At 73.8% G+C, this 57671-nt stretch carries 46 protein-coding genes and 1 pseudogene (1 of these 47 running past the window's edge); 27 read left to right on the top strand and 20 right to left on the bottom strand.

Features of this window, described 5'->3' with window-relative positions; translation table 11 throughout:
- From ACFZCY_RS39505 to ACFZCY_RS39490, 4 genes are all read left to right on the top strand, one after another.
- On the top strand, window positions 1-321 hold the end of the coding sequence (locus ACFZCY_RS39505) for a glycosyltransferase (protein WP_391184913.1). The gene continues 870 nt to the left of window position 1, outside the view; the window shows 321 of its 1191 coding nt (coding positions 871-1191); its start codon lies beyond the left edge, outside the window; it ends in the stop codon at window positions 319-321.
- Window positions 318-2519, top strand: coding sequence for a GDSL-type esterase/lipase family protein (locus tag ACFZCY_RS39500; protein ID WP_391184910.1), 2202 nt, complete (start codon window positions 318-320; stop codon window positions 2517-2519). The genes ACFZCY_RS39505 and ACFZCY_RS39500 overlap by 4 nt, the downstream gene beginning before the upstream one ends.
- The gene (locus tag ACFZCY_RS39495) at window positions 2516-6118 is read left to right on the top strand and encodes a hydantoinase B/oxoprolinase family protein (RefSeq protein ID WP_391184907.1); all 3603 of its coding nucleotides are present in this window, start codon (window positions 2516-2518) and stop codon (window positions 6116-6118) included. The genes ACFZCY_RS39500 and ACFZCY_RS39495 overlap by 4 nt, the downstream gene beginning before the upstream one ends.
- 201 nt (window positions 6119-6319) lie before the next feature.
- The gene (locus tag ACFZCY_RS39490; RefSeq protein WP_391184903.1) at window positions 6320-6691 is read left to right on the top strand and encodes a WhiB family transcriptional regulator; all 372 of its coding nucleotides are present in this window, start codon (window positions 6320-6322) and stop codon (window positions 6689-6691) included.
- Here ACFZCY_RS39490 and ACFZCY_RS39485 read toward each other — a convergent pair.
- Complete coding sequence (locus tag ACFZCY_RS39485; RefSeq protein WP_391185015.1) at window positions 6604-7626, bottom strand: iron-containing redox enzyme family protein; 1023 nt, start codon at window positions 7624-7626, stop codon at window positions 6604-6606. The genes ACFZCY_RS39490 and ACFZCY_RS39485 overlap by 88 nt on opposite strands.
- A 23-nt stretch (window positions 7627-7649) precedes the next feature.
- Complete coding sequence (locus ACFZCY_RS39480; RefSeq protein ID WP_391184900.1) at window positions 7650-9254, bottom strand: FAD-dependent oxidoreductase; 1605 nt, start codon at window positions 9252-9254, stop codon at window positions 7650-7652.
- 164 nt (window positions 9255-9418) lie between these two features.
- Here ACFZCY_RS39480 and ACFZCY_RS39475 point away from each other — a divergent pair, with 164 nt between their 5' ends.
- Together ACFZCY_RS39475 and ACFZCY_RS39470 are read left to right on the top strand one after the other, a co-directional pair.
- Window positions 9419-10099: a HemK2/MTQ2 family protein methyltransferase gene (locus tag ACFZCY_RS39475; protein WP_391184897.1), complete on the top strand. Its 681-nt coding sequence runs from the start codon at window positions 9419-9421 to the stop codon at window positions 10097-10099.
- Entirely contained in the window at window positions 10089-10376 is a 288-nt protein-coding gene (locus ACFZCY_RS39470; protein ID WP_391184895.1) for a CDGSH iron-sulfur domain-containing protein, read from the top strand. Before ACFZCY_RS39475 ends, ACFZCY_RS39470 begins: the two co-directional genes overlap by 11 nt.
- Here ACFZCY_RS39470 and ACFZCY_RS39465 read toward each other — a convergent pair.
- The 3 genes from ACFZCY_RS39465 to ACFZCY_RS39455 are packed head-to-tail and all read right to left on the bottom strand — an operon-like array spanning window position 10334 to window position 12680.
- Entirely contained in the window at window positions 10334-11245 is a 912-nt protein-coding gene (locus ACFZCY_RS39465) for a 5-oxoprolinase/urea amidolyase family protein (protein ID WP_391184892.1), read from the bottom strand. The two genes, ACFZCY_RS39470 and ACFZCY_RS39465, sit on opposite strands and share 43 nt — an antisense overlap.
- Window positions 11242-11916, bottom strand: coding sequence for a carboxyltransferase domain-containing protein (locus tag ACFZCY_RS39460; protein WP_391184890.1), 675 nt, complete (start codon window positions 11914-11916; stop codon window positions 11242-11244). The genes ACFZCY_RS39465 and ACFZCY_RS39460 overlap by 4 nt, the downstream gene beginning before the upstream one ends.
- Entirely contained in the window at window positions 11913-12680 is a 768-nt protein-coding gene (locus ACFZCY_RS39455; protein WP_391184887.1) for a 5-oxoprolinase subunit PxpA, read from the bottom strand. The genes ACFZCY_RS39460 and ACFZCY_RS39455 overlap by 4 nt, the downstream gene beginning before the upstream one ends.
- Window positions 12681-12874: 194 nt before the next feature.
- Between ACFZCY_RS39455 and ACFZCY_RS39450 the strand changes: the two genes are divergently transcribed.
- From ACFZCY_RS39450 to ACFZCY_RS39415, 8 genes are all read left to right on the top strand, one after another.
- Complete coding sequence (locus tag ACFZCY_RS39450; RefSeq protein ID WP_391185012.1) at window positions 12875-13573, top strand: FCD domain-containing protein; 699 nt, start codon at window positions 12875-12877, stop codon at window positions 13571-13573.
- A gap of 124 nt (window positions 13574-13697) precedes the next feature.
- Window positions 13698-14420, top strand: coding sequence for a 5-oxoproline transporter, DUF969 family subunit (locus ACFZCY_RS39445; RefSeq protein WP_391184884.1), 723 nt, complete (start codon window positions 13698-13700; stop codon window positions 14418-14420).
- A complete protein-coding gene (locus tag ACFZCY_RS39440; protein WP_391184881.1) occupies window positions 14417-15385 on the top strand; it encodes a 5-oxoproline transporter, DUF979 family subunit in 969 nt (322 codons plus the stop codon). The genes ACFZCY_RS39445 and ACFZCY_RS39440 overlap by 4 nt, the downstream gene beginning before the upstream one ends.
- 25 nt (window positions 15386-15410) lie before the next feature.
- Entirely contained in the window at window positions 15411-16055 is a 645-nt protein-coding gene (gene pcp, locus ACFZCY_RS39435; protein WP_391184878.1) for a pyroglutamyl-peptidase I, read from the top strand.
- The gene (locus ACFZCY_RS39430; RefSeq protein ID WP_391184875.1) at window positions 16052-17089 is read left to right on the top strand and encodes a DUF2891 family protein; all 1038 of its coding nucleotides are present in this window, start codon (window positions 16052-16054) and stop codon (window positions 17087-17089) included. Before pcp ends, ACFZCY_RS39430 begins: the two co-directional genes overlap by 4 nt.
- Before the next feature lie 160 nt (window positions 17090-17249).
- On the top strand, window positions 17250-18782 hold the full coding sequence (locus ACFZCY_RS39425; RefSeq protein ID WP_391184872.1) for a hypothetical protein: 1533 nt from the start codon (window positions 17250-17252) through the stop codon (window positions 18780-18782).
- A gap of 77 nt (window positions 18783-18859) precedes the next feature.
- Window positions 18860-19753, top strand: a complete 894-nt coding sequence (locus ACFZCY_RS39420) for a hypothetical protein (RefSeq protein ID WP_391184869.1) — start codon at window positions 18860-18862, stop codon at window positions 19751-19753.
- Between the two features lie 49 nt (window positions 19754-19802).
- A complete protein-coding gene (locus ACFZCY_RS39415; protein ID WP_391184866.1) occupies window positions 19803-25265 on the top strand; it encodes a hypothetical protein in 5463 nt (1820 codons plus the stop codon).
- Window positions 25266-25278: 13 nt separating this feature from the next.
- Here ACFZCY_RS39415 and ACFZCY_RS39410 read toward each other — a convergent pair whose 3' ends face one another.
- From ACFZCY_RS39410 to ACFZCY_RS39380, 7 genes are all read right to left on the bottom strand, one after another.
- Window positions 25279-25617: an Ig-like domain repeat protein gene (locus ACFZCY_RS39410; RefSeq protein WP_391184863.1), complete on the bottom strand. Its 339-nt coding sequence runs from the start codon at window positions 25615-25617 to the stop codon at window positions 25279-25281.
- A gap of 138 nt (window positions 25618-25755) precedes the next feature.
- On the bottom strand, window positions 25756-27321 hold the full coding sequence (locus tag ACFZCY_RS39405) for an amino acid permease (RefSeq protein WP_391184860.1): 1566 nt from the start codon (window positions 27319-27321) through the stop codon (window positions 25756-25758).
- A 31-nt stretch (window positions 27322-27352) separates the two neighbouring features.
- Window positions 27353-28819 carry an aldehyde dehydrogenase family protein gene (locus tag ACFZCY_RS39400; RefSeq protein ID WP_391184857.1) on the bottom strand — a complete coding sequence of 489 codons (1467 nt, stop codon included), beginning with the start codon at window positions 28817-28819 and terminating at the stop codon, window positions 27353-27355.
- The gene (locus ACFZCY_RS39395; RefSeq protein WP_391184854.1) at window positions 28816-29973 is read right to left on the bottom strand and encodes an SRPBCC family protein; all 1158 of its coding nucleotides are present in this window, start codon (window positions 29971-29973) and stop codon (window positions 28816-28818) included. Before ACFZCY_RS39395 ends, ACFZCY_RS39400 begins: the two co-directional genes overlap by 4 nt.
- A gap of 73 nt (window positions 29974-30046) precedes the next feature.
- A complete protein-coding gene (locus ACFZCY_RS39390; protein ID WP_391184851.1) occupies window positions 30047-32536 on the bottom strand; it encodes an FAD-dependent oxidoreductase in 2490 nt (829 codons plus the stop codon).
- Window positions 32536-33621, bottom strand: a complete 1086-nt coding sequence (locus tag ACFZCY_RS39385) for an S-(hydroxymethyl)mycothiol dehydrogenase (protein WP_391184848.1) — start codon at window positions 33619-33621, stop codon at window positions 32536-32538. The genes ACFZCY_RS39390 and ACFZCY_RS39385 overlap by 1 nt, the downstream gene beginning before the upstream one ends.
- A 302-nt stretch (window positions 33622-33923) precedes the next feature.
- Entirely contained in the window at window positions 33924-34721 is a 798-nt protein-coding gene (locus ACFZCY_RS39380) for an IclR family transcriptional regulator C-terminal domain-containing protein (protein ID WP_391184845.1), read from the bottom strand.
- 149 nt (window positions 34722-34870) lie between these two features.
- On the opposite strand from ACFZCY_RS39380, the gene ACFZCY_RS39375 reads away from it, so the two are divergent.
- Both ACFZCY_RS39375 and ACFZCY_RS39370 read left to right on the top strand, forming a co-directional pair.
- Window positions 34871-35209, top strand: a complete 339-nt coding sequence (locus ACFZCY_RS39375; protein ID WP_055556460.1) for a bifunctional 3-phenylpropionate/cinnamic acid dioxygenase ferredoxin subunit — start codon at window positions 34871-34873, stop codon at window positions 35207-35209.
- Window positions 35209-36468 carry an FAD-dependent oxidoreductase gene (locus ACFZCY_RS39370; protein ID WP_391185009.1) on the top strand — a complete coding sequence of 420 codons (1260 nt, stop codon included), beginning with the start codon at window positions 35209-35211 and terminating at the stop codon, window positions 36466-36468. Before ACFZCY_RS39375 ends, ACFZCY_RS39370 begins: the two co-directional genes overlap by 1 nt.
- Here the strand turns inward: ACFZCY_RS39370 and ACFZCY_RS39365 are convergent.
- Entirely contained in the window at window positions 36416-36832 is a 417-nt protein-coding gene (locus tag ACFZCY_RS39365; RefSeq protein ID WP_391184841.1) for a hypothetical protein, read from the bottom strand. The two genes, ACFZCY_RS39370 and ACFZCY_RS39365, sit on opposite strands and share 53 nt — an antisense overlap.
- A gap of 376 nt (window positions 36833-37208) precedes the next feature.
- On the opposite strand from ACFZCY_RS39365, the gene ACFZCY_RS39360 reads away from it, so the two are divergent.
- From ACFZCY_RS39360 to ACFZCY_RS39345, 4 genes are read left to right on the top strand one after another with little or no spacing between them, the layout of a single operon-like run.
- Window positions 37209-39761 (top strand): nitrate- and nitrite sensing domain-containing protein, encoded by a 2553-nt coding sequence (locus ACFZCY_RS39360; protein ID WP_391184839.1) that lies wholly within the window; start codon window positions 37209-37211, stop codon window positions 39759-39761.
- The gene (locus tag ACFZCY_RS39355) at window positions 39758-40183 is read left to right on the top strand and encodes a roadblock/LC7 domain-containing protein (RefSeq protein ID WP_391184835.1); all 426 of its coding nucleotides are present in this window, start codon (window positions 39758-39760) and stop codon (window positions 40181-40183) included. Before ACFZCY_RS39360 ends, ACFZCY_RS39355 begins: the two co-directional genes overlap by 4 nt.
- A 15-nt stretch (window positions 40184-40198) precedes the next feature.
- Complete coding sequence (locus ACFZCY_RS39350; protein ID WP_055556453.1) at window positions 40199-40597, top strand: DUF742 domain-containing protein; 399 nt, start codon at window positions 40199-40201, stop codon at window positions 40595-40597.
- Window positions 40578-41171 carry an ATP/GTP-binding protein gene (locus ACFZCY_RS39345; protein ID WP_391184832.1) on the top strand — a complete coding sequence of 198 codons (594 nt, stop codon included), beginning with the start codon at window positions 40578-40580 and terminating at the stop codon, window positions 41169-41171. The genes ACFZCY_RS39350 and ACFZCY_RS39345 overlap by 20 nt, the downstream gene beginning before the upstream one ends.
- Window positions 41172-41279: 108 nt before the next feature.
- Here the strand turns inward: ACFZCY_RS39345 and ACFZCY_RS39340 are convergent, their stop codons facing one another.
- A complete protein-coding gene (locus ACFZCY_RS39340; RefSeq protein WP_391184829.1) occupies window positions 41280-42470 on the bottom strand; it encodes a lipid-transfer protein in 1191 nt (396 codons plus the stop codon).
- Entirely contained in the window at window positions 42467-42919 is a 453-nt protein-coding gene (locus tag ACFZCY_RS39335) for a zinc ribbon domain-containing protein (RefSeq protein WP_391184826.1), read from the bottom strand. Before ACFZCY_RS39335 ends, ACFZCY_RS39340 begins: the two co-directional genes overlap by 4 nt.
- A 139-nt stretch (window positions 42920-43058) precedes the next feature.
- Between ACFZCY_RS39335 and ACFZCY_RS39330 the strand changes: the two genes are divergently transcribed.
- The 4 genes from ACFZCY_RS39330 (at window position 43059) to ACFZCY_RS39315 (ending at window position 47047) form a co-directional block, all read left to right on the top strand.
- On the top strand, window positions 43059-44096 hold the full coding sequence (locus ACFZCY_RS39330; protein WP_391184823.1) for an ATP-binding cassette domain-containing protein: 1038 nt from the start codon (window positions 43059-43061) through the stop codon (window positions 44094-44096).
- A 92-nt stretch (window positions 44097-44188) separates the two neighbouring features.
- Complete coding sequence (locus ACFZCY_RS39325) at window positions 44189-45373, top strand: extracellular solute-binding protein (protein ID WP_391184820.1); 1185 nt, start codon at window positions 44189-44191, stop codon at window positions 45371-45373.
- 1 nt (window position 45374) lies between these two features.
- Window positions 45375-46223, top strand: a complete 849-nt coding sequence (locus tag ACFZCY_RS39320; protein WP_391184817.1) for an ABC transporter permease subunit — start codon at window positions 45375-45377, stop codon at window positions 46221-46223.
- Window positions 46224-46234: 11 nt separating this feature from the next.
- The gene (locus tag ACFZCY_RS39315) at window positions 46235-47047 is read left to right on the top strand and encodes an ABC transporter permease (protein WP_361488885.1); all 813 of its coding nucleotides are present in this window, start codon (window positions 46235-46237) and stop codon (window positions 47045-47047) included.
- 16 nt (window positions 47048-47063) lie between these two features.
- Here the strand turns inward: ACFZCY_RS39315 and ACFZCY_RS39310 are convergent, their stop codons facing one another.
- Both ACFZCY_RS39310 and ACFZCY_RS39305 read right to left on the bottom strand, forming a co-directional pair.
- Window positions 47064-47867 (bottom strand): M15 family metallopeptidase, encoded by an 804-nt coding sequence (locus tag ACFZCY_RS39310; RefSeq protein WP_391184812.1) that lies wholly within the window; start codon window positions 47865-47867, stop codon window positions 47064-47066.
- 47 nt (window positions 47868-47914) lie between these two features.
- The gene (locus tag ACFZCY_RS39305) at window positions 47915-50314 is read right to left on the bottom strand and encodes a TIM-barrel domain-containing protein (protein WP_391184809.1); all 2400 of its coding nucleotides are present in this window, start codon (window positions 50312-50314) and stop codon (window positions 47915-47917) included.
- 217 nt (window positions 50315-50531) lie between these two features.
- Between ACFZCY_RS39305 and ACFZCY_RS39300 the strand changes: the two genes are divergently transcribed.
- Window positions 50532-52550 carry an acetoacetate--CoA ligase gene (locus tag ACFZCY_RS39300; RefSeq protein ID WP_391184807.1) on the top strand — a complete coding sequence of 673 codons (2019 nt, stop codon included), beginning with the start codon at window positions 50532-50534 and terminating at the stop codon, window positions 52548-52550.
- Here the strand turns inward: ACFZCY_RS39300 and ACFZCY_RS39295 are convergent.
- Window positions 52547-52780 (bottom strand): helix-turn-helix domain-containing protein, encoded by a 234-nt coding sequence (locus ACFZCY_RS39295; RefSeq protein ID WP_391184804.1) that lies wholly within the window; start codon window positions 52778-52780, stop codon window positions 52547-52549. The two genes, ACFZCY_RS39300 and ACFZCY_RS39295, sit on opposite strands and share 4 nt — an antisense overlap.
- 74 nt (window positions 52781-52854) lie before the next feature.
- On the opposite strand from ACFZCY_RS39295, the pseudogene ACFZCY_RS39290 reads away from it, so the two are divergent.
- Both ACFZCY_RS39290 and ACFZCY_RS39285 read left to right on the top strand, forming a co-directional pair.
- Window positions 52855-53894 (top strand): annotated as a pseudogene (locus ACFZCY_RS39290) (NAD(P)/FAD-dependent oxidoreductase).
- An 85-nt stretch (window positions 53895-53979) separates the two neighbouring features.
- Entirely contained in the window at window positions 53980-54942 is a 963-nt protein-coding gene (locus ACFZCY_RS39285; RefSeq protein ID WP_391184801.1) for a hypothetical protein, read from the top strand.
- A 71-nt stretch (window positions 54943-55013) separates the two neighbouring features.
- Here the strand turns inward: ACFZCY_RS39285 and ptsP are convergent, their stop codons facing one another.
- Window positions 55014-56684 (bottom strand): phosphoenolpyruvate--protein phosphotransferase, encoded by a 1671-nt coding sequence (ptsP, locus tag ACFZCY_RS39280; protein WP_391184798.1) that lies wholly within the window; start codon window positions 56682-56684, stop codon window positions 55014-55016.
- A 95-nt stretch (window positions 56685-56779) separates the two neighbouring features.
- Complete coding sequence (locus ACFZCY_RS39275; protein WP_391184795.1) at window positions 56780-57229, bottom strand: PTS glucose transporter subunit IIA; 450 nt, start codon at window positions 57227-57229, stop codon at window positions 56780-56782.
- Window positions 57230-57671 lie beyond the last annotated feature (442 nt).

The raw sequence follows: 57671 nt of genomic DNA, 5'->3' as shown, positions 1-57671 counted from the left end.
GGCCCGGCGGAGACCTTCGGGCTGGCCGCGCTGGAGGCACTGGCGTGCGGGTCGCCCGTGGTCGTCAGCGCCCTGTCCGCGCTCCCCGACATCGTCGGCCCGGCGGGCGCGACGGCGGCCGACAACGGGGCGGCGTTCGCGGACGCCGTCGCCCAGATCCTGGCCCGCCCCGAGCCCGTACGCCGCGCCACGGCCCGGGCCCGCGCCGAGCGCTACGGCTGGCCCGCGGCGGTCGACGCCTTCCTGGCCGCCCACGACGTGCCCCGCCCCCGGCCCGACGGCCGTATCCCGGCCCGCACGGCGGTCGGCGGTGCCCGGTGAGCGCACCCGGCGCTCACCCGGCCCGTCGGCCGCACCTTGCGACCACGCCCGGCGGTACGACGGCCCCGGGCGCCCGGACCGGCCGGCTCGCGGCGGCCGCCGCCGCGCCCGACGGACGCGCCGCCCATGCCGTGAGTGGCCGGACCGACACGCGGCCCACTCCGGACGCGGCCGCTGAGGCCGGTGCCCCGGCCTCCGCCGGGCCGGTTCCCAGCCGTCCGGCCGTCATCCCGGCGCCGGTGGGCGCGGCCGGTCGAGCGGTTCCGGGTGCTGCCGCACGAGGGCACGGCGGTGCCGGCGCCGATCCGTCCGCGTCGTCGACCTCGGAGGCGGACACGGTCGCCCAGCAGGCCCGGCCCGCCGAGTCCGCCGACCGGACGTGTGCCCCGGGCAGCGGCCGCATGGCGGCCTCGGGGAGCGCCGTGCCGCCGGGCCCGGCATCACCGCCCCGGCACGTGGTCCCCTCCGGCCCGGCGGCCGCCCGACGTGGGGCGCGCCCCACTCCGGACGGCTCCGCCCGCTCGGCCGTACCGATCGGGAACGGCCGCTGCCCGGCGGTGTCGGCCGCCGATGCGGCGACCGGCCCGCCGCCCGCCGCGCCGAGCGGTCCGGTCCGCCGGGCGGCGCCCGCAGTGCCGGAGGCCGACGGCGATGCCGCAACCACCCCGGCCGTGGGCGCGAAACTGCCCGCACCGGCTGCCCCGGACGCCCGGTGGGCCGTTGCTGCTGCGCCAGATGGCCCGGCGGGCGGGCCGATGGTGCCGGAGATCCACGGTGCGGGGGCGGCCGGGTGGCCGTCTGCCGGTGGTGACGCCGTGGGCGACCGCGCCGCGGCCGCGGCGCTGCCCGCACCGGGCGCTCCGGACGCGCGCCGGGCCGTTGCTGCTGCCCCCGGAGGCCCTGCGGGCGAGCCGGTGGTGCCGGAGATCTGCCCTGCGAGGGGCGAGGGGCGGGTGCCCGCCGGTGCTGGTGCCGTGCGCGACTCGTATGCGGACCCCGCATACCGCGCCCCGGCCGTGGGCGCGGCGCTGCCCGCACCCGCACCCGCTGCCCCGGTGGGTGCGGCGGTGGTGCCGGAGATCCACGGTGCGGGGGCGGCCGGGTGGCCGTCTGCCGGTGGTGACGCCGTGGGCGACCGCGCCCCGGCCGCGGGCGCGGCGCTGCCCGCACCGGCCGCTCCGGACGCGCGCGTCGTGCCCGGTGGCCCGGCGGTTCCGGAGGTCCGTCACGCCGGGGCCGCCGGCCGCCCGCAGATCCGCCGCGCCGAGGCCGCCGGCCGTCCGCTCGTCGGTGGGGGCGCCCCGGCCGTGCCCACCACGCGGTTCGCCGCGCTCGGCGACTCGCTCACCGAGGGGCTCGGGGACCCCGTGACCGGCGGCGGGTGGCGGGGGTGGGCGGCGCTGCTGGCGGGGGCGGCGGGGCCGCACGGGGAGCCCGTCGACTTCGTCAACGTCTCCCGCAGCGGCGCGCTCGCCGCCGACGTGGCCGGTGAGCAGCTGACCGCCGCCCGCCGGGCCCGTCCGCATCTCGCGTCCGTCGTGGTCGGCATGAACGACACCCTGCGCGACACCTTCGACATCCGCCGGGTCGCCGAGGCACTGGACGCCACGATCGGCGCGCTGCGCGCCGACGGGACGGTGGTGCTCACCGCGTGCCTGCCCGATCCGGGCCGGATGCTGGGGCTGCCGGACGCGCTCGCCCGGCCGCTGGGGCGCCGTATGCGGGCCGTCAACACGGTGGTGCACGCGCTGTCCGGGCGGTACGGCGCCGTGCATGTGGAGCTGACCGAGCACGGCTGGGTCACGGACCGCGCGGCGTGGAGCGTGGACCGGTTGCATCCGAGCGAGCTGGGGCACCGGCTGCTGGCGCGGGAGTTCCACACCGCGCTCACGGCCCGCGGGATCGCCATGGGCGACCCGCCGTCCACGGCGCTCGACGGCCCGGCGCCCTCGCGGGCCGGGAGCGCCTGGTGGATGGCGACCCGGGGCACGCGCTGGGTCGTGGACCGCTGTACCGATCTGCTGCCCGGACTCCTCGCGCTGGCGGCGCAGGAGGTCCGCCACCGGGTGCGGGGGACCGGACAGCTGCTCGACGGGCAGGAACGCCGGGCCGCGCTGGCCGCGCTCGCCGCGCTGCCCCGGGCGACACCGGTCGAGCTCGGCACAACAACCCCACACGCTGCGACAATGGCGGGATGACGGGTCGCTGGGAATTCTGGATCGACCGTGGCGGTACCTTCACCGACGTCGTCGGGAAGCGCCCGGACGGCCGCCTGGTCACCCGCAAGCTCCTGTCCCACCATCCCGAGCGCACCATGGACGCGGCCGTCGCCGGGATCCGGCAGACGCTGGGGCTCGGGCCGGACGAGCCGGTTCCGGCCGACCGGATCGCCGTCGTCAAGATGGGCACCACCGTCGCCACCAATGCCCTGCTGGAACGCAAGGGCGAGCCCACGGTGCTCGTCGTCACGGCCGGTTTCCGGGACGCGCTGCGCATCGCGTACCAGAACCGCCCGCGGCTGTTCGACCGCCGGATCGTGCTGCCGGAGGCGCTGTACGACCGGGTGATCGAGGTGCCCGAGCGGGTGGACGCGCACGGCGGCGTCGTACGCCCCCTGGACCTCGGTGCCGCCACCGAGGCGCTGCGCGCCGCCCACCGTGACGGCTTCCGCAGCGCCGCGGTCGTCCTGACGCACGGCTACCGGTATGCCGCGCACGAGCGCGCGGTGGGCGAGGCGGCCCGCGCGCTCGGCTTCACGCAGGTGAGCTGTTCGCACGAGGTGAGCCCGCTGATGAAGCTGGTGTCGCGCGGCGACACCACCGTGGTGGACGCGTACCTCTCGCCGATCCTGCGCGCTTACGTCGAGGACGTGGCCGCCGAGCTGCGCGGCATCCGGCTGATGTTCATGCAGTCCAACGGCGGGCTGCGGGAGGCCGCGCACTTCCGGGGCAAGGACGCGGTGCTGTCGGGGCCCGCGGGCGGTGTCGTGGGCATGGTGCGCTCCTCGGCCGAGGCCGGTCACACCGAGGTCATCGGCTTCGACATGGGCGGCACCTCGACCGATGTGTCGCACTACGCGGGCGAGTTCGAGCGGATCTTCGGGACCGAGGTCGCGGGGGTGCGGATGCGCGCGCCCATGATGAACATCCACACCGTCGCGGCGGGCGGCGGCTCGGTGCTCCACTTCGACGGGCGCCGCTACCGGGTGGGCCCGGACTCGGCCGGTGCCGTCCCCGGCCCCGCCTGCTACCGGCGCGGCGGCCCGCTGACCGTGTCCGATGCCAACGTGATGCTGGGCCGGATCCAGGCCGCCCACTTCCCGGCGGTCTTCGGCCCGCACGCCGACCAGCGGCTCGACGCGGACACCGTACGGGAGCGCTTCGCCCGCCTCGCCGAGGAGATCGCGGAGGCGACCGGCGACCGGCGCGGCCCGGAGGAGGTCGCGGCGGGCTTCCTGGACATCGCCGTGCTGAACATGGCCAACGCGGTCAAGAAGATCTCCGTGCAGCGCGGTCACGACGTCACCCGCTACGCGCTCACCAGCTTCGGCGGCGCGGGCGGCCAGCACGCGTGCGCGGTCGCGGACGCCCTCGGCATCAGCACGGTGATCGTGCCGCCGCTGGCCGGGGTGCTCTCGGCGTACGGCATCGGGGTCGCCGACGCCACCGCGATGCGCGAGCAGGCCGTGGAGAGGGAGCTGAGCGAGGAGTCGCTGCCTCAGGTGCGCGAGCTGTGCGCGCGGCTGTCCGGCCGGACCCGCGACGAGCTGCTGGCCGACGGCGTCCCCGGGGACAGCGTGCGCACCACGGCCCGGGTCCATCTGCGGTACGCGGGCACCGACGCCGCCCTCCCCGTCCCGCTGGACTCCGCCGCCGCGATGACCGACGGCTTCGTACGGGCGCACCGCGCGCGCTACGCCTTCACCATGGACAAGCCGCTCGTGATGGAGGCGGTGTCGGTGGAGGCGGTCGGCGCGGCGGGCCCGGCGGGCGGCCACGCCGTGGAACCGCCGCCCAGGAAGGGCGCCCTGGCGCCGGTGGCGACCGCGAGGATGTTCACGGCGGGCCGGTGGCAGGACACCGGCCTGTACGAACGCGCCGGGATGCGCCCCGGGGACACCCTCACCGGCCCCGCGGTCATCGCCGAGGACGACGCCACCACCGTCGTCGACCCCGGCTGGCAGGCGGCCCTGGGCGACCGCGGCCATCTGCTGCTCACCCGGGTCCGGCCCCGGCCGCACACGGCCGCGGTCGGCACCGAGGTGGACCCGGTGATGCTGGAGGTGTTCAACAGCCTCTTCATGGCCATCGCCGAACAGATGGGCCTGCGCCTGGAGAACACCGCCCACTCCGTCAACATCAAGGAGCGGCTGGACTTCTCCTGCGCCCTGTTCGACGCCGACGGCAACCTGATCGCCAACGCCCCCCACATCCCGGTGCACCTGGGATCGATGGGCGAGTCCATCAAGGAGGTGCTGCGGCGCAACGGCGCGACCATGCGGCCGGGCGACGTCTACGCCATCAACGACCCGTACCACGGCGGCACCCACCTCCCGGACGTCACGGTCGTCACCCCGGTCTTCGACGACGGCGGGACGGAGCTGCTGTTCCTCGTCGCCTCCCGCGGCCACCACGCCGAGATCGGCGGCATCACCCCCGGCTCCATGCCCGCCTTCAGCCGCACCATCGAGGAGGAGGGCGTGCTCTTCGACAACTGGCTGCTGGTACGGGACGGCGCGCTGCGCGAGCGCGAGACCCGCGAGCTGCTGACCGCCGGGCCCTACCCCTCCCGCGCCCCGGACGCCAACCTCGCCGATCTGCGCGCCCAGATCGCCGCCAACGAGAAGGGCATCCAGGAACTGCGCCGCATGATCGGCGAGTTCGGCCTGGACGTCGTGCACGCCTACATGCGCCACGTCCAGGACAACGCCGAGGAATCGGTGCGCCGTATCGTCGGCGCCCTCCGGGACGGCTGTTGCGCCTACGAGACCGACAGCGGGGCCGTCATCCGCGTCACCGTCACCGTCGACCGCACGGGCCGCGCCGCCGTCCTGGACTTCGCCGGTACGTCACCCCAGCAGCCGGGCAACGCCAACGCGCCCAGCTCGGTGGTGATGGCGGCCGTGCTGTACGTCTTCCGCACCCTGGTCGCCGAGGACATCCCGCTCAACAGCGGCTGCCTGAAACCCCTGGAGGTCCGCATCCCCGAGGGCTCGATGCTGGCCCCGGTGTACCCGGCCGCCACCGTCGCCGGGAACGTCGAGACCTCCCAGGCCGTCACCGGCGCCCTCTACGCGGCGCTCGGCGTCCAGGCCGAGGGCTCCGGCACCATGAACAACGTCACCTTCGGCAACGACCGTGTCCAGTACTACGAGACGGTGGCCGGCGGCTCGGGCGCGGGCGACGGTTTCGACGGCGCCGACGCCGTGCAGACCCATATGACCAACTCCCGGCTCACCGACCCCGAAGTGCTGGAGTGGCGCTATCCGGTCAGGGTGGAGAGCTTCGAGGTGCGGCGGGACAGCGGCGGCCGCGGCCGCTGGCGCGGCGGCCACGGCGTCACCCGCCGCATCCGCTTCCTGGAGCCGATGACGGTGGCCCTGCTCACCGGCCACCGCCGAGTCGCCCCGTACGGCATGGCGGGCGGCGCGCCGGGCGCGCTCGGCGCCAACCTCATCGAGCGCGCCGACGGCTCGGTGGACCGGCTGAAGGGCTGCGACGCGGCCGACGTCGGTGTGGACGACGTCCTCGTGGTCCACACCCCGGGCGGCGGCGGTTACGGCCCGGCACGGGGCTGACGGCCGCTCGCCGCCTCCGCCGCCGTTTTGGCGCGATCAACCCCGTTTGCGGCCGCGGGGGTGGGAAACCCGACTTCTGTCAAGCCCGCCAAGCCTTGTGCGCGAGGTCGGCTGCGTGCCCTCATGACCACCCATTGGATGCGGTACACCCGCGTGGGCGAGGGCGGGAATTCACCAGGACGCACCACAGAAGGGGCAGTCATGGATTGGTGGCAGAGCGCGGCATGCGTGGACGAGGACCCCGAGCTTTTCTTCCCGGTGGGGGCGGCCGGACCCGCGGCCCAGGCGCAGCAGGCCCAGGCCAAGGAGGTCTGCCACCGCTGCCCGGTGATCCACCAATGCCTCGCGTACGCGCTGGACACCGGCGTGACGCACGGCGTGTGGGGCGGCACCGACGAGGAGGAACGCCGGGTGCTGCGCCGCCGGGAGCGGCGGCAGGCGCGCGGCGCACCCTCGCCGGGCCCGGGCGCCCCGCCGCGCGGCGGTCAGCCGTCGCACAGCGGCAGGCGCAGGGACGGGCGGTCGGCCGCCCACGCCCCGAGCAGGCGGTCCGACCAGCGCGCCTCCAGGTAGTCGGTGGCCTGGATCCCGAAGACGACGGCCGGGGCCTGGTCCGGCTCCTGCGCGAGGAAGCCGCCGATGACGTCCCGGCGCATCAGCTGCTCGTGCACCGCGTCGGCCTCGATGTGCTCGGTGAAGAACCGTACGCACCGGGGCTCGGCGCCCAGCCGCTCCAGCGCCCGGGCCAGCCGCCGGGCGCCGGGCGACGAGGTGATCTCCAGGGTGGCGAAGTGCCCGGCCATCGCGCCCCGCAGCGAGCGGTGCAGGCCGAGCTGCGACATCAGGTTGACGGTGGCGAGGGTCTCGGCGGGGGCGTGGTCCAGGTAGCGGCCGTACCCCGGATCGAGCCCGGCCCCTTCCATCGCCTCGGCGAACAGCCGGGCGTGCACCCGGTCGCCGTGGCCCGCCCCGAACTCGTCGAACGCCACCGCCACCAGTGACGCCTTGGGCTGTCCGGTCAGCCGGGGGATCAGCCACGCCTGCGGATCGGCCTCCTTCAGCTGGTACAGCGAGCGGTGCGCCAGATATTCGCGCGTCTGCCCCCAGGTGCCCCGGCGCTGGAGGTGGTGGCTGACGCCGGGCGCGTCCAGCGGTTCGGCCAGCAGCCCGTCCAGTGCACCGGCCACATCCGCGCCACCGGGCACCGCCTCGCGCAGCGCGCCCAGGAACCGGTCCTCCAGCGCGGCCCGCAGCCGCAGCAGATCCGGCTGCCACTCCCACGCCTCGTCGACGCCCGCGAAGCCGCGGTAGTGGAGTTCGTACGCGAGGTACAGCGCGAGCTGAAGGTCCTCGCCGAACGGATCGGCGTCCCCGGCCTCCGGCAGCCCGCCCGGCGGCGGGGCCTGCAGCAGGGCGGTACGGACCGCGGCGGACAGCGGACCGCGGGCCTCCGGCAGCCCGGGCGGACCGGACGCCGCGCCGGATGCCGCTCCGGGCGTCTCGCTCAGGGCCGTGTTCCGTGTGCTGGTGGTCACCGCTCACCCTTCCCCTTCGGCCCGTCGTGCCCGTCCGGGCCGGGACCGTGGCCTTCGCCGATGTCGTCGTAGCGCTCCAGCGGGCGGACCGCCGGGCCCTGCAGCACGCTGCCGTCGACGCCGAAGCGGGACCCGTGGCACGGGCACTCCCAGGTCCGCTCGGCGTCGTTGAACCGCACCAGGCACCCCAGATGGGTGCAGCGGGCGGACAGGGCGTGCAGCGCCCCCTCCTCGTCGCGGTGCACGGCGCGCTGCCCCGCCCCGACGCGCACGACCGCCCCGCCGCCCGGCGGGATGTCGCCGACCGCGTCCGCGCCGTCCCCGGAGATCCGGTCGCCGAAGAAGTGGCGCGCCACCTCGCCCTGCAGCCGCAGCAGCGCCGGGGCCTCGCGCAGCGGGTTCAGCCGCCGCGGATCGTAGAGGTCCGTCCACGGCAGCGGCTCACCCGCCAGCCGCGCGGCCAGCAGCCGCCCGGTGAGCACACCGCCGGTCATGCCCCATCCGGCGAAGCCGGTGGCCACGTACGCGTGCCGGGCGGCGGGGTGCAGCGGGCCCACGTACGGCACGTGGTCGGTGGTCCAGTTGTCCTGCGCGGCCCAGCGGAACGCGGGCTCGGCGCCGGGGAAGCGCCGCCGCGTCCAGGAGATCAGCCGCTCGTAGCGGCCCTCGACGCTGCCCACCCCGGGCGTGAACTTCTCCCCGGTGACCACGAGCAGCCGCCGCCCCTCGCCGTAGGGCGCGGTACGGACCGACCGGGTGTCGTCCTCGGGCGTGAGGTACATGCCGCGCGGGGCGCGGTCCTCCGGCAGCACCGCGGCGACGACCAGCTCGCGCCGCGCCTTCAGCCGGGGGAAGAGCAGCGCCCGGTCGAAGATCGGGTAGGCGGTGGTGACCACGACCTCACGGGCCCGGATCCGCGCTCCGCGGTCGGTGGTGAGACGGCAGGGGTGGCCCTCGCCCAGGCCCATGACCCGCGAGTTCTCATAGATCCGGCCGCCACGCGCGACCAGGTCCTCGGCCAGCACCAGCAGGTACTTCCGGGGGTGGAACTGGGCCTGGTCCGGGACCCGGACCGCGCCCGCGACGGGGAAGGGCAGATCCGTCTCCGTCGTGAACGAGGCGTCGAGACCGGCCGCCTCGGCCGCCTCCGCCTCGGCCCGCACCGCGTCCAGGGACTCCTCGCTCTCGGCGTAGGTGTACGCCGGGGCCCGCTCCAGATCGCAGTCGATGCCCAGCTCGGCGGCCACCCGGCCGATCCGGTCCACCGCGTCGAGCTGGGACGCCGCGTACAGCCGCGCCGCCTCCTCGCCGCGCGAGGCGCGGATGTCCTGGTAGGCGAGCCCCTGCAGGGCGGAAACCTTGGCCGTGGTGTGGCCGGTCGCCCCCGCGGCCAGCCGGTCCGCCTCGATCAGCGCCACCTGCCGCCCGGCCCGCGCCAGCTCCCAGGCGGTGCAGATCCCCGCGATGCCGCCGCCGACGACCGCGACCTCGACCTCGGGGACGGCGTGCTCGGGGCACGGCTCCAGGGCCGGATACGCCGGGCCCGGGGCGGACTCCATCCAGTACGACGCGGGCGCGAACCCGGTGGGAAGACTCGTCATCGACCGCTCCTCTTCCGCCGCTCTTCCGCCGCTCTTCCGCCGCTCTCACTGCCGGTTTTCCCCGCTCTCGCGGGCCCGCCGAGTGCCCCCGATCGCCCGGCCGACGCACCCGGCCGGGCACATCGGCCCGGTTTCGACCGGTGCGGATGAGGTACCTGGGACGAATGCGACTGATTGCGCCTCCAGGGGTGTACGCGCCGCAGGACGACACCGCCCTGCTGGCCGAGGCGGTACGCCGGGAGCCCGGCGTACCGGGCGCCCAGGTGCTGGACATCGGAACCGGTACCGGTGCGCTGGCGGTCCTCGCCGCGCGCTGCGGAGCCGCGGGGGTCGAGGCCGTGGACGTCTCGGCGCGCGCGGTGCTGGCAGCCTGGCTGAACGCCCGGCTCCACGGCGAGCCGGTGCGGGTCCGCCTCGGTGAGCTGGCGTCCGTGGCCCACGGGCGGCGCTTCGACGTCGTCCTGGCCAACCCGCCCTATGTGCCCTCGCGCCATTCCCGCCCCTTCCAGCGGGCCGCGGGCGGCCGCGCCTGGAACGCCGGGCCGGACGGCCGGGAGATGCTGGACCGGCTGTGCGACCGGATGCCGGGGCTGCTGCGCCCGCGGGGGGTGCTGCTGCTCGTGCAGTCCGCGCTGAGCGGCGTCGGAACGACGCTGGAGCGGCTGGCCGCGCAGGGTCTGCACGCGGATGTGACCGCACGCCGCGTCATCCCGTTCGGGCCCGTGCTGCTGCGGCACAGCCCCTGGCTGGTCGCCCGGGGGCTGATCGGCCCGGGCGAGGACAAGGAGGAGCTGGTGGTGATCCGTGCCATCCGCACGACCGAGTGCAGCAGCTGTGCCCGCTGACCCGGCCCCCGCCGGCCCGGCGCCCGACGAGCCCGGCGCCCGGTGCCCCGCCGAGCCCGGCGCCGCCGCCCGGGCCCCGGCCCGGCGCGTCGTCGTCGATCCCGGGGGCCCGCTGCTGGTCGAGGGGCCGGTGGAGGTCGTCCTGGCGGACGGCACCACGGTCCGCTCCGACCGGGTGATGGTGGCGGTGTGCGCCTGCGGGCGCAGCGGCCGCTACCCCTGGTGCGACACCAGTCACCGCCGCCCGGTGCGCACCCGGGACACCGGGGACGGCTGACCCGGGCGGCGCGGCGGGGCGAACCGCACCGGGGTACCGGGGACGGCCTGTGCCGCGGCGGCGAGATACGGCTCCGGGACGACGCCCACCACGGGGTAGCCGCCGGTCGTCGGATGGTCGGCGAGGAAGAGCACCGGGCGGCCGTCGGGCGGCACCTGGAGGGCGCCGAGCACCATGCCCTCGCTGGGCAGCTCGCCGTCCCTGGCGCGCTCCAGCGCGGGGCCCTCGGTGCGCAGCCCGATCCGGTTGCTCGCGGCCGAGACCCGGAAACGGCCGGTGGTGAGGGTGCGCAGCCCGGCGGCGGTGAACCAGTCGTCGCGCGGGCCGAGCACCACCGGAAGCACCAGCTCCGATACGACGTTCCCCAGGGGCGCGCAGTCCGCGCCCGGCGCCGGTCCGTACGGGGGGCCGAGGCGCAGCACGGCGCCGTCGGCGAGCGGCGCCGGGCCGAGCCCGGACAGCACGTCCGTGGCCCGGCTGCCGAGCACCGGGTCGGCGTGCACACCGCCGTCGAACGCCACGTAGGAGCGCACCCCGTGGGTGGCCGCCCCGGCCTCCAGCACGGCGCCCGCCGGGACCCGGACCGGCGCCCCCCACGCGGCGGGACGGCCGTCGACGGTGACCGGGCAGGGCGCGCCGGTGACCACCACCGTGGTCGCGCGGCGCAGCCGTACGGCACAGCCGGTCAGCGTGGTCTCCAGGGTCGCGGCCCCGTCCGGGTTCCCGGCCAGCCGGTTGGCGAGCCGGTGGGCGGGCTGGTCGAGCGCGCCGGAGCGGGGCACGCCGAGATGGGCGTGGCCCGCCCGGCCGAGGTCCTGGACGGTGGTGAGCGCGCCCGCCCGCACCACCGAGAAGGCGCTGTCCGTCACGGCGCGCCCCCGTCGGGTGCCGTGCCCGGGGTGACGGTGTCCTGGGTGACGGGTACGAAACGGACCCGGGCGCCGGGGACGAGGAGCGCCGCCGGTTCCCGCGCGGTGTCCCACAGCACCGCGTCCGTCGTTCCGATGAGCTGCCAGCCGCCGGGGGAGGAGCGCGGATAGACGCCGGTGTACGGGCCCGCGAGGGCGACCGAGCCGACCGGGACCCGGGTCCGGGGGGTGGCGCGGCGCGGTACGTGGAACCGCTCGGGAAGTCCCGTCAGATAGCCGAAGCCGGGGGCGAAACCGCTGAACGCCACGCGGAATTCGGTCTCCGAGTGAATCCGGGCCACCTCCTGGGGCGTGACGCCCCACAGCCCGGCGACATCCGTCAGGTCCGGCCCGTCGTAGCGGACGGCGACCTCCACGGCCTCCTCGCCGCCGCGGACCGGCGGCGGTATCTCCCAGGTCGCCAGCTCGGCGGCGAGACCGGCCGGATCGGCGACGCCGTCCAGCAGCACGGTGCGCGCGGCGGGCACGATCTCCCGGACGGCGGGCAGCGTACGGGCCGCGGCGCGGCGCAGCAGTTCGGCGTGCAGGGCCTCCACGGCCTCGCCGGTGCCGACTTCGAGGAGCAGTCCATGGTCGCCGACCGGCAGACAGGTCACCTCGGCGCGGCTCACGCGAACGCCGCCAAGCGCACGCCCGCGGCCGCCAGCTCGCTCCGTACCCGGCGGGCGAGTTCGGCCGCGCCGGGGGTGTCGCCGTGCAGGCACAGGGAGCGCGTCTCGATGTCGATCCGCCGGCCGTCGACCGAGGTGACGGCCCCGTCGCGGGCGAAGCCCAGGGCGCGCTTGACGACGGTGTCGGGGTCGGAGACGACGGCGCCGGGCTCGCCGCGCGGCACCAGCGTGCCCGCCGCGGTGTACGCGCGGTCGGCGAAAGCCTCGACGATCACCGGCAGTCCGGCCGCGCGGGCGGCCTCGTGCAGCCGGGAGCCGGGCAGGCCCAGCACGGGCAGCGGCCCGTCCGCCGCCAGCGTGATGCCCTCGGCCACGGCGGCGGCCTGCGCCGCGTCGTGCACGCTGCGGTTGTAGAGCGCGCCGTGCGGTTTGACGTAGGCCACCCGCGTCCCGGCGGCCCGGGCGAAGATCTCCAACGCGCCGATCTGATAGGCGATCTCGTCGGCCAGTTCGCGCGGCGGTACGTCCATGGCGCGCCGCCCGAAGCCCGCCAGGTCGCGGTAGGAGACCTGGGCCCCGATACGGACGCCGCGCTCGGCGGCCAGCGCGCAGACCCGGCGCATCGTCGAGGGGTCGCCCGCGTGGAAGCCGCAGGCGACGTTGGCGCTGGTGACGATGGACAGCAGGGCGTCGTCGTCGGTGAGCTGCCAGCGGCCGAAGCCCTCGCCGAGGTCGGCGTTGAGGTCGATCGTCGGATTCGCCATGGCATCACAAGCTAGCGATCGTTGAACGATCCGACAAGAAGTTGTTGTCGCCTTTTCGAATCTGGGCTTCACTTCTCGTCATACGGGGCGAACTCGCCGGATGAGACGTCACAGAGGGAGAGCGCGTGACAAATACCGCGAACGGGTCGAACGGGACACATGGCGTGGAGCGGCGGCTCACCGAGGCGTCCGACGTGTCCGAGGTCGCCGGAGTCGCCGGACTGGAGGCCGACCGGGCCCTGCTGGGGCGCACCAGCACCGCCGAGCGCGTCGCGGACATCCTGCGCGACCGCATCGCCGAGGGCTTCTTCCCGCCCGGCACCCGGCTGTCCGAGGACAGCGTCAAGGGGGCGCTGGGGGTCTCCCGCAACACCCTCAGGGAGGCGTTCCGGCTGCTCACCCACGAACGGCTGCTGGTGCACGAGCTGAACCGGGGCGTCTTCGTGCGCATCGTCACCGTCGACGACCTCCACGACATCTACCGGGTGCGCGGGATGGTCGAATGCGCAGCCGTACGGGGCCTGGGCGAACCGCCCTATCCGCTGGCCGCGCTCGAGGCGGCCGTCGCGGCGGGCGAACGCGCCGCGCGGGACCGGGCCTGGCAGGACCTGGCCACCGCCAACATCCGCTTCCACCAGGCGGTCGCGGGGCTCGCGGGCAGTCCCCGCGCCGATGAGCTGATGCGCGCGGTGCTGGCCGAACTGCGGCTGGTCTTCCACGTGATGGACGATCCGCGCCGCTTCCACGCGCCCTATCTGGTGCGCAACCGGCAGATCCTGGAGGTGCTGCAGGCCGGGGACGCGGTGGAGGCCGAGCGGCTGCTCGCCTCGTACCTGGACGACTCCCAGGCGCAGCTGTCCGGCGCCTACGCGCAACAGGTCTCCCAAAGGTGAACGATCCGGCGCACCACCAATAAGACGGCCTCAACCTCTTGTCGGATCGTTCAACAAAGTTCTAGCCTCCGGTGCATTCTCCTCACGCCCCCCGTGAGGTCCTGTGCGCGGAAAGGCGGGACGCATGATCGTGCTCCTGGGCGTCCTCGTGGTGATCCTCGGATTCGCCACACGACGCAATCCGTTGCTGGTGGTGGGGGTCGCCGGGATCGCCACGGGATTTCTGGGCAAGCTCTCGCCCCAGGAGATCCTGGCCGCGTTCGGCGACGGCTTCGCCTCCAGCCGCTCGGTGACGATCTTCGTCATCACCCTTCCGGTCATCGGTCTCCTGGAGCGCAACGGCCTCCAGGAACAGGCCCGGACCCTCATCGGACGGCTCGGCAAGCTCACCACCGGCCGCTTCCTCGCCCTCTATCTGCTGATCCGCCAGCTGACCGCGGCGGTCGGCCTCACCAGCATCGGCGGACCCGCGCAGAGCGTGCGCCCCATGGTCGCGCCGATGGCCGAGGGCGCCGCGGAGCGACGCCACGGCGCCCTGCCCGAGCGGGCGCGCGAGCGGGTCCGCTCGTACTCCGCCAGCGCCGACACCGTCGGGCTGTTCTTCGGCGAGGACTGCTTCCTCGCCATCGGCTCGATCCTGCTCATCACCGGCTTCGTCAACACCACGTACCACACCCATCTGGAGCCGTTGCAGCTCGCGCTGTGGGCCATCCCCACCGCCGTCTGCGCCTTCCTCATCCACGGCGCCCGGCTGCTGCGGCTGGACCGCACCCTGGAGAACGACCTCGCCGCCGCCGGCGGCCCGTCCGCTGCCGTGGGCAGCCGCACCGCGGAGGAGGCCAAGTGATTAAGGCCGAGTGGTTCTACTGGCTCGTCGGCGCCGTCTTCCTGGCCATGGCCGCCCAGATGGCCGTCGACCGCAGCAACCCCAAGCGGTACGGCTCGGCCGCCTTCTGGGGCCTGCTGGGCGCCTGCTTCCTCTACAGCACCTGGGTGGTCCACAAGCAGGCCCCGGCCGAACCGCTGGGCCTCGCCGTCCTCGCCATGGCCTGTCTCGGCGGCTTCGGGCTCACCGGCCGCGGCGTCCCCCGCACCACCACCGCCGAGGAGCGCACCGCCATCGCCGCCCGGCTCGGCAGCAGGCTGTTCATCCCGGCGCTCACCATCCCGCTGGTCGCGGTGGTCTGCGCCTCGGCCGTCAAGGAGTGGCACATCGGCGGCGAACCGGTCCTGGAGACCGGCAGCGAGACCATCCTCGGCCTCGGCTTCGGCGCCATCGCCGGACTGCTCGTCGCCATGGCCGTGGTCCGCGAGCGCAGGCCCTCGGTCCCGCTGCACTCCGGCCGCAGCCTGCTGGAGTCCATGGGCTGGGCGCTGCTGCTGCCCCAACTGCTCGCCGTCCTCGGCTCGATCTTCCAGGTGGCCGGGGTCGGCACCCAGGTCGGCAAGATCACCGAACAGCTGCTTCCGGACGGCCAGAAGTACATCGCCGTGGCCGTCTACTGCGTCGGCATGGCCCTGTTCACCATCGTCATGGGCAACGCGTTCGCCGCGTTCCCGGTGATGACCGCCGCCATCGGCTGGCCGGTGCTCATCCAGCAGATGCACGGCGACCCGCCCGTCGTCCTCGCCGTCGGCATGCTCGCGGGCTTCTGCGGAACGCTCGTGACCCCCATGGCCGCCAACTTCAACCTGGTGCCCGCCGCCCTGCTCGAACTCAAGGACCAGTACGGTCCCATCAAGGCGCAGATCCCCACCGCCGGTGCGCTGCTCGTCTGCAACGTCGCCATCATCTCGCTCTTCGCCTTCTGATCTTCCGCCTTCTGAGGAGGCCACCATGACCCGAGTGCTGCTCACCGGCTTCCACCCCTTCGGAGGGTCGTCCGTCAACCCCTCGTGGCAGGCCGTCTCCCTGGTCGCCGCCGACCCGCCGCCCGGTCTGACCGTGACCACCGCCCGGCTCAGCTGCGTCTTCGGCACCGCCCTGGACGAGCTGCGGGCCGCGGTGGAGCAGAGCGATCCCGAGGTGGTGGTGTGCGTGGGGGAGGCCGGAGGCCGCCCCGGCGTCACCGTCGAGCGGGTCGCCATCAACGTCAACGACGCCCGCATCCCCGACAACGCGGGACAGCAGCCCGTCGACGGCCCCGTCGTCGAGGGCGGCCCCGCCGCGTACTTCGCAACCCTGCCCGTCAAGGCGTGCGTCGCCGCCGTACGCGCCGCCGGGATCCCCGCCTCCGTGTCGCAGACCGCCGGGACGTTCGTCTGCAACCACGTCTTCTACGGCCTCGCCCATCTGATCGCGACCGAGCGGCCCGCCGTGCGCGGCGGCTTCGTCCACGTCCCGTACGCGCCCGAACAGGTCGTGGACCGGAACGAGCCGTCCCTGCCCGCCGCCACGGTCGCCGAGGCACTCCGCGCGATCGCCGTCGCGGCGGCGAGCACCGAGAAGGACCTGCGCATCGCCGAAGGCGCGGTCCATTGAGCGGGGCGGACGGACGGGATCTCGGTCGTCACGCGGAGCGCTTCGCCGCCCTCGCCCGCGCCAACATCACCCGGGCCTACCCCTACGCCCCCCAGCACCTGCTGCGCGGGCCCGAGGACCTGGTGCCGCCCCGCACGTACCATCCGGCGTTCTACGGCTCCTACGACTGGCACTCCTCGGTGCACATGCACTGGCTGCTGGTCCGGCTGCTGCGCCGCTGCCCCGACCGCGTCCCCACCGGTGAGATCATCGACGTCCTGGACGGCCATCTCACGGCCGCCCAGCTCACCGCCGAGGCCGACTACCTGCGCGCTCACCCCTCCTTCGAACGCCCCTACGGCTGGGCCTGGCTGCTGGCGCTGACCGCCGAATGCCGGTCCCTCGACGGGGACCTGAGAGCGGCGGGGGAGCGCTGGGCGGAAGCGCTCGCACCGGCTGCCGACGCCGTCGCGGAACTCCTGTGCGGCTGGCTGGGAAAGGCCGCCCATCCGGTACGGCACGGAGTCCACGCCAACAGCGCGTTCGCCCTCGGCCTCATCCTGGACAGCGCGCCCGCAGCCGGTGTCGCGGCGCTCACCGAACCCGTCGAGCGTGCCGTTATGGACTGGTTCGCCCATGATTGCGACGCGCCTGCCCATTGGGAGCCCTCCGGCCAGGACTTCCTGTCCCCGGCGCTCACCGAGGCCGAGGCGGTCTGCCGGGTGCTGCCGCGCGAGGAGTTCGCGACCTGGCTGGAACGTTTCCTGCCCGGCCTCGCCCACAGCGCCCACCCGACCCTCCTCAACCCGCCCGTCGTCACCGACCCCGCCGACCCGCAGATCGGCCATCTCCTCGGGCTCTCTCTCAGCCGGGCCGCCGCGCTGCGCCGCCTGTCCGCCGCTCTCCCGGACGACGACCGCCGCGTCCCCGTACTGGACGGCGCGGCCCGCGACCACCTGGCCGCCGGGCTTCCGCACGCCGTCACCGGGGACTTCACCCGCGACCACTGGATCGCCACCTTCGCCGCCCTCGCCCTCGACGGCCCGCCGGGCTGACCGGGCTGACGGGCGGACTCGGGAACGCACGCGAAGCCGTAGACTGACCGGTCGGTGAGGCACGGGAGACGCACCGGTGTACGGGCGCGTCACGCCCCGACATAGCGGGATCTCCGCGCCGTTTCGTGCGTTGTCGGTGCGACCGCCTAATCTGTGCGACGTGACATCTCCACCCCCCGGGGCGCCTGCGCCCCAGCTCAACGGCCATGACGGGGCAGCCCGCCCGGCGCCCGGCCCGGCCGCCGACGAGGGCCTGGCCCGGCGGCTGCGCGCGCTCGCGTGCACCGCGCCGCTCCACGACCTGGACACCCGCAAGGCCAACCTCGCGGGCGAGTACGGGGTGTACGCGATGGCCGAGGTCGCCCTCGCCGCCATCGACCTGGTCACGCTCAACATGGACTTCGACACCGGCGCCGACCACGAGCAGATAGTGGCCAGGCTGCTGCCCCGCGTCGCCGCCCAGGCCCCGGAGCGGCCCGCCGCCGAACACGAGCGCGTCGCCCGCTGGGTGCTGGAGAACCTGATCAACGTCGGCAGCGTGGACCGCGGCTTCCGCGCGGTGTACGGCACGTTCGGCGCCGACGGCGCGTATGTCCGGCGCGACTACGACTTCAAGCTGATCGAGGAGGTGCCGGGGCCCGGCGGCAGCGTCTATCTGCGCACGACCGACGAAGCCGTCAACGTCCTGGTCGGCGCCCTCGACACGGACGTCACCAGCGCCCAGATCGCGGCCGAGGTCAAGCTGGAGGTCCTCATCAGCCGCGGCCGCCTCGCCGACGCCCAACTCGCCGCCGAGCAGGCCCGCTACCGCACCGTCCAGTACTCCGAGACACTGCGCCGCACGCTCGACGCGACCCGGCGCAACGTCCGCGCGGTCGACTGGCTGCGCACCGTCCCCGAGATGATCACCGAGGCGCTGGACCACGTAGCCGACCGCTACCGCCATGAGAACGCGATCCTCACCAACATCCGCAAGGCGCGCGACGAGGCCGACAGCGCCGAGCACAAGCGGCGGGCCGCCGAACTGGTCGACATCGTCAAGGACTGCATCCGGCGCCACACCCAGCTCCAGTCCCGGCTGCTGGAGGCCGGGCCGCTGTTCCGCGCCGAGCAGGACCGCCAGGCGTTCGCCCCGCCCGCCGCGCGCGCCGGACTCGACCTGTACGGACAGCTCCTGGCCCCGATCCTGCCGCGCCCCGTCGAGGAGGCGGGCCGGGTCACCGACGCGTTCTTCGCCCGCGGCACCGGGATGCGGACGCCCACCTCCGTGCGCGTCGGCGACCTCGTCGACATGCTCCTCACGCCGCCCGTCGAGCGCGAACACCTCGGCGCGGAGATGCCCGAGCCGGACCTCATCGCCACCCCCGACGACAGCCGCTTCAGCGAGGAACAGCTCGCGGTCGCCATGGAGCTGCTCGACCTCCCTGCCGACGCCCCGCGCCGCCTCTCCGGCCTCCTCGCCGACGCCCGCCGCCGCGACCCCGACCTGCCCTACCTGATCGCCCTCCTGGCCGTCCACGCCGCCAGCCCCCCGGTCGGCACCGCCTACCGCCAGGGCGAACAGCGGCTGCTGTTCGCCGTGGACGACGGCACCGAGCTGACCGACCCCGAATTCGGCGGCGCCGACCTCATACTGGGCACCGCCCTCCTGGACGCCGCGAGCATGGCGGCCGACCGGACGGAGGTGGCGTAGATGACCCCCCACCCCGGCGGCACCGCGGCCGCCCCCGCCGCACCCCATGAGCACGCCCCGCGCAAGGAGCTTCACCCGTGACCGAGTACGACGCCGCCGACGACGCGGCACAGCCCGAGCCGACCGCCGCGCCGAGCGGTCCGGCGGGCGGGGTCACGCCCGCCGACGCGGCCGACGCGGCGCGGCTGGTCTCCTTCGGGCTGCAGCCCAAGCTGCTGCCCGCCCGGGACGTCGAATACGCCGAGCTGCTGCGCCGCTACCGCGACGAACCGGCCTTCGCCCGCCTCGCCGACGCCGTCGCCACCGGGCTCGGCCTGATCGTGCTGGAGGTGTCCACCCGCGCCGGGATGGCCGTGACCGCCGCCGAGGACTCCGTCTTCGCCGTCCGCATGGGCGACTACGCCCGCCGCGCCGCCAGCGACTCCGCCGACCGCTTCCTGCACGGCCTCGCCCACCTCGCGGTCGCCGCCATGGCCTTCCCGCGCCCCGAGGACCTGGCCGACGACGGGTACATCGGCCGGGTCACCGTCAACGGCGTCGACACCTTCGTACGGCAGGCCTGCGCCCGCCTGGAGGAGCGGGCCGAGGAGCAGGGCGAGAACACCGACCCGGCCACCGACGCGCCCGGCCTGGAGGCCGCCTGGCGGGTCTACGCGCGGCGCAGTGCCACCGGGGCGACCAAGGACGCCCGCCGGCTGGCCGGTTCGACGACCGGCATCATCGGCAAGGCCGTCGCCTTCCTCGTCGACTCCGGCTTCCTCCAGCGCACCGGGGACGAGTCCGGCGGTACGTACCGCACCACCGCCCGCTACCAGTTGCAGGTGCGGGACATGGCGGCCGGCGCCGCCATGTCCGAGCTGCTGGCCCTCGGCGTCGTGCCGGTCGGCGACGGCAGCGCCACGCTGCTGCCGCCGGACGAGAGCGACGACCTCGACCTCGTCGCCGACGCCGGACTGCCCTTCCACTCCTGACAGGCGCCCCGCCCGTCCAGCCCCCTTCCCACAACGAGAGTCCGCCGCCATGTACGAGCTGTCCCGGATCCGCCTCTACTCCATCGGGCCCGCCGGTGCGCGCTATGCCGACACCGTGCTGGACCTGCGCGGAGTCGGCGATCCGGTGCCCAGCCCCGCGCCGACCCAGGCGGAGTTCTTCGAGGACGAGCCGGTCGGCCCGCCGCGCCGCCCCGCCCCCGCCGGGGTGCTCTTCCTGGAGAACGGCGGCGGCAAGTCCGTCCTCCTCAAGCTGATCTTCTCGGTCATGCTGCCCGGCCACCGGAACACCCTCGGCGGCGCCAGCTCCGGTGTGCTGCGCAAGTTCCTGCTCGCCGACGACTGCGGGCACGTCGCCCTGGAGTGGCAGCACACGGTCACCGGCGAGTCGATCGTGGTCGGCAAGGTCAGCGAGTGGCGCGGCCGCCAGGTCTCCAACGACCCGCGGAAGTTCGCCGAGGCGTGGTATTCGTTCCGCCCCGGCCCGGGGCTCAGCCTCGACTCGCTGCCGGTCGCCGAGGCCGCGTCGGTCCGCCCCGCCGCGGAGGGCGCCTCCACCGCCCGCGGCCGCCGCCGCACCATGAAGGGCTTCCGGGACGCCCTCACCGAGGCGGGCAAGGCGTATCCGCACCTCGACGTCTCCTGGGTGGAGATCCACGAGCGCTGGAACGAACACCTCGGCGAACTCGGCCTCGACCCCGAACTCTTCCGCTACCAGCGCGAGATGAACGCCGACGAGGGCGAGGCCGCCGGGCTCTTCGCCGTCAAGAACGACTCCGACTTCACCGACCTGCTGCTGCGCGCCGTCACCGACACCCGCGACACGGACGGGCTCGCCGACCTCGTCCACGGCTTCGCGCACAAGCTCGGCCGCCGCGCCGAGCTGACCGCCGAGCGCGACTTCACGGCCGGTTCGCTGGACCTGCTCCAGCGCATCGCCGACGCCGCCGAGCGCCGCGAGCAGGCGCGCGGGGTGCACGCGGGCGCCGAGCGCCGCACTCGTACGCTCGCCCGGCGGCTCTCCGCGCGCGGCGCCGAGGAGCGGGGCCGGGCCGCCGAACTCGCCCAGCAGGTCGCCGCCGCCGCGCACGCCGTCACCGAGGCGGAGACCGCGCGCGGACGCAGCGACCTGGTGGCCGCCGAACTCGCCTACCGCCACGCCTCGCTGGCCCTCGCCGCCGCCGAGAAGGGCGCCGCCGCCCAGCGCCGCGAACTCAACGACGCCCGCACCCTGCACTCCGCCTGGCAGGCAGCCGAGACGGTGCTCCGCCACCGCGCCGCCGCCGACCGCTCCGCGCGCGTCGCCGCCGCCATCCGCGAGGCCGAGCGGGACGCGGCCCCCGCGCTCGCCGCCCGCGCCAAGGCCGCCGCCGACCTCGTACGCGCCCTGCACGCGGCCGCGGAGGACGGCGAACGGCACGCCAACGAGGAGGAGGAGCGCTCCGCCGCCCTCCAGGAGACCAGCGAGGCCGCCCACCACGACGCCACTTCCGCCGCCACCGCCGCCCAGCGCGCCCGCAGCGAGGCCGAGCACCTGCGGCAGCGGCTCGCCGAGGTCGAGCAGGAGACCGCCGAGGCCGTGCGCGCCGGATGGCTCGACGACTCCGCCCCCGACGCCGACCCCGCCCGGGCCGCGCTCGCCGCCAGCGACGCCGAGAAGACGACCGCCGCGGCCTGGGAGGCCGCCCGCGAGACGGCCGGGCGCACCGCCGACCACGCCAAGGCGGCCGCCGCCGAACAGGCCCGCACCGAACTGGCCGCCGCCCGGGCGGCCGACGCGGCGCGCGCGGCGGAGTCGGCGTACGACGCGGAGCGGCGCGCCGCCGAGGCGCTCGGCGCCGAGCCGCGCCTCATCGAACTGCTGGGCCTCCCGCAGCCCCCCGCAACCATCCCCGCGGCGCGCTCTTCCGCGGCCGAGTCGTCCCGCACGGGGTGGGTCACGGTCCGGGTGGACGACGACCCGGACGCGGACGACATGCTGGGCCTGTCCCAGCTCCCCGCCGCCTTCCGCGCGGACCCCACCACCCGCACGCCCGACGCGGCGTCGGACGAGTGCGCCGTGGACCCCGACCGCGCGACGCGGCCGGGCGCCGACCACGCGTACGCCCCCGACGAGCCCCGCGCCGCCGACACCCGGGGCCCGCGCGCGGACGCCGACGACGAGGACCGCCCGACCCCGCCCGGCCGCACCCACGCGGCGGACTCCCGCCCCCCGGGCCGGGTGACGGCCCGCGTCGAGGACCTGGACCCCGCCGGGGAGGGTGGGGACGATGCGGGTGAGGGCGGCACCTCCGCCGCCGGCGACGGCGCAGCCGACGGCGGTGCCCAGTGCGCCGACTCCGGCACCGGCGACCGCACCGGCCGCACGCGGGCCACCGGTGCCGCGGGCCAGGAGCGGTCGCGTACCGCAGCCGCCGCACCCGTGTACGCGGCCGGTTCGCCGCCGCCGGGGCGGGTGACGGCCCGGGTCGGGGACGACGGGGACGGTGACGACCGGGCCTCCGCCGACGCGGACGGCAGCGCCGGGCCCGGAGCCGGGCAGCCCGACGCGGACGGCGGCAGCACGCCCGGGGACGAGCAGGCACCGGACGCCGGGCAGCCGCGTCCGGCGGACGACGCGTCCGGCGACGAGCAGGGCTGCTGGGCCCCCGAGGTCGGCGACGACGGCGCGTCCGCCGACGGAGAGGACGACGGCCCGCGCGCAGCCGCGGCCGTGCCCGCGCCGCGGGCCGTCGGGGACGGGCCGCTGACCGCCGAGGAGCTGGACCGGAACGTCGAGGCGCTGCGGGAGCTGCTGGAGGAGAGCGTGGCCTCCGCCGAGCGGCAGCTGTTCGACCTGCGCACCGCCGCCGCCGACGACTCGCGCATCCTCGCTGCGCTCGGCGACGGCGGGCTGCTGCCGCCCAGCCCCGACGTGCTGGCCGCCGTCGAGTACCTGGGCGAGCACGGCATCCCCGCGCTGCCCGGCTGGCGTTACCTGGCCCAGGCCGTCGACCCCGTCGACCACGCGGCCGTGCTCGCGGCCCGCCCCGAGCTGGTGGACGGCGTCGTCATCACCGACCCCGACACCCACGCCCGCGCCCGCGCGGTGCTGGGGCAGGCGTCGCTGCTGCCGCGGTCGGCCGTCGCGGTCGGGACGGCGGCCGCGCTGCTCGCGCCGACGCCCGCGCCCGGATCCGGCGAGGAGAGCGGGGTGTTCCTCGTCCCGCCGAACCCGGCGATGCACGACGAGCGCGCCGCGGACGACGAGCGGCGCGGGCTGCGCGACCGGGCCACCGCGCGGGACGAGGAGATCCGGGCGCTGGCCGCCCGGCTGTCCGGGGACCGGGCGCTGGCGGCCCGGCTGTCGTCGTGGCGCGCCGGATGCCCGGCCGGGCGGCTCGCCGAGCTGGCGGCCGCGGCCGAGGGCGCCGCGGAGGCCGCCGAGACGGCACAGCGGGAGCTGGCGGAGGCGCGTACGGCGCGGGCCGAGGCGGACGAGGCGGCCACCGAGGCGGCCCGGGTACGGGACGAGCGGCAGGAGGCTGCGCAGCGGGCCCGCCGGGTGGCGGACGCGCTGGCGGGGCTCGCGTACCGGCTGCGTGAGCGCGTCACCTGGCAGACCCGCCTGCGCGAACTCGCCGAAGAGGCGGCGGAGGCCGAGGAGCAGGCCGCCGCCTGCGTGGACCGGGCGCGCGCCGCCGACGAGGACCGGCGCGCGGCCCAGCGCGCGGCCGACGACGCGCACCGCACCGCGCGCGCCCTGCGCGCCGAGCGGGCGGAGATCGCGGGGGCGCCCGATGACCTGGGCGAGGACACCGAGCCGCCCACCGCGTCGCTGCCCGCGCTCCGCGAGGCGTACCGCACGGCCTCCCAGGTGTACGAGAAGGTCGGCGTCGGCGCCGATCTGCGGGCCGAACAGGCCCGCGCGGAGAGCGACGAGAGCGCGGCGCTCGCCGCCCTCGACCGGCTCACCAACAAGGTCCGCACCCGCGCCGCCCAGCTGCTGGAGGGCACCGACGGCGCCGACGGCCCGTCCCGGCAGGCCGCGGCGGCCCGCGCCGAATCGCTGGTCCAGATGCTGGAGACCCGCGCGTCGGCGGCGAGCGAACAGCTCGGCAGGCTGCGCGGCGAGGCCGAGCGGCTGGCCCCGGCCGACGGCGACGACGCCCACACCGCCCTGCCGGAGGAGATGGTTCCGGCCGATGCGGAGCAGGCGAAGGAGCTGCTGCGCACGGCCAACGCCGAACTCGCCGCCCGCACGGACGCGCTGGACACCGCCCGCACCGCCCACGCCGACCTGCTGCGCGCCCACCGCTCCGCCGAGGACGCGGCGGGCGGCTTCGACGAGACCGCCGCCCTGCTGCGGGACCTGCTCCGCGAGGGCCCCGGCGCCGAGGACGACGGCGAGCGCCCCGACCCGTACGCGGGCGGCCTCGACGAGGCCCGGCAGGCGGCCACCGAGGCCCGCCGCTCGCTGCGCGGCTGCGCCGCCGATCTGTCGGGCGCCGAGTCGGCGGTGCGGGAGGCGAGCGACGTCCTCGTACGGCACGCCAACTCCACCCGCTACGAGCAGGTCCGCACCCCCGCCCGCCAGCAGATCCGCGAACTGCCCGCGGCGGCGCTGCCCGAGCACGCCGCCGCCTGGGCCGACGCGTTCGCGCCCCGGCTGCGGGTGCTGACCGACGAGCTGGAGCAACTGGAGCGCAACCGCGACTCCATCGTCGACCGGCTGCGCGGACTGGTCGAGTCGTGCCTGGCCACGCTCCGCTCGGCGCAGCGGCTCTCCCGGCTCCCGGAGGGGCTTGGCGAATGGTCGGGGCAGGAGTTCCTGCGGATCCGGTTCGACGACCCGGACCAGGCGACGCTCACCGAGCGGCTGGGCGAGGTCATCGACGAGGCGACCCGCTCGGCGGTGAAGAAGAACTCCGACCTGCGCCGGGACGGCATGTCCCTGCTGCTGCGCGGCGTCTCCGCGGCGCTCCAGCCGCGCGGGGTGGCCGTGGAGATCCTCAAGCCGGACGCGGTGCTGCGCGCGGAGCGGGTGCCGGTGGGGCAGATGGGCGACGTCTTCTCCGGCGGTCAGCTGCTGACCGCCGCCATCGCCCTGTACTGCACGATGGCCGCGCTGCGCAGCAACGACCGGGGCCGCGACAAGCACCGCCACGCGGGCACGCTGTTCCTCGACAACCCGATCGGCCGGGCCAACGCGACGTATCTGCTGGAGCTCCAGCGGGCGGTCGCGGACGCGCTGGGCGTCCAGCTGCTCTATACGACGGGGCTGTTCGACACGACGGCGCTGGCCGAGTTCCCGCTGGTGATCCGGCTGCGGAACGACGCGGACCTGCGGGCCGGGCTGAAGTACATCAGCGTCGAGGAGCATCTGCGGCCGGGCCTGCCGACGCAGGACCCGGAGGGGGAGCAGGTGCACGGCCAGATCACGGCGACGCGCATGTACCGGCGCCCGGAGGGGGACACGGGCGCGCCCGCCGGGGGGTCGGCGGACGGCCCGTGACCGCGGTGGGTGCCTATGACGGGTTGGTCACCACCTGGGTGGTGGTCCCGGCGGACGGCGCGTAGTTGACGCTGCCGTTGTAGTTGGCGGTGACGGTGTACGTCCCCTTCGGCAGCGGGTTGAACGTCGCGGAGGCGGAGCCGTTCACCAGGTTCACCGTCTGCAGGAAGGGCCCGGCCGTGAGCACGCCTGTGGGGACCGCCAGACGGCCGGAGAGGCCCGGCGCCATGAGCGGGGCGGGCCCTCCGGCCAGGTGGACGACCGTGCGGGAGGCCGGGTCGATGACGGCGACACGTTTCCCATGGCGGTCGGTGAGGACGGTGAGCCCGTCCGGGCGATGCGGAATGAGCATGACGGCGCGCCTTCCACTCCTCCGGAAAGGATGGGCGGCCCGCCGGAAACTGACGGACCCAGTAACCCATTCCGGTGAGGCGCGAGGCAACGCCGCACACCCCGCATCACCCGAACGGCGGAGCGCGGAGAGGCCCGGTCAGACCTTGGCTGCCGTCGAGGCGCCGCTGTCGCCGGCGCCGTCGTCCGTGCCCCCGCCCGCCGCCGCGTGCTCGGCCAGCACGCCCGTACGGTGGCGCTGGACGAACCAGTAGTAGGCGAAGCCGCCGAGCGCGACCGTCCCCACGAAGAGGAACGCGCCCCAGCGCAGATACCAGTGGTGCGGGGGAGCCGCGTTGTAGACCGCGTCCCGCGGCCAGGCCAGGTTGAGGGTCATGCCCGCGCCCCACAGCACCGCGAGCACATTGACCGGCAGCCCGAACCGCCCCAGCGAGAACCGCCCCTCACCCGCCGGAGTCCACCGGCCCCGCACCCTGGCCACCAGCATCGGCAGCGTGACCAGCAGATACGCCACGTAGATCATGATGATCCCGATGCTGGTCACCACCGAGAAGATCTGCGGCTGACGGATGTTGACGGCCAGCACGGCCAGCGCGAGCAGGCCGACGATCACCGCGGGCAGCACCGGGGTCTGGAAGCGCGGGCTCACCCGGGCCATCAGCGACGCGGCGGGCAGGTTGTTGTCCCGGGACATCGCGAACGCCAGCCGTACGGCCGCGGTGTGCACCGCCAGCGCGCACACCGTCACCGCGATCAGCACGCACCACAGCATCGCCTTGCCGACCGTCGGCCCCAGCACGTCCAGCACCACGTACTGCAGACCGTCCGTGGACAGCCCCTTGCCGGTCAGGCTCCCGACGCTCATCAGAGCCAGCAGCAGGATCAGCCCGCCCAGCACGAAGGACGCGATCAGCGCGCGCAGGATCGCCCGGGGCGCGTTGCGCGAGGGGTCCAGGGATTCCTCGCCGAGGGACGCCGCCGTGTCGAAGCCGTACATGACGTACGCGGAGGCCAGCGAGGCGGTGAGGAAGGCGCCCAGATAGCCGAGGTTCTGCCCGGAACCGGTGTGCGCGGTGTCCGTGACGACACCCGGGCCGCGCACCACGTGGACGGCGAGGAGGACGATCAGCACGACCGTGGCGACGAGTTCGAGGAACACCCCGGCCGTGTTGATCCGGGCCATCAGCTTGACCCCGAAGGCGTTGACCAGCGTGGTGAAGAGGATGAGCACGGCGGCCAGCAGCACCGCGTTGGTCGCCGTGTCGTACGTACCGGAGCCGTCCCCGATGAACTGGAACGACGAGGATATCTGCGGCAGCGTGAGCTGATAGGCGAGGGCGACGGCGGCCAGCGACACGATGGAGGCGACCAGCATCATCCACCCGGCCAGCCAGCCCACATGCGCGTTGCCCAGCCGCTTCGACCAGTTGTAGACGGATCCGGCGACCGGATGGCGGGCGGCCAGCTCGGCGAAGCACAGCGCGACCATGAGCTGTCCGGCGAAGACCATGGGCCAGGACCACCAGTAGGCGGGTCCGCCCTGGGCGAAGCCGAAGTAGAAGAGCTGGAAGGTGCCGGTGAGGATGGAGATGTAGCTGATCCCGGCGGCGAAGGTGTGGAAGCTGCCGAGGGTTCTCTTCAGTTCGGGGCGGTAGCCGAACTCGGTGAGTTCGGCGTCATCCTGTGCGGTGGACACAGTGGACACTCCAATATCGGGCGAGCGGGCCCTGCATGAGTCAGGTGAACCAACCCTGTGGCCTGGGGTGCGTGTTGCACCAGATGTGTTTCGCCTCCCGATATTCGGCCAGCCCGCTCGGCCCCAGTTCCCGCCCCGTCCCCGACTGCTTGAACCCGCCCCACTCCGCCTGCGGCACCGACGGGTGGTAATCGTTGATCCATACGGTGCCCAGCCGCAGCCGGGACGCGACCCGCCGCGCCCGCCCCTCGTCGCAGGACCACACCGCCCCGGCCAGCCCGTACACCGTGTCGTTGGCGAGCCGTATCGCCTCCTCCTCCGAGGTGAAACGTTCCACCGTGAGGACCGGCCCGAAGGACTCGTCGGCCAGTACCGACATCCCGCTGTGGCAGGAGTCGAGCACCGTCGGCCGGTAGTAGAAGCCGTCCCGCAGCTCCGGATCCTCCGGCCGGGAGCCGCCGCAGCGCAGCCGGGCGCCCTCCGCGAGCCCGGTGGCCACGTACGCCTCGACCTTGGCCCGGTGCGCGGCCGAGATCAGCGGACCGGTCTGGGCCCGCTCGTCGAACGGCCCGCCGAGCCGGATCTTCCGGGCGCGCCGCACCACCTCCTCCACGAAGGCGTCGTGCACCGGGTTCTGCACCAGCAGCCGGGCACCGGCCGAGCAGACCTGCCCCGAGTGCAGGAAGACGGCGGTGAGCGCGTAGTCGACGGCGGTCTCGAAGTCCGCGTCCGCGAACACGATGTTGGGGTTCTTGCCGCCCAGCTCCAGAAAGGTCCGCTTGACCGTGCCGGAGGCCGCGGCCATGACGCGGCGCCCGGTCCGCAGGCCGCCGGTGAAGGACACCAGGTCCACATCGGGGTTGTCGGTGAGCGGGGCGCCCGCCTCGGCACCCGGCCCCAGCACCAGATTGGCCGCCCCGCCCGGCAGTCCCGCCTCGTCCAGCAGCCGCATCAGCGCGATGGCCGTGGACGGGGTCAGCTCGCTGGGCTTGAGGACGATGGCGTTGCCCGCGGCGAGCGCGGGCGCCACCTTCCACGCGGTCTGCAGCAGCGGATAGTTCCACGGGGTGATCAGCGCGCAGACCCCGACCGGTTCGTGGACGACCCGGCTGACGGCGCCCTCGGTACCGGTGTCCACGATCCGGTCCGCCTCGGTGCGCACCAGCTGCCCGTAGTAGCGGAAGCACGCGATCACATCGTCGACATCCCCCTCGCTCTCCACCAGCCGCTTCCCGGTGTCCAGGGACTCCGCCCGGGCCAGGGCCGCCCTGTCGCGGACCAGCAGACCGGCGACCCGCAGCAGCAGATCCCCGCGGTCGGCGACCGGCGTACGCGGCCACGGGCCGTGGTCGAACGCCTGCCGGGCGGCGGCCACCGCCTCGGCCGCGTCCTTGCCGCCGCCCTCGTCGACGACCGCCACCAGCGAGCCGTCGGCCGGACATCTGATCTCCCGGGTGCGCTCGTCGACCGCCCCGGTCCACTCGCCGCCTATGAAGAGATCCCTCACGGGCATTCCTCCGCTTCCGGGGCCGGGACCTGGTCGGTCACCCATCGGTGGAAGGCCCCGATGTGGTGTTCGCTGGGCACGAGCACCCCGCCGCGGCGGTACGCGCGCGAGTCCATGGCGGGCTGGGTGCGCTCACAGGCGTCGAAGTCCTGGACGTTGACCCGGTGGAACAGCTCGACCGACTTGGACAGATCCCGCTCCGACGCCACCACCTCCGGCGCGTACAGCCAGTCGCAGCTGATCAGCGTGCGGTCGGCGGCGAGCGGGAACATCCGGTGGACGATCACATGGTCGGGGACCAGGTTGATGAAGACCTGCGGCCGCACGGTGATCGCGTAGTAGCGGCGGTCCTGTTCGTCGGCGATGCCGCTGAACCGGTCGAAGCCCGCGCTGCCGTCCACCGTGAACCCCTGGGCCTCCTCGGCGAACTCGGCACCGTGCCCCACGAAGTACTGCGCCGCCAGGCCGTCGGCGAACTCCGGCAGCACCTCGGTGAGTTCGGGGTGGATCGTGGCGCAGTGGTAGCACTCCATGAAGTTCTCGATGATCAGCTTCCAGTTGGCCTTGATGTCGTAGTCGATCCGGCGGCCGAGCGACAGCCCCGCCACGCCGTACCGCTCCACGGCCTCGGCGTCGCCGAGCCGCTCGGCGACCGCCCCGACGACGGTCTCCTCGAACGACGGCGGCTCATCGGCCAGGCACACCCAGGCGTACCCCAGCCATTCGCGCAGCCGCACCGGCAGCAGCCCGCGCTCGGTGCGGTCCACATCGGGCATCCGCTGCAGATTCGGGGCGGCGGTCAGCCGTCCGTCCAGGTCGTACGTCCAGGCGTGGTACGGGCACTGGAGCGAGCGCCGCACCGTGCCCGACTCCTCGGTGCACAGCCGGGCGCCGCGATGGCGGCAGATATTGAGGAACGCGCGCAGCTCACCGGCGCGGTTGCGGGTGATCAGCACGCTCTCACGGCCCACCCGCACGGTGCGGAACGCCCCCGGCCGGTCCAGATCGGCGCTGCGCGCCGCGCAGAACCACATCGCCTCGAACAGATGCTCCTGTTCCCGCCGGAAGACGGCGGGGGAGGTGTACCAGTGGCCGGGAAGGGTGGTGATCAGACTGGGGGACGTGGCGGCGGGGGATTCGGGAGCCACGGTCATGGAATTCTCCGTAAGGTGGGCGCGGCGGTGGTCGGCCGACGGGAGGTCGAAGAGGTCGATCGGGCGCGGGGTGTCACCGGCGGATGCGGTCCATGCCCGGATCGAAGAGGGGTTCGGTGGCGACGGTCGCGGGGACCTTCTCCCCGAAGTACTCGATGTGGACGGCAGTGCCGGGGACGGCCACGTCGGCGGGCAGCCAGGCGTAGGCGACGGTGCGGCCGATGGTGTAGCCGTACGCGGCGCTGGTCACGTAACCCGCGGGCAGCCCGGCCTCGCCGACGGCGTACACCGGCTCCTTGCCCATGACGATCGCGGCAGGATCGTCCAGGGTGAGGCAGGCCAGCCTGCGCCGCGCCGTCCCCTCGCCGCGGCCCTCCAGGGCGGCGCGGCCCACGAAGTCGCCCTTGTTCATCCGGACGGCGAAGCCGACGCCCGCCTCGTACGGATCGTGCTCGGTGGTCATGTCATGGCCCCAGGCCCGGTAGCCCTTCTCCAGCCGCAGGCTGTTGAAGGCGGAGCGCCCGGCGGCGATCACCCCGTGCCGCTGCCCGGCCTCCCACAGCGTGTCCCACAGCCGCAGGCCCAGGTCGGCGGTGGTGTACAGCTCCCAGCCCAGCTCACCGACGTAGCTCAGCCGCATCGCGGTCACCGGGACATGGCCGATGTAGGTGCGCCGGGCCTTGAAGTAGCCGAACGCCCGGTGCGAGAAGTCGTCCGGGGCCAGCGGCTGGACCAGTTCCCGGGCGAGCGGGCCCCACACCCCGACGCAGCAGGTGCCGGGCGTGATGTCGGCGATGTGGATGCCGTCGGGCGCGTGGCGCAGCAGCCAGTCCAGGTCGAGGCCGCTGTTCGCGCCCACTTGGAAGCGGTCCTCCGCGAGGCGTGCGACGGTCAGATCGCTGCGTACGCCCCCGGCCTCGTCCAGCAGCAGGGTGTAGGTGACCGCGCCCGGCTTCTTCGCGAGCTGGTTGGTGGTCATGCGCTGCAGGAAGTCCAGGGCGCCGGGGCCGGAGACCTCCAGCCGCTTGAGCGGGGTCATGTCGTACAGCGCGACCCGCTCCCGGGTGGCCTTGGCCTCGGCGGCGGCGATCGGCGACCAGTAGCGGGCCGACCAGGCGTCGCGGGCGGGCAGTTCGAGCCCCTCGGCGAGCGGGGCGTTGGCCTCGTACCAGTGCGGCCGCTCCCAGCCCCCGCCCTCCAGGAAGTACGCGCCCAGCTCCCGCTGGCGCCCGTAGAAGGGGCTGACCCGCAGCGGGCGCGGCCGCTCCATGGGCTGCAGCGGATGGATGACGTCGTAGACCTCGGCGAAGCTCTGCGCACCGCGCTCGGCGATGTAGGCGGGGGAGGTCTGGGCGTCCTCGAAGCGGTACGGATCGCATGCGTGGACGTCGGTGGACGGCCGTCCGTCGGTCATCCACTCGGCGACGGCCTTGGCGACGCCCGCGGAGTGGGTCACCCACACCGCCTCGGCCAGCCAGAAGCCGCGCACCTCACGGGACTCGCCGATGACCGGCATTCCGTCGGGGGTGAAGGAGAAGACCCCGTTGAAGCCCTCCTCGACGCGGCTTTCGCCGAGCGCCGGGATCAGCCCGACGCTGTCCTCCCAGCTGGGCGCGAAGTCCGCCTCGGTGAACGGCAGCGAGGACGGCATCACCGGCGCGTCGTCGTAGGCGGGCACCGCGGCAGGGTCGACCGGCATCGGGCGGTGGGCGTAAGTGCCGATGCCGATGCGGTCGGTGTGCTCGCGGAAGTACAGATCGCGGTCCTGGAAGCGCAGCAGCGGCCGGCTCGCCTCGGTCCGCGGGTCGTTCACCCCGGCCAGCTCCGGCAGCGGCGCGGTCTTCGCGTACTGGTGAGCGAGCGGCAGCAGGGGGACGCGGACGCCCGCCATCGCGCCGATCAGCGGACCCCAGAACCCGGCCGCCGAGACGACGATGTCGGCGGGGAAGGTGCCCCGGTCGGTGACGACCGCGGTGACCCGGCCGCCCTCCTGCTCGATGCCGGTGACGGTGTGCCGCTCCAGGAAGCGGGCGCCGCGCGCGGTGGCCCGCTCCATCTGGGCACGGCAGGCGAGCAGCGCGCGGGCCAGCCCGTCGTCCGGGGTGTGGAAGCCGCCGAGGATCTTCTCCGGGTCGAGCAGCGGCCACAGCTCGGCGCACCGGGCGGGGGTGAGCAGTTCGCCCCGGACGCCCCAGGACGCGGCGAGCCCCGCCTTGCGGTGCAGATCGGCCCAGCGCTCCTCGCTGGTGGCGATCTCCAGACCGCCGACCGGGTTGAAGCAGGACAGCCCGTCGGCCTCCAGCGCGGAGAACTTCTCCACCGTGTAGACGGCGAACTCGGTGAGGGTCTTGGAGGGGCTGGTACGGAACACCAGCCCGGGCGCGTGCGAGGTCGAGCCGCCGGGGGCGGGCAGCGGGCCCTGCTCCAGGACCGTGACCCCGGTCCAGCCGCGGGCGGTCAGCTCGTCGGCGAGCGAGCAGCCGACGATCCCGGCGCCGACGATGACGACGCGCCGGTCTTTCTGACTACCCATCATGTCCCCGGCCATCACATCCCTGGTCATCACAGCACCACCACCGAGCGCAGCACCTCACCGCGCTGCATCTTGGCGAACGCGGGCTCCACCTCGTCCAGCGTGATCGTCTCGCTGACGAACGCGTCCAGGTCGAGCTTGCGGCTGAGGTGGAGGTCGATCAGGACGGGGAAGTCCCGGCTGGGCAGACAGTCCCCGTACCAGGACGCCTTGAGCGCACCGCCCCGCCCGAACACGTCGATCAGCGGCAGCTCGATGCGCATCTCCGGGTCGGGCACCCCCACCTGCACCAGCGTTCCGGCCAGATCGCGCATGTAGAAGCCCTGGCGGTAGGTCTCGGGATGGCCCACCGCGTCGATGACGATGTCGGCGCCCACGCCCCCGGTCAGCTCGCGGACCGCCTCGACCGGGTCCGTACCCCGGGAGTTGACGGTGTCGGTGGCGCCGAAGCGGGTGGCCGCGTCCAGCTTGGCGTCGTCGATGTCCACGGCGATCACCCGGCGCGCCCCGGCCAGCGCGGACGCGGCGATCGCCGCGTTGCCGACCCCGCCGCAGCCGATGACCGCGACGGTGTCGCCGTTGGACACCCCGCCGGTGTGCACGGCCGCGCCGTAGCCGGCCATCACCCCGCAGCCGATCAGCCCGGCCGCCTCGGGGCGGGCCGACGGGTCGATCTTCACCGCCTGCCCCGCCGCGACCAGCGTCTTCTCGGCGAACGCGCCGATGCCGAGCGCCGGGCTCAGCCGGGTGCCGTCGGAGAGGGTCATGGGCTGGGCGGCGTTGCGGCTCTCGAAGCAGTACCAGGGGCGGCCGCGGCGGCAGGAGCGGCAGGCGCCGCAGGGCGCGCGCCAGGCCAGCACCACATAGTCACCGGGGGCCAGCCCGGTGACCCCCGGGCCCACGGCCTCGACGATCCCGGCCGCCTCATGCCCCAGCAGATACGGGAATTCGTCGCCGATGGCGCCGTCCCGGTAGTGCAGATCGGTGTGGCATACCCCGCACGCCTGGACCCCCACCAGCACCTCGCCGGGTCCGGGATCGGGCACGAGGACCGGCAGCACCTCCACGGGTGCGCCCCTTTTCAGCGCGACGACGGCGCGGACTTCTTGCGGCATGGCTCACTCCTCTGTTCTCCTGCGCTGGCAGGGACCGGTGCGTGGGAGCTGGCACGAGCTGGATGAGCTACAGGGAAGAGGTGGGGAAGCCAGCCGGTTCAAGGGCCGCTGGTTACCCCTCAGTTGCGTATGACGCGGCGTGTTGCGCGATGAGGGACATCCTGAAAGCCGCGTCCACGACGCGTCAAGAGGTACGCGCAAACCGTCCGTAAACCAGCGCTGACAGTGGGTTTCCCACCCAGCGCACGACGAAGGGGCCGGATCGAATCCGGCCCCTTCGGGTGGGTGATGGCGTTATCCGGTCAGCCGGGGAAGCCCATGCGGCGGGACAGCTCCTCGGCGGCCTTCATGGCCTGCTCGGCGAGATCCAGCAGCTGGCTCTGGGCCATCCGGTACACCGGACCCGACACGCCGATCGCCCCGATGACCGCGCCGTCGTGGCCGCGCACCGGGGCCGCGACCGCGTTCAGCCCGATCTCCAGCTCCTCGCACGAGTAGGCGAAACCGCGCTCGGCGGCGGTCTCCAACTGCTGCCGCAGCTCGGCCGATGTGGTGATGGTGTGCTCGGTGAACCGCGGCAGCTTCCGCGTCACCAGACGCTCCCGCCGCTCGCCGCTCAGATGGGCCAGCAGCATCTTGCCGCTGGCGGTCGCGTGGAGCGCGGTGCGCCGCCCCAGCCAGTTGTAGGCCGTCACGGCGGCGGCCCCGCGCGCCTGCATGATGTTGACCGCCGCGTCCCCGTCCAGGACCGCGATGTTGGCCGTCTCGCCGGTCTCGTCGGCCAGCGCCCGGCACACCGGGGCGCCCTCCTGCGAGATGTCGAGCCGGATGGCGGCCGCACCCGCCAGTCTCAGCACCCCGGCGCCCAGGTAGTACTTCCCGCGGTCGCGCTCCTGGTCCACCAGGCCGCGGTTCTCCAGCACGCCCAGCAGCCGGAACGCGGTCGACTTGTGTACTCCCAGCTCATCGGCGATCTCGGTCACTCCGGCCTCGCCGAGTTTGGCGAGGATCTCCAGGACGCTGACCGCCCTGTCCACCGACTGCACTGCCCCGGCGGCCCCCCGCTTTTCCTCGGCCCGGTCCTCGGTCGTGTTCGTCATGGGTCTGATCTCACCATCCGGCGGCTCCGAGTGGGGCCTCTCGACGGGCAACTCTTGACGGCTGCCCTCCTAATCTGGATTCTGTTGCGCATCGCGCATTTCGATGCGCCATTCACAACGCATGATACCGATCAATGTGAGGGGGGCCAATGATTCCCGTCTGCCGTATCGAGGATCTGCCGGAAGGCGAGTCGGTGCGCATCGAGGCCGGCGACAGCCACGCGGCGATCGCGGTGTTCCACTCCGAGGGCGCGTTCTACGCCGTCGACGACACCTGCAGCCACCAGGACGCCTCCCTCTCCGAAGGCTGGGTCGAAGGCTGCTACGTCGAATGCCCGCTGCATGCCGCCCTGTTCGATCTGCGCTCCGGCATGCCCACCTGTCTGCCCGCCCGCAAGCCGGTACGGACGCATGCGGTCACGGTGGTCGACGGAATGCTCCATGTCCACCCCCTGGTGCCCGCTGCCCAGGAAGAAGCCGTCGCATGATGCGGACGGTCACCGTCGTCGGGGCCTCGCTCGCGGGACTGCACGCGGCGCGGGGCCTGCGCGACCAGGGCTACGACGGGCGGCTGGTGATCGTCGGCGAGGAGCGCCACCGCCCGTACGACCGCCCTCCCCTGTCGAAGGCGTTCCTGACCGGTGAGGACCCAACCGGTGATGACCTGACCGCTCAGGGCCCGACCGGTGAGGACCCGACCGGTGACGGCGAGCCGGACGGGGGCCTCGGCCCGCTCGCCCTCACCGACCCCGAGGACGAGGCCGAACTGGACGCCGAGTGGCTGCTCGGCGTCCGGGCCGACCGGCTGGACCCCGCGGCGGGCGCGGTCGGGCTGGCCGACGGCCGCACCCTGCGCACCGACGGCGTCGTCATCGCCACCGGGGCCGCGCCCCGGACGCTGCGCGCCGTCGCCCCGCCCGGGGTGCACACCCTGCGCACCCTCGACGACGCCCGGCGGCTGCGAGCCGAGCTGAGGGCGGGGGCGGGGCGGGTCGTCGTCATCGGCGCCGGTTTCATCGGCGCCGAGGTCGCCTCCTCCTGTGCCGCGCTCGGTCTCGACGTGACCGTGGTGGAGGCCGCGCCGCTGCCGCTCGTCCCGCAACTGGGGGAGCGCATGGCCCGGGCGTGCGCCGCCCTGCACGCCGCGCACGGCGTGACCCTGCTGTGCGGCACCGGCGTCGCCACCCTGCGCGGCACCGACCGCGTCACCGGTGTCGAACTCGCCGACGGCCGGGTGCTGCCCGCCGACGTGGTGGTCGTCGGGGTCGGGGTGCGCCCGGTCACCGGATGGCTGGAAGGCTCGGGACTGGCCCTGGACGACGGGGTGCTGTGCGACGAGGGCTGCGCCACCGCGCTGCCGTCCGTCGTCGCCGTCGGCGACGTGGCCCGCCTCGCCCTGCCCGGTACGGGACGCACCGTACGGGCCGAGCACTGGACCAGCGCCGCCGAACAGGGCGCGGTCGCCGCCCGCAACCTGCTCGCCGGGACCACCGTCCAGCCCTTCGGCGCGCTGCCCTACTTCTGGTCCGACCAGTACGGCGCGCGCATCCAGTTCGCCGGCCGGCGCGAACCCGGCGACACCGTCCGGATCGCCGAGGGCGATCCCGAGGAGGACCCGGGCGGCGGCTTCCTCGCCGTCTACGAGCGCGACGCGATCCCCACCGCCGTGCTCGCCGTCAACCGCCCCAAACCCTTTACGCGGCTGCGCCGCGAGCTCGCCCGCGCTCCCCGGCTCGCCGCGCGCTGACCGCCTCCTTACGGGCCCGCCGGCGCTGCCGGCGCATCTCCCGCGCCGTGCTGCTGGGCCGGGACACCACCCCGTAACGCTGGTTCCACACCTGGCGGGTCACCCAGACGTCCAGCACCCCCCAGGTCGCCACCACCGTGCTCGCCACCGCGATGAGCACGGCGGGGAAGGCGAACCACGAACCGGCGAACGCGCACAGCACCGCCACCATCGCCAGCACCATCGTCACCGCCACGATGATGACCGCCCGCACCGCCGACGTGCGCACCGGATCGGGCAGCCGCCGTCTGCCGGCCGGCTCCTCGGTCCACAGCCGGCCGGCCCCTGGTGCCGGGATGTCGCGATCCTTGTCCAAGGCGTCCATGACGTTCCCACCCCTTTCGGCGCTGCCCCGGTCCGGTCGGTCACACATGGCGGGACTTGGGTCGTATGCACCCCTAGTGTGCCTTGTTGGATCACGAATGGCAGCGATCGGTGGTTCCCGTGGGGAGAGGAAAACCGGCCAACGGTGTTCGGCCCTGCGCACACCGTGACGGGCCGTCGGTGTGCGCTGCCACGGGGTTTAAGTCCGATAATCACCCGACAACTGGTGATCATCGAATGTGGAGAGTTGCCGGAAGCCGTAGGACAAGCCTTCGGAATGACCATTCCTCAGTAGTAGGCTCGCGCCGCTCGTTGTCGCTCGTTGTCCGAGAACATCAGTCACCGCCCCGGCCCTCGGGGACGACGTTGGGGAGGCCATGCGCTTTCGCGGGAAGTCCATCCGCAGGAAGATCGTGGCGCTGTTGCTGGTGCCGCTTGTCTCGCTGACGGCGATCTGGGCCTTCGCGACAGTGATCACCGGCCGGGAGGCACTGCAACTGCTCGACGCCTCCGCCATCATCGACAAGGCGGGCCAGCCCGCCGAGGACGCCGTGCACGCCGTCCAGCAGGAGCGCCGGCAGACCCTGATCCTGCTCGCCGACCCGCGCCAGTCCGACGCGCTGCCCCTGCTCCACACCCGGCAGCGCACCACCGACGAGGCCATCGGACGACTCCGCGACGCCGAGTCCGACAGCGCCTTGCACGACCGGATGAACAGCGAGTCCGAGGATCTGCTCGACGACGTCCTCAAGGCATCCGAAGGCCTCGACAGCCTGCGCCGGAAGGTCGAGGACAACGGTACCTCGCGGACCGCCGCCTATGAGTATTACAACAAACTCGTCGAGCTCTGTTACGCGTTCCGCAGTTCGCTGCACGCCGTACCCGACACCGACCTGGACAAGCAGGGCCGCGCGCTGGTCGCCATGATCCGCGCCCGGGAGGCCCTGTCCCGGGAGGACGCCCTGTACGTCTCCGCGCTGACGGCACGGAAGCTGACGCTGAACGACCTCAAGTCGATGTCCGACCTCATCGCCGAGCGCACCCTGCTCTACAACACCAACCTGCCGATCCTGCCCGCCTCGGAGCAGAAGATCTTCGCCGACTACCGGCGCACCAACGCCGCCCCCGCGGCGCTGCGCATCGCCGAGGGCAGGATCCTGGCCACCATGGAGCCGAGGCAGGCCATCGGCGCCATGGACCGGGAGCACTGGGAGAACGCGGCCGGGCCCGTTCTCAACGACTACGACCGGCTGGGCGAAGAGGCCACCGACCGCCTCCAGAAGCGCATCGACCCGGTGGCCAACGACGTCCTGATCAAGGCGGGCGCCGCCGGGTTCCTCGGTCTCCTCGCCTTCGTCATCTCGCTCGTCGTCTCCGTCCGGATCGGCCGCGGCCTGGTCCGCGACCTGTCCCGGCTGCGCAACGACGCCCAGGAGGCGTCCAGCGTCCGGCTGCCGGGCGTGATGCGCCGCCTCGCCGCGGGCGAGCCGGTCGACGTCGAACGGGAGGTGCCCCGCCTGCGGCACGGCCCCGACGAGATGGGCCAGGTGGGCCAGGCACTCAACACCCTCCAGCGGGCCGCCGTCGAGGCTGCCGTCAAACAGGCCGAACTGCGCCAGGGCGTCTCCGACGTCTTCGTCAACCTCGCCCGCCGCAGCCAGGTGCTGCTGCACCGCCAGCTGACCCTGCTGGACGCGATGGAACGGCGTACCGAGGACACCGACGAACTCGCCGACCTGTTCCGGCTGGACCACATGACCACCCGTATGCGGCGGCACGCCGAGGGCCTGGTCATCCTCTCCGGCGCGGCCCCCGCCCGGCAGTGGCGCAAACCCATCCAGCTGATGGACGTCGTGCGCGCCGCCGTCGCCGAGGTCGAGGACTACGAGCGGATCGAGATCCGCAGGCTGCCCCGGGTGGCGGTGAACGGCCCCGCCGTCGGCGACCTCACCCACCTCATCGCCGAACTCCTGGAGAACGCCACCGTCTTCTCCCCGCCGCACACCGCCGTCCAGGTGCACGGGGAGCGGGTCGCCAAGGGCTTCACCCTGGAGATCCACGACCGGGGCCTCGGCATGACGCCCGACGCCCTGACGGAGGCCAACCTCCGGCTCGCGGAGACCCCCGAGTTCGAGCTGTCCGACACCGACCGGCTCGGCCTGTTCGTGGTCAGCCGGCTCGCCCAGCGGCAGGGCGTACGGGTCTCGCTCCAGCCCTCCGCGTACGGCGGCACCACCGCCGTCGTGCTGATCCCGTCCGCCCTGCTCACCGAATCCGGCTCCGACGGGGACGGCGCGGGTTCGAACGGTGCGGGCGGGGACGCCGACACCGGCCGCCACGAGCGGCGGAAGCGCGACGCCGCCCTGCCGAAGCAGCGCAGGCCGCGCGGCCCGTCCCCGTCCGTGGTGAGCGCGCCCTCCGCCGAACAGCACCAGCAGGCGTCCGACAGCCGCTCCGGCGCCCGCGACGGCGGCCCCGCGCCACTGCCCCGCCGTGTGCCGCCGGTGCTGGTCTCCGACCACGGCCACCCGGTCGACGGCGACGGGGGCGGACGGCACACCCGGCCGTCCTGGGCCGACCGGACACGGCATCCGGAACCGGACCCGGAGGCCGGGAACGACGGCGAGGACCGGCGCCAGGACCAGGCGCCGGCCCCGGAGCGTCCGGCGCCGGAGCGCCGGCCCGCCTCCGGGCTCCCCAAGCGGGTACGGCAGGCGAGCCTCGCCCCGCAGTTGAAGGACGACCCCGAACCACCGGCGGAGAGCGGCCGATACGCTGCCGACACCGATCCCGAACGCGATGCCGAACAGGCGAGGGCCACCATGGCCTCGCTGCAACGGGGATGGCAGCGCGGTCGGCGGCAGACGGCCACCGGTCCCGGCGGTTCGGACACGGCACCAGGAACGAGAGATGAGGGGGACGGGCGATGACCGCATCGAACGCCGCAGCACGCAACGGATCGGCACCGTCGGGCGAATTGAACTGGCTGCTCGACGAACTCGTGGGCCGGGTCGGCAGCATCCGCAAGGCGCTGGTGCTCTCCGGCGACGGACTGCCCACCGGCGCTTCACGCGATCTGTCCCGGGAGGACGGCGAGCACCTGGCCGCCGTGGCCTCGGGATTCCACAGCCTCGCCAAGGGGGTCGGCCGCCACTTCGACGTCGGCCGGGTCCGGCAGACCGTCGTCGAACTCGACGACGCCTTCCTGTTCGTCACCTCCGCCGGTGACGGCAGCTGCCTCGCCGTGCTCGCCGATGCGGACTCCGACGTCGGACAGGTAGCCTATGAGATGACGCTGCTGGTCAAGCGGGTGGGAGTGCATTTGGGCTCCGCCGCGCGATCCGGTGGGTGACGGAGGCGGGGGGAGATGACCGGAGACGGTGCGACCGACGACCGCTGGTTCGACGACGCGGCCGGACCGGTGGTCCGGCCCTATGCGATGACGCGGGGCCGCACCCGCAGCGCCGCGGAGGACAAACTCGACCTGATCGCCGTCGTCGTCGCCGACCGGGTGGGCCCCGGGGGGAGCGTCGCCGACCAGACGTTGTCACCGGAGCACATCGACATCGTCGAACTCAGCCGTGACACCCCACAGTCCGTCGCCGAGCTGGCGGCCGAGCTCGACCTCCCGGTCGGCGTGGTCCGCGTACTCATCGGTGACCTGCTTCACGCGGCACTCGTCCGAGTGTCCCGGCCCGTACCTCCGGCGGAACTGCCGGACGAGAGGATTCTGCGCGAGGTGATCAATGGTCTACGGGCACTCTGACCCGGGCCGCCCCCACATCATCGAACCCGTGACGCTCAAGATTCTGGTGGCGGGCGGATTCGGTGCCGGAAAGACCACTTTGGTGGGCGCGGTCAGCGAGATCAAACCGCTGCGCACCGAGGAGCTGCTCACCGAGGCGGGCAGGCCGGTCGACAACATCGCGGGAGTGGAGGGCAAGAAGACCACCACCGTGGCGATGGACTTCGGGCGCATCACGCTCCGCGAGGACCTGGTGCTGTACCTCTTCGGTACCCCGGGGCAGGACCGCTTCTGGTTCCTGTGGGACGAGCTGGCGACCGGCGCGCTGGGCGCGGTGGTGCTGGCCGACACCCGCCGGCTGGAGGACTGCTTCGCCGCCGTCGACTACTTCGAGCGGCGCGGCATCGCCTTCACGGTGGCCGTCAACTGCTTCGAGGGCGCCGACAGCTACCCGGAGGACTCGGTGCGCGAGGCGCTGGACCTCGACCCCGGCACCCCGGTGGTGATGTGCGACGCGCGCGAGCGCGAATCCGTCAAGCATGTGCTGATATCGGTGGTGGAACACGCCTTGCTCGCCACCGCGGCCACCCGCTGACCGGCCGCTCCGCCGCCCGGATCTGTACGCCGGATCCCCGCGGCGGAGCCCCGTCAGCGCACCACGACACCTCAGCGCACCACGACACCTCAGCGCGCCACGCACACCTCAGCGGACCGCGATCACCGATGAGCCATGGCCGAACAGGCCCTGGTTCGCGGTGATGCCCACCCGCGCCCCCGCCACCTGGCGGTCGCCCGCCCGACCCCGCAGCTGCTGGGTCAGCTCGTACACCTGGGCGATGGCCTGGGCCGGGACCGCCTCCCCGAAGGAGGCGAGCCCACCGCTCGGGTTGACCGGGACCCGGCCGCCGAGCGCCGTCGCGCCCTCCCGGAGCAGCCGCGCGCCCTCCCCGGCGCCGCACAGCCCCAGGTCCTCGTACCACTCCAGCTCCAGCGCGGTCGACAGGTCGTACACCTCGGCGAGCGACAGGTCCTCCGGCCCGATCCCCGCCTCCTCGTACGCCGCCCGCGCGATCGACGGACGGAATGCGTCCGGCACCGCACCGGACGCCACGGCGGAGTCGGTGGCGATGTCCGGCAGGTCGAGCGCGGTCCGCGGATACTCCGGCGAGACGGACGAGACGGCCCGGATCCGCACCGGGTCCGCCACCCCGTGCCGCCGCGCGAAGTCCACGCCGGTCAGCACGAGCGCCGCGGCCCCGTCCGAGGTCGCACAGATGTCCAGCAGCCGCAGCGGATCGGCCACCACCGGCGACGCGGCCACCTCCTCGGCGGTCACGGGGGAGCGGTAGCGGGCATGAGGGTTGGCGGCACCCGCGGCCGCGTTCTTCACCTTCACCGCCGCGAAGTCCTCGGGCGTGTCCCCGTACACCGCCATCCGGCGGCGCGCCCACAGCGCGAAGTACGCCGGGTTGGTGGCGCCCAGCACCCGGAAGCGCAGCCAGTCCGGGTCGTCGGGCCGATCGCCGCCGGACGGCGCGAAGAACCCCTTGGGCGCCGCGTCCGCGCCCACCACCAGCACGGTGTCCGCCATTCCGGACAGGATCTGGGCGCGGGCGGTATCGATGGCCCGCGCACCGGACGCGCAGGCGGCGTACACGCTGGTGACGCGCGCCCCCTGCCAGCCCAGCGCCCCGGCGAAGGTCGCCCCCGCCACCTGGCCGGGATAGCCGCAGCGCACGGTGTTCGCGCCGACCACCGACGCGATGTCCGGCCAGTCGAGCCCGGCGTCCGCGAGCGCCGCCCGCGCCGCCTTCGTCCCGTACTCCACGAAACTCCGGCCCCATTTGCCCCACGGGTGCATCCCGGCGCCGAGCACCGCCACCTCGCCGGTCATGACCGCCCCTCCGCGTCGACCGGCCGCCAGTGCCAGGTCGACCAGCTCCGCCCGCCCTCCCCGGCCAGCACCCCCGGCACCACCTCGACCTCCATGCCGACCGCCAGATCCGCCACCGTCACCCCGGGCGCCCCCTGCCCGAGCACCACCATCCGCTCGGCGGCCAGCTCCACGGCGATCAGCGTGTACGGCTCCCAGTCGCGCGCGGGATCGGACGGGTACGGCGCGGGCGGACGGTAGCGGCCGTCGGTGTACGACCACACCCGGCCGCGCCGCGACAGCGGCACCTCCTCCAGCTCCTCGCCGGCGCACCGGGGCGCCCGGCAGAAGGCGTCCTCGCGCGGGAAGTACACCGCGCCGCAGGCCCGGCAGCGGGTGCCCAGCAGCCGGAAGTCCCCGCCGCCGGAGGTGAACCACCCGGCGACCACGGGCGTACGCGCAGATGCCACGGTCCCTCCCGACGGATGAACGAGCGATAACTGACGGCGCGTCAGAAGTGTTGCACAGGGACCGCACGGTGGGTAACCCCGGTAAGGTGACCGGCGCGATCACGACCCTGATCAGCCGGTGCGGCGAGGGGAGCCAAGCGTGGCGGAGACGAAAGAGGCGGTCCGCTGCACCGCCGTCACCAAGGAGTTCGGCACCGCCGGTACCGTCCGGGCGCTGGACGCCGTCGATCTCGCCCTCCGCCCGGGCGAGTTCTTCTCGCTCCTCGGCCCCTCCGGCTCGGGCAAGACCACCCTGCTGCGCCTGATCGCCGGGTTCGAGCGGCCCACCAGCGGCCGCATCGAACTCGCCGGGCGGGACGTCACCGCGCTGCCCCCGCACCGCCGTGATGTGCACACCGTCTTCCAGGACTACGCGCTCTTCCCGCACATGACCGTCGAGCAGAACGTGGCGTACGCGCTCACCGTACGAGGCGTCCGCAAGCCGGAGCGCACCGCGCGCGCCCGCGAGGCCCTCGCCACCGTCCGCCTCGACGGCTTCGCGTCCCGCCGCCCCGACGCGCTCTCCGGCGGCCAGCGCCAGCGCGTCGCCCTCGCCCGGGCCCTCGTCGACCGGCCCGCCGTGCTACTCCTCGACGAACCGCTCGGCGCCCTCGACCTCAGGCTCCGCCAGGAGATGCAGACCGAGCTCAAGGAACTCCAGCGCACCACCGGCATCACCTTCCTCCTGGTCACCCACGACCAGGAGGAGGCGCTGACCATGAGCGACCGCGTCGCCGTCGTCGCGGGCGGCCGGATCGAACAGACCGGCCCGCCCGTGGAGGTGTACGAACGCCCCGCCACCGCCTTCGTCGCGGGCTTCGTCGGCACCACCAACCTGCTGCGCGGCGAGGCCGCGGTCCGGGTGATCGGCCGCCCCGGCGCGTACAGCATCCGCCCCGAGCGCATCCGGCTCACCGAACCCGCCGACGCGCCCCTCGACGGCGAGCGCACGGTCACGGGGCGCATCGCCGACATCGTGCACGCCGGGGCGCACACCCGCTTCACCGTCGCGCTTCCGCACGGCGACCGGCTCACCGTGCACCGGCAGAACCTCTCCGAACTCCCGCCCACCGCCCGCCCGCAGGCCGAGATCAGGCTGGTCTGGGACGAGAAGGACGCCTTCCCGGTGCCCAGTTGACCTTCTTATTGCCGGAGGCACCCTGGCGTCGGCATAAGGGACGCGCGGATACTGACGGGGCCTCGAGCACCAAGTGGGACGAGGAGGACCGGATGCGGAAACTGACGACATCCGCGTGGAGGTCCGCGGCGGCCGTGTGCGCGCTGCTGCTGACCGCCGCTGGCTGCGGATCCGACGATGACGGCGGCGGCAAGGCCGCACACGCCCCCGACAAGCTCGGTAAGGGCGAGGGCAAGGTCAACATCATCGCCTGGGCGGGCTACGCCGAGGACGGCTCCAACGACCCGAAGGCCGACTGGGTACACCCCTTCGAGAAGAAGACCGGCTGCCAGGTCAGCACCAAGACCGCGGGCACCTCCGACGAGATGGTCTCCCTCATGAAGACCGGCCAGTACGACACGGTCTCCGCCTCCGGCGACGCCACCCTGCGCCTCATCGCCTCCGGCGACGCCGCCCCCGTCAACACCAAGCTGGTGCCCAACTACAAGGACATCTTCCCGGCCCTCAAACAGCAGCCGTTCAACTCCAGGGACGGCCGGATGTACGGCATCCCGCACGGCCGCGGCGCCAACCTCCTCATGTACCGCACCGACAAGGTCAAGCCCGCGCCCGACTCCTGGCGCGCCGTCTTCGACGACGCCGCCGCGCACAACGGCCGTGTCACCGCGTACGACTCGCCCATCTACATCGCCGACGCGGCCCTCTACCTGATGCGCGCCAAACCGTCGCTCGGCATCAAGAACCCGTACGCGCTCGACTCCGAACAGCTCGACGCCGCCGTCACCCTGCTCAAGAAGCAGCACCGGGCGGTCGGCGAGTACTGGAGCGACTACCAGAAGGAGATCACCGCCTTCAAGGGCGGCGACAGCGTCATCGGCACCACCTGGCAGGTCATCGCGAACCTCACCCGGGCCGAGAAGGCGCCCGTCAAGGCCGTGCTCCCCAAGGAGGGCGCCACCGGCTGGTCCGACACCTGGATGGTCTCCGCGAAGGCCGAACACCCCAACTGCGCCTACAAGTGGCTCGACTGGATCGTCTCCCCGAAGGTCAACGCCCAGGTCGCCGAGTACTTCGGCGAGGCTCCCGCCAACCGCAAGGCGTGCGCCGAGACCGCCGACCCGAACCACTGCGCCGTCTTCCACGCCGACGACGAGAAGTACTTCCAGCGCGTCCACTTCTGGACCACGCCCATCAAGCAGTGCCTCGACGGCCGCAAGAACACCACCTGCACCGACTACGCCCAGTGGACCCGCGCCTGGACCGAGGTCAAGGGCTGAGATGCGCCGCCGCGCCGGGGCCGGGGGAGCGCGGCTGCGCCTGGCCGCGCTCCTCGGGCCGCCCCTGCTGTGGCTGACCCTCGCCTACCTCGGCTCGCTCGCGGTCCTCCTGCTCTCCGCCTTCTGGACCACCGACTCCTTCACCTCCGACGTCGTCCGCACCTGGAACACCGACAACGTCCACGAACTGCTGACCACCCCCGTCTACCGCACCATCGCGCTGCGCACCCTCACCATCGCCGCCGCCGTCACCGTCCTGGACGCGCTCCTCGCGCTGCCCATGGCCTTCTGCATGGCGCGCGTCGCGGGCCCGCGGTGGCGCCGGCCGCTGCTGGTGGCCGTGCTCACCCCGCTGTGGGCCAGCTACCTGGTCAAGGCGTACGCCTGGCGGGTGATGCTCGGCGAGGACGGCGTGGTCAACTCCGGGCTCTCCCCGCTCGGCCTGCACGGGCCCGGCTACGGCACCACCGCCGTCGTCCTGGTGCTGGCCTACCTGTGGCTGCCGTACATGATCCTCCCGGTGTACGCGGCCCTGGAACGGCTCTCCGAACGCACCCTGGAAGCCTCTGCCGACCTCGGCGCGGGCACCTGGCGCACTCTGCGCTCGGTCGTCCTGCCCGCCGTACGCCCCGCCCTGCTCGCCGGGTCCGTCTTCACCTTCTCGCTCAGCCTCGGCGACTACATCGCCGTGCAGATCGTCGGCGGCAAGACCCAGCTCCTCGGCAACGCCATCGCCTCCCAGGTCACCCTCGACCTGCCGATGGCCGCCGCGCTCTCCGCCGTGCCCGTCGTCCTCATCGTCTGCTACCTGGCCGCCGTACGCCGCGCCGGCGCCCTCGACTCGCTCTAGGAGAAAGCCGGATGAGGCTGTCGCGCACCGCCCGGATCGTCCTCGGCTGCGTCACCGCCGCCGGACTCGCCGTCGTCTACGCGCCCCTGCTGCTCGTCCTGCTCAACTCCTTCAACGCCGACCGCTCCTTCGGCTGGCCGCCCAGCGGCCTCACCGGCCAGTGGTGGCGCGCCGCCCTGCACAACCAGGGCGCCCGCGACGCCCTGCTCACCTCGCTCAAGGCCGGGCTCGCCGCCACCGGGATCGCCCTGTGCTTGGGCACCATGGCCGCGTACGCCGTCCACCGGCACCGCTTCTTCGGCCGCCGGACCGTGTCCTTCCTGCTGGTGCTGCCGATCGCGCTGCCCGGCATCGTCAGCGGCATCGCCCTCAACGCCGCCTTCCGCACCGTCCTGGGCCCGCTCGGCATCGGCTTCGGCCTGTTCACGGTGGTCGTCGGGCACGCCACGTTCTGCGTCGTGGTCGTCTTCAACAACGTGGCGGCCCGGCTGCGCCGCATCGCCCCCTCGATGGCCGAGGCGTCCGCGGACCTCGGGGCGCGCCCCTGGCAGACCTTCCGCCACGTCACCTTCCCGGCCATGCGCTCCGCGCTCTTCGCGGGCGCGCTGCTCGCCTTCGCGCTCTCCTTCGACGAGATCGTGGTGACGACCTTCACCGCCGGCCCCGGCACCCGCACCCTGCCCATCTGGATCTACGAGAACCTGGCCCGGCCCCACCAGGCCCCCGTCGTCAACGTCGTCGCCGCGACGCTCATCGCCCTGTCCGTGGTGCCCGTGGCCATCGCGCAGCGGCTGTCCTCGGACACCGCGGGCGGGCGGCTGTGAGAGATCGGCGCCGGGGTCAGTGCCTCGTCAGTGACCGGCGGGAGACCGGGAAGTCGAAGTAGGTGTCCGGGAACGGCTCCGGCTGGTACGTGTAGTGCCACCACTCCTCGGCCAGGTTGACGAAGCCCTGGGCCTCCATCGCGCCCTTGAGCAGTAGCCGGTTGGCCCGCTGCGTGCCCTCGATCCGCGGATCGAGGGTGTGCGAGAGCGTGTCGAAGCAGTCGTAACCGGTGCCCATGTCGACCGAGTTGTCGGGGAAGCGGTCCTTCTGGGGCGCGTAGCAGGGCACCAGTTTCTCGCCCGGCACGTACGGGCGGGTCGGCAGCGCGGGCAGCCGCGCGATCGTCAGGTCCATCGTGCTGCCCCGGCTGTGCCCCGACTTCTCGGCGATGTAACCGTCCTCGAACAGCCGGGTCTTGTCGACGTCCGGATAGAACTCGCGCTTCATCCGCTGGTCGTCGAGGTCCTTCGCCCAGTCGACGAAGGTGTCCACCGCGCGCTGCGGCCGGTAGCAGTCGTACACCTTCAGGGTGTAGCCCCGGCGCAGCAGCTGACGCTGCACCCGGTGCAGCGCCCTGGCCGCCGGGCGGGTCAGCAGGCACAGGGGCCTGCGATAGCCGTCCACGGGGCGGCCGGTGAAGTTGTGCGGCGTGAAGTACCGGATCTCCTGGCGGATCGTCGGATCCACATCGCTCAGCGCCACGAACTCCTTCGGCGCCTCGGGCCCGGCCTTCGCCTGCGCCGGGGCGGGCGAGGCGAGGGCCATGAGAGCGGCGAAGGGCAGGGCGAGCGCGCGCAGCGCGGTGGTGAGTCTTGGCATGCACACCCAACTACCCCGTGCCGCCGGGCCGCGAACCCCCTCCGGAACTAACCCCTGCCGCCGGGCCGCGAACCACCCCGGACCCGCACCGGATACCCCGCCTCGACGCCGCCCTCCCGCTCGACCCGCACCTCGTCCCCGCGCAGCCGGGAGACGAACCGCACCAGCTCCGCCTTGTCCCAGCCGTCGCCCGCGTCCACCGCCATCGACCCGCCGCCCTTGCGCCCCTGACACGGCGCCCACACCTCCAGCTCCACGCCGCCGTCCGGCGCCGCGACGGGTATCACCGCGCCCGCCCGGGCCAGCACCGGGATCCGGGACAGCGGGGCGTCCACCACCACCTGTCCGGGGCCCTCGTAGGCGCGGCCGGTCGCCGTGTCGTACCAGTGGCCGCGCGGCAGCCGCACCGCCCGCCGCACCGCGCCCTCTTCCAGCACCGGCGCCACCAGCAGCGCGTCGCCCAACAGGAAGGCGTCCTCGCAGTCGCGCAAGCTGCGGTCCTTCGGCTGCCGCCACCACACGGGCCGTACATAGGGCGCGCCGGTGCGCTCCGCCAGCCGCGCCAGCGTCATGAAGTACGGCAGCAGCCGCTGCCGCTCGCGCAGCGCCGCCGCCGCGTGCTCCAGCACCGCGGCCCCGAACTCCCACGGCTCGCGCCGCCCGGCCGTGATCGCCGAATGCGTACGGAACAGCGGCAGATACGCGCCCAGCTGGAACCAGCGCAGATACAGCTCCGGCGACGGGGAGCCGGTGAAGCCGCCGATGTCCGGGCCGGAGTACGGAACGCCCGAAAGACCGAGCCCGATCACCAGCGCCAGCGAGGCCCGCAGCCCCGGCCAGCCCGTCGTCACATCACCGGACCAGCTGCCCCCGTACCGCTGGAGCCCCGCCCAGCCGGAGCGGGAGAACAGGAACGGCCGCTCGTCGGGGCGCAGCTCGCCGAGACCCTCGTACCCGGCCCGGGCCATGGCCAGCCCGTACACGTTGTGCGCCTCCCGGTGGTCCCCGCCCCGGCCCTCCAGGGCGTGGCGGGCCGAGCGCGGCAGGGTCGGCTCGCCGAAGGCGGCGAACGACACCGGTTCGCATCTGTCGTGCCACACCCCGGAGAAGCCCTGCTCCAGCCGCTCCGCGTACAGCGCGCCCCACCACTTGCGCACCCGCGGGTCGGTGAAGTCCGGGAAGACCGACTCGCCCGCCCACACCACCCCGCGCACCTCCCGGCCGCGGGCGTCGGTCACGAACCCCTCCGCCGCCGACCCGCTGTCGTACACCGCGTTGCCCGGCTCCGCCTTCACCGCCGGGTCCACGATCGACACCAGCCGCACCCCGTCCCGTCGCAGCTCGGCGGCGAGCCCCGGCAGATCGGGGAACCGCGCCGCGTCCACCGTGAAGATCCGGTTCCCGGACAGATGGTCGATGTCCAGGTGCAGCGCCGACAGCGGCAGGTCCCGCTCCCGGTAGCCCGCCACCACCCGCCGCACCTCCTGCGCGTCGCCGAACCCCCAGCGCGCGTGGTGGTGGCCCAGCGCCCAGCCCGGCGGGACCGCGGGGGAGCCGGTCAGCGCCGCCCAGCCGTGCAGCACCCGGGCCGGGGTGCCCACGAACACCCAGTAGCGCAGCGGCCCGCCCTCCATGCGCATCCGCACGCCACCCGGCCGGTCGTGCCCCGAGCCCGCGCCCTCCTCGCCCTCCCGCAGACCGACCGTGCCGTCCCACGAGTTGTCGTGGAACACCAGATGGGTGCCCGCGTCGGCCACCACCAGCTGCACCGGCATCGTCAGATACAGCGGATCGTCGCCCGGCCCGAAGCCGCCGCCGGGATCGGTGTTCCACAGCCGGTACGAGCCGTCCCTCAGCCGCGGCCCGCCCGCCCGTCCGCCGAGCCCGAAGAACCGCGCGTCCGCCGCCACCTCCGACCGCTGGTGCCAGCGCGAGCCCGGCACCCCCGCCGCCCCGCCCTCGCAGCCGCGGCCGATCACCGCCTCGGCCGGCTCCCACCAGCGCGGCGGCAGATCCCGCCGCAGCACCACCCCGCCCGGAGTACGCACCTCCACCGCGCCCATCCGCGACACCGCGACCGTCACCCGCTCCGACACCACCCGCCAGCCGCCGTCCGTGTCCGGCTCCAGCTGGGCCCGCTCGTCCGCCTCCGGACAAGCGCCGTCCAGCGCGTACGACGGCTCCGGCTCGGCCCCGTCCCAGCCGCAGAACACCGCCCCGCCCGCCGCCACCCGCACCCGCAGCGAGGACCGCGCGAACCGCACCACGCCACCGCCCGGCTGCGGATCCGCGCCCTCCACCACACCCGGCACCCGGGCCAGCTCCGCGCCCCGCCGCGGCAGTCCGGTCGCGTCCGTGCGGCGGCGCCGCCACGCCCAGCGCAGGGAGCGCAGCCCCCGCGCCGTACCGACCACCTTCACCGACCGCACCAGGTCACGCGCATTCATACTGATCACTGTGCCATTGACGAGGCAGGACGCGACCATAGTTCAACTGCCGTTCACCCGTGGTCGTCCCACATGGCACCCACCGCGGATGTGGAGTGGCGCCCCTGGTGCACAAGTCGATCACATGGCATCGTCCTGCTCGGACGCCGAAGCAGCCGACGACGCGGACCAACCGGACCTAGCGGACCTAAGCGGACCTCCCGGGAGCCGAACACAGATGAACACCGCAGCCCACCCCGACCACCTGCCCGGCCCCCTGTGGCAGCCCGGCGCGGACCGGATCGCCCGCGCCCAGCTGACCCGCTTCCACGCCTGGGCGGCCGAGCGGCACGGCGCACCCGCCGCGAGCCCCGGCGACCCGGCCGCGAGCTACGCCGCGCTGCACCGCTGGTCGGTGGAGGAGCTGGAGACCTTCTGGCAGTCGGTCGCCGAGTGGTTCGAGGTGCGCTTCGGCACCCCGTACGACACCGTGCTCGCCGACCCCGCCATGCCCGGCGCCCGCTGGTTCCCCGGCGCCACCCTCAACTACGCCGAGCACGCCCTGCGCGCGGGCGAGGACCCCGCCCGCGCCGACGACCCCGCGCTGCTGCACGTCGACGAGACCCATGAGCCCCGCCCCGTCACCTGGGCCGAGCTGCGCGCCCGGGTCGGTGCGGCCGCCGCCGCGCTGCGCCGCCTCGGCGTCCGCCCCGGCGACCGGGTCAGCGGCTACCTGCCCAACATCCCGCAGGCCGCCATCGCCTTCCTCGCCACCGCCGCCGTCGGCGGGGTGTGGACCTCCTGCGCCCCCGACTTCGGCGCGCGCAGCGTCCTGGACCGCTTCCAGCAGGTCGAGCCCGTCGTCCTGTTCACCGTCGACGGCTACGTCTACGGCGGCAAGACCCACGACCGCACCGAGACCGTCGCCGAGCTGCGCCGCGAACTGCCCACCGTGCGCGCCGTCGTCCACATCCCGCTGCTGGGCACCCCCGCCCCCGAGGGCGCGCTCGACTGGGACGACCTCGTCAGCGAGGAGACCGCCCCGGTCTTCGAGCAGGTGCCCTTCGACCACCCGCTGTGGGTGCTCTACTCCTCCGGTACCACCGGCCTGCCCAAGGCGATCGTGCAGTCCCAGGGCGGCATCCTGCTGGAACACCTCAAGCAGCTGGGCCTGCACAGCGACCTCGGCCCCGAGGACCGCTTCTTCTGGTACACCTCCACCGGCTGGATGATGTGGAACTTCCTGGTGTCCGGGCTGCTCGTCGGCGCCACCGTGGTGCTGTACGACGGCAGCCCCGGCCACCCGGACACCGCCGCCCAGTGGCGCATCGCCGAGCGCACCGGCACCACCCTGTACGGCACCTCCGCCGCGTACGTCATGGCCTGCCGCAAGGCCGGTGTGCACCCGGGGCGCGACTTCGACCTGTCCCGGGTGAAGTGCGTCGCCACCACTGGCTCACCGCTGCCACCGGACGGCTTCCGCTGGATCCACGACGAGGTGGCGGAGGACATGTGGATCGCCTCCGTCAGCGGCGGCACCGATGTGTGCAGCTGCTTCGCGGGCGCCGTGCCAACCCTCCCCGTCCACATCGGCGAGCTGCAGGCGCCCGGCCTCGGCACCGACCTGCAGGCGTGGGACCCGCAGGGCAGGCCGGTGGTCGACGAGGTCGGCGAGCTGGTCGTCGCCCGCCCCATGCCGTCCATGCCGGTACGCTTCTGGAACGACCCCGACGGCAGCCGCTACCGCGACAGCTACTTCGAGATGTTCCCCGGCGTCTGGCGCCACGGCGACTGGATCACCCTCACCTCGCGCGGCACCGTCGTCATCCACGGCCGCTCCGACTCCACGCTCAACCGGCAGGGCGTACGGATGGGGTCCGCCGACATCTACGAGGCGGTCGAACGCCTCCCCGAGATCCGCGAATCCCTCGTCATCGGCGTCGAACAGCCCGACGGCGGCTACTGGATGCCGCTCTTCGTCCACCTCGCCCCGGGCGCCACCCTGGACGACGAGCTGCTGGCCCGCATCAAGAGCACCATCCGCGCGCAGCTCTCCCCGCGCCACGTCCCCGACGAGGTCATCGAGGTCCCGGGCGTCCCCCACACGCTCACCGGCAAGCGCATCGAGGTCCCGGTCAAGCGGCTCCTGCAGGGCACGGCCCTGGACAAGGCGGTCAACCCGGGGTCCGTGGACGACCTGGAGCTGCTGCGGTACTACGAGCGGCTGGCCCGGACGAAGGGCGTGACGGCCGACTAGCCGCGCGCGGTGTCCAACTGGTCGGCCAGACAGGCCAGATAGAGGGAGAGCGCACCGCGGTCGCGCAGTGAGCGGCCGCTGATGTGCTCGATCTTGTTCATGCGGTAGACGAGGGTGTTGCGGTGGATGTGCAGCGCCGCCGACGCCCGCACCAGGTTGAAGCCGTTCTCGCACCACGCCACCACCGTCTCCCGCAGCACCGGCCAGTCCGGCTGCGTACGCAGGTCCACGGTGGTCAGGGCGATGAGCCGGGCCCGGGTGTGCTGCCCGACGGCGGCCAGCAGCTGATGGCCTCGCAGTCTATTTGCGCCCGCTGCCCGACCTCGCGTTCGTACGGTGGCTGTGGCGCTTCTGGCGCAGCAGCACGCCCGCGGCGTTCCGGCGCGGTTACGCGGCGATCGCCGAGCTGAACCGGACCACGTTCGCGCTCTTCGACGGGCTGCGGGAGGCGGGAGTCGAGACCACCCCGAGCCGCCCCGGCATGGTGCACGCGTTCCTGTCGCCCGGCGAGGCGCGGCACCACCTCCAGCTCCAGCGGCAGATGGCGGACGGCCGCTACCCGCTCCCGGACGACGTCAGCACCGGCCCCGAGGCGATGGCCCTGGACCCGTCGCTGGCGCCGGCGGTCCGGGCCGCCTACCTCGTCCCCGGCGAAGGCGTCCTGGACCCGGCGGCCTTCGCGCAGGCCCTCGAAGAACGGCTGGCGGCGAGCGGGGTGAAGGTCCACGAGAACGTGGCGGCGACCGGCTTCCGGCGCGGCCCGGCCGGGGACCGGGTCACCGCCGTGGTCACCGACACCGGCGAGTCCCCTGCTCGGCTGTCGTCATCGCGGCCGGAGTGCGCTCCGCCGGCCTGCTGCGCGAGCTGGGACACCCCCTTCCGCTCCAGGCGGGCAAGGGCTACAGCTTCTCCGTGGACCTCGACCCCGCGCCGACGCACACCCTGTACTTCGGTGAGCACCGGGCGGTGGCCTCCCCGATCGGCGGCACCACCCGCATCGCCGGAACGATGGAGCTGAGCGGCAACAACAACCGGCTCGACTGGCGCCGGATCGTCGCCGTCGCCCGGGCGAGCAGGCACTACCTCGGGCAGTGGTTCGACGATCCGGACGACCTTGTGGCGCTGATCCGCGACCCCTGGGTCGGTGGCCGGCCGTTCCTGCCCGACGGGCTGCCGGTCATCGACCGCGTACCCGGCCCCGGGAACGCCTTCACCGCCACCGGCCACGGCATGCTGGGCGTGACGCTGGGCCCGGTCACCGGCAGCGAACTCGCCTCGTACGTCGTGACCGGCTGCCGCCCCGCCGCCCTCACGCCGTTCCGCCTCGACCGGCTCCGTGGCTGACAGCCCGATGACGTGCCCGCCGGAGCGTTGTCAGTGGTCCCGGTTACGGTGAGTGAGCACTGAACGTCTGCGCTGAGGGGGAGTCATGGCGCACACCGACACCGGCACCGACACCGGCGGCTCCGGCCGCGAGCACGGCCGCGAGCACGGCCCCGACTGCGGGAAGCCCACCGCGATCCGCGCCTTACGCAGGGAAGTTCCCGGCATCGTGGCGCTGCTGGCGTCCGAGGAGGACTTCGCCGCCATGCGGCGTTACGTGTCCTTCGGCTTCGACGACCACGCCCGGTACCTGCGGCGGATGGAGGGGCTGCTGCGGGCGCTCTCGTCACAGGGCGTGCATACCACCGTCGCCCTCTTCGACCCGGTCGCCTACCAGGAGTACTGCGCGCACACCCGGCTCGACCCGGACACCCCCACGAGCCGCAGCCGCTACACGGCGGAGGTGGCGTCCACGGGCGCCACCGTCGTCTACGAGGGCCAGCCCATCGACCAGCTGCTGCCACGTCTGATCACCGCGGCCGAGGAGCGCGCCACCTGGGAGTACGCGTCGGCCGTGCTCGCCCGCGCGGGCGGCTGCGGCGGCCGTGACGGCTGTGGGCACGGCACCGGCCGCGCGGCGTTCGACCGCGCCACGGCCGCGCTGTACGCGGTGCTCGACGCGGCGGGCCCGGGCCTGCACCACCTGGTGTGCAGCGTCCCGGTGGACGACACCCCGCTGGCCGCCGTGGTGCACGCCACCGCGCGCGAAGGCCGGCCGCCGAGGCTCGCCGAGCCCGGCGCCCTCGTCTTCCGCACCGTGCTGGCCTGCGGCATCGCCACCGGAAGCCCCGGCGGCATCGTCCTGCGGACGAGCCTGCCCGGAGCCCCGGACACGGTCCGCGGCTGGGCGCTGCGTGACGGCTGGCCCCGCCCGCTGAGCGAGGCCGAGGTCTTCACCGCCTACTGCACCGATGCGCACACCGGTGAGCCGATCCCGCCGGAGCACGGCGTCGAGTACCGGGCGGGCCTCCCACTGCCCCGGCCGCTGCCCCGGACCGAGGAGGGGTGACACGGCGAAGGGCCCGTCCCGCCGCGGCCACCGCGGCGGGACGGGCCCCGCATCCTGCTTCCCTCACCGGCTCACTCGCCGGACAGCACCGCCTGCGCGGCCCGGCGGGCATCCTCGGCGGTGTCCGCCGCGCGCGCCGCCGAAGCGGCCCGCTCGCACTGGGCGAGCGTGTGCTTGGCCAGCGTGGCGCGGACATACGGAATCGACGCGGCACCCATGGAGAGGCTGGTGACGCCCAGACCGGTCAGCACACATGCCAGCAGTGGGTCCGACGCGGCCTCACCGCACACCCCGCAGCTCTTGCCCTCGGCCTGCGCGGCCTCGGCCGACGCCGCGACCAGGTCGAGCAGCGCGGGCTGCCACGGGTCCTGCAGCCGCGACACCGCACCCACCTGACGGTCGGCGGCGAAGGTGTACTGGGCCAGGTCGTTGGTGCCCAGCGACAGGAACTCGACCTCCTGGAGGATCGAGCGGGCCCGCAGCGCGGCCGACGGAATCTCCACCATCGCGCCGAACTTGGCCTGCAGCCCGGCCTCCCGGCACGCGTCCGCGAACGCCTTGGCGTCCAGCCGGTCGGCCACCATCGGCGCCATGACCTCGAGATAGACCGGCAGCCCCTCGGCCGCCTTGGCCAGCGCCGTCAATTGCGTCCGCAGTACCTCGGGGTGGTCCAGCAGCGTGCGCAGCCCGCGTACGCCCAGCGCCGGGTTGGGCTCATCGGAAGGGGTGAGGAAGTCCAGCGGCTTGTCCGCGCCCGCGTCCAGGACCCGGACCACCACCCGGCCCTCGGGGAACGCCTCCAGCACCTGCCGGTAGGCCTCGGTCTGCTTCTCCTCCGACGGCGCCTTCGTGCTGTCGTCGAGGAAGAGGAACTCGGTCCGGAACAGCCCCACGCCCTCGGCGCCCGCCTCGACCGCCGCCGGTACGTCCGCCGGACCGCCGACGTTCGCCAGCAGCGGCACCTTGTGCCCGTCGGAGGTCGCCCCCGGACCGGACGAGGCGGCCAGCGCCGCCCGCCGCTCCTCGGCGGCCCGGGTCAGCTCCGCCCGCTTCTCCTCGTTCGGCGACACGAAGATCTCGCCCGTGCTGCCGTCCACGGCGATCATGGTGCCCTCGACCAGCTCCCCCGCGCCGGGCAGCGCCACCACGGCCGGGACCCCGAGGGCGCGCGCCAGAATCGCGCTGTGGCTCGTCGGCCCGCCCTCCTCGGTCACGAAGCCGAGCACCAGGGTCGGGTCGAGGAGCGCCGTGTCGGCCGGGGCGAGATCGCGAGCGATCAGTACATACGGCTCGTCGCTGTCGGGCACGCCCGGCATCGGCACACCCAGCAGCCGCGCCACGATCCGGTTCCGCACGTCATCGAGGTCGGCCACCCGGCCCGCCAGGTACTCCCCGGCCCCTGCCAGCAGCGCCCGGTACGCGGCGAAGGCGTCGTACACCGCGCGCTCGGCGGTGCTGCCCACCGCGATCCGCCGCTCGACGTCGGCGATCAGCTCCGGGTCCTGCGCCATCATGGCCTGCGCCTCGAGCACGGCTTGGGCCTCGCCGCCCGCGAGGTTGCCGCGCGCGATCAGATCCGCCGACACGGCCTCCACCGCCTGGCGCGCCCGACCCTGCTCACGCGGCGCCTCGTCGGCCGGAATCTGCTTCGCGGGCGGCTCCAGTACCGCCGTGCCCATGTGGCGCACCTCGCCGATGGCCACCCCGTGGCTCACGCCGACGCCTCGCAGCGTTGTCTCCATGTCACCTGTCCCCGGTTGATACGGCGGAACCCCGCCGTGGTGGATGTCGTACTCGCCGTCGACGCCGCCCGGACCGGTTCCGGACGGCGTCGGGGTCACGTCCAGCTGAAGAGCGCGTCGCCCGGCTTCACATCGCCGTCCTCCCGGACCGCGGCAAGGGAATCGGCCGTGGCCTCCAGGGCCACGATCGGACAGATCGGCGACTTACCGGCGGCCACGGCCACCGCGGGGTCCCAGCGCACGATCGCGTCACCGCGCTTCACGGTGTCCCCCTTGTTGATGAGGACATCGAAGCCGTCGCCGTTGAGCTGCACGGTGTCGATCCCGAGGTGGGTGAGTACTCCATGCCCGTCCTCGTCCACGACCACGAACGCGTGCGGGTGCAGCGAGACGACGATGCCGTCGACCGGAGCCACGGCCACACAGGTCTCGAGCACCGGGTCGATCGCCGTACCCGGACCGACCATGGCGCCCGAGAACACGGGATCGGGAACCGCTGTCAGTCCGATCGCGCGCCCGGCGAGCGGAGACGTCACGGTGGTCATGGGAGGCCTCCCGGGTGAAGATCCATCTCGCGCCGTCACCGCCTGTCCCGGACAGCGCACTGCCCAGAAGCGTAAGTCATAGGAACTTGGGATTCCGCACAAGCGGCGCAGGCCGGAGACCCCCAGAGGACCCCGAATCGATTTGCCACGGCCGCGTGAGGCGCTGTACTGTCGTACTCCTGCCCATCCGGATGAAGCATCGCAGTCAGCTGCGGTCTCGTCCAGGTGAGGGCGGCACCTTCAGTCACTTGATCCAAATCCCGGATCTGCTTTCGCATGCCATGCGAAAGACACGGATTCGGAAAGCGGAAAAAGGTCTGATAGCGTGTGAGACACGAAAGGCCGAGAGGCCGGAGGGAAAAGCCCGGAGAGACCGGTGATACGGTTTCAAAGGAAGCGTCCGTTCCTTGAGAACTCAACAGCGTGCTAAAAGTCAACGCCA

It is taken from the genome of Streptomyces sp. NPDC007983 (genome assembly GCF_042958345.1).
In the GTDB taxonomy this organism is placed as follows: Bacteria; Actinomycetota; Actinomycetes; order Streptomycetales; family Streptomycetaceae; genus Streptomyces.
The sequence above is the reverse complement of the archived record's forward strand: the minus strand, read 5'-3'. Positions and strand labels throughout refer to the sequence as shown.

What these genes read in the sequence shown, in the direction of transcription:
- ACFZCY_RS39495 (WP_391184907.1), top strand. Translation starts at nt 2,516, where the DNA reads ATGACGGGTCGCTGGGAATTCTGGATCGACCGTGGCGGTACCTTCACC.
- ACFZCY_RS39490 (WP_391184903.1), top strand. Translation starts at nt 6,320, where the DNA reads ATGGATTGGTGGCAGAGCGCGGCATGCGTGGACGAGGACCCCGAGCTT.
- ACFZCY_RS39480 (WP_391184900.1), bottom strand. Translation starts at nt 9,254, where the DNA reads ATGACGAGTCTTCCCACCGGGTTCGCGCCCGCGTCGTACTGGATGGAG.
- ACFZCY_RS39475 (WP_391184897.1), top strand. Translation starts at nt 9,419, where the DNA reads ATGCGACTGATTGCGCCTCCAGGGGTGTACGCGCCGCAGGACGACACC.
- ACFZCY_RS39455 (WP_391184887.1), bottom strand. Translation starts at nt 12,680, where the DNA reads ATGGCGAATCCGACGATCGACCTCAACGCCGACCTCGGCGAGGGCTTC.
- ACFZCY_RS39445 (WP_391184884.1), top strand. Translation starts at nt 13,698, where the DNA reads ATGATCGTGCTCCTGGGCGTCCTCGTGGTGATCCTCGGATTCGCCACA.
- pcp (WP_391184878.1), top strand. Translation starts at nt 15,411, where the DNA reads ATGACCCGAGTGCTGCTCACCGGCTTCCACCCCTTCGGAGGGTCGTCC.
- ACFZCY_RS39415 (WP_391184866.1), top strand. Translation starts at nt 19,803, where the DNA reads ATGTACGAGCTGTCCCGGATCCGCCTCTACTCCATCGGGCCCGCCGGT.
- ACFZCY_RS39410 (WP_391184863.1), bottom strand. Translation starts at nt 25,617, where the DNA reads ATGCTCATTCCGCATCGCCCGGACGGGCTCACCGTCCTCACCGACCGC.
- ACFZCY_RS39395 (WP_391184854.1), bottom strand. Translation starts at nt 29,973, where the DNA reads ATGACCGTGGCTCCCGAATCCCCCGCCGCCACGTCCCCCAGTCTGATC.
- ACFZCY_RS39390 (WP_391184851.1), bottom strand. Translation starts at nt 32,536, where the DNA reads ATGACCAGGGATGTGATGGCCGGGGACATGATGGGTAGTCAGAAAGAC.
- ACFZCY_RS39385 (WP_391184848.1), bottom strand. Translation starts at nt 33,621, where the DNA reads ATGCCGCAAGAAGTCCGCGCCGTCGTCGCGCTGAAAAGGGGCGCACCC.
- ACFZCY_RS39380 (WP_391184845.1), bottom strand. Translation starts at nt 34,721, where the DNA reads ATGACGAACACGACCGAGGACCGGGCCGAGGAAAAGCGGGGGGCCGCC.
- ACFZCY_RS39375 (WP_055556460.1), top strand. Translation starts at nt 34,871, where the DNA reads ATGATTCCCGTCTGCCGTATCGAGGATCTGCCGGAAGGCGAGTCGGTG.
- ACFZCY_RS39370 (WP_391185009.1), top strand. Translation starts at nt 35,209, where the DNA reads ATGCGGACGGTCACCGTCGTCGGGGCCTCGCTCGCGGGACTGCACGCG.
- ACFZCY_RS39365 (WP_391184841.1), bottom strand. Translation starts at nt 36,832, where the DNA reads ATGGACGCCTTGGACAAGGATCGCGACATCCCGGCACCAGGGGCCGGC.
- ACFZCY_RS39360 (WP_391184839.1), top strand. Translation starts at nt 37,209, where the DNA reads ATGCGCTTTCGCGGGAAGTCCATCCGCAGGAAGATCGTGGCGCTGTTG.
- ACFZCY_RS39355 (WP_391184835.1), top strand. Translation starts at nt 39,758, where the DNA reads ATGACCGCATCGAACGCCGCAGCACGCAACGGATCGGCACCGTCGGGC.
- ACFZCY_RS39350 (WP_055556453.1), top strand. Translation starts at nt 40,199, where the DNA reads ATGACCGGAGACGGTGCGACCGACGACCGCTGGTTCGACGACGCGGCC.
- ACFZCY_RS39345 (WP_391184832.1), top strand. Translation starts at nt 40,578, where the DNA reads ATGGTCTACGGGCACTCTGACCCGGGCCGCCCCCACATCATCGAACCC.
- ACFZCY_RS39340 (WP_391184829.1), bottom strand. Translation starts at nt 42,470, where the DNA reads ATGACCGGCGAGGTGGCGGTGCTCGGCGCCGGGATGCACCCGTGGGGC.
- ACFZCY_RS39325 (WP_391184820.1), top strand. Translation starts at nt 44,189, where the DNA reads ATGCGGAAACTGACGACATCCGCGTGGAGGTCCGCGGCGGCCGTGTGC.
- ACFZCY_RS39320 (WP_391184817.1), top strand. Translation starts at nt 45,375, where the DNA reads ATGCGCCGCCGCGCCGGGGCCGGGGGAGCGCGGCTGCGCCTGGCCGCG.
- ACFZCY_RS39315 (WP_361488885.1), top strand. Translation starts at nt 46,235, where the DNA reads ATGAGGCTGTCGCGCACCGCCCGGATCGTCCTCGGCTGCGTCACCGCC.
- ACFZCY_RS39310 (WP_391184812.1), bottom strand. Translation starts at nt 47,867, where the DNA reads ATGCCAAGACTCACCACCGCGCTGCGCGCGCTCGCCCTGCCCTTCGCC.
- ACFZCY_RS39305 (WP_391184809.1), bottom strand. Translation starts at nt 50,314, where the DNA reads ATGAATGCGCGTGACCTGGTGCGGTCGGTGAAGGTGGTCGGTACGGCG.
- ACFZCY_RS39300 (WP_391184807.1), top strand. Translation starts at nt 50,532, where the DNA reads ATGAACACCGCAGCCCACCCCGACCACCTGCCCGGCCCCCTGTGGCAG.
- ACFZCY_RS39285 (WP_391184801.1), top strand. Translation starts at nt 53,980, where the DNA reads ATGGCGCACACCGACACCGGCACCGACACCGGCGGCTCCGGCCGCGAG.
- ptsP (WP_391184798.1), bottom strand. Translation starts at nt 56,684, where the DNA reads ATGGAGACAACGCTGCGAGGCGTCGGCGTGAGCCACGGGGTGGCCATC.
- ACFZCY_RS39275 (WP_391184795.1), bottom strand. Translation starts at nt 57,229, where the DNA reads ATGACCACCGTGACGTCTCCGCTCGCCGGGCGCGCGATCGGACTGACA.